The following is a 57,671-nucleotide window of genomic DNA, read 5'->3' as shown; positions in this document are numbered from 1 at the left end:
GTGACAAATCATTTCCATACCGCGCTTTCAGATACGCTTGCAGCCATTCATCCGGTGAAAAACGTTCTTCCCGCCAAGGAAGCTCATACAGCAATTCAAACATCACCGGATTATTCTCGATTCCTTCCGGAGTAGCTCCTACCCCCCGCAAGGTTTTCCCGTTGACATGTGCACAGGCGTTATAATATCCATTCACCAACTGCTCCATCCGTCCATGCAGACCGACATTACCGCCAAAGTTAAGCAACATACAATAGAGCCAGTCATGCTTGCCGAAACCTTTCTCCCGATACCACATCGACTCCGGATCACCCCATTGCGGAAGTTTCTCACTATACAAATCCAGTACCAGCAAATCACCGGAATCGAGCGTACTGACCATCGCTTCCCGCGGATTCGCCTGCCATGCCTGCATCACCCACACAGCCTCCGGATTCGCTTTCTTCATAGCACTCATAATAGAAGTTCCCGCCTTTGCCAAGTCTACTCCTTCCGTATTTCCTCCTTCGTGAAAGGGGTCCATACTGTAATACTTTGCTTTTCCGTACAGTTTCTCCAACTCCTCATAATACATGGCAGCAAATGAATCGAAATGTTCATCTTCCGTAGAAAGAAAGGCCGGACGAGGAAAACCGCACCATTTACCGGGATCGGCAATCTGATACCCCAGTTTCTCGCCGATATTACGGGGGACCATTCCTGCATATCCGGGGAATACCGGTTCAATGCCCAGCTCCCTCATTCGGGCAATGATCTTCTTTTGCAGTGCTTCCTGTTGCCGATACCAACTGTCGGGATTCGGTCCGCCCCATCCTTCCAGATTATTCATCTGCCACCATGCCATAAAGGCAGGACCGGAAATAAACTCATTGATCTCCTCCGTCGTATATCCGATACGCTTCAGCAGATTATACCAGACAACCTCCATCCCTGTTATACTCAAAGGCATATTGATGCCGTGCATCGCCATCCAGTCTATTTCTTTCTCCCAGCGTTCCCAGTCCCAGAAAGCCATGGAGTAGGAATAGGTACAGTAATTCAGGTAATATCGATTCTTCATAGCCGTCGCCTGTCGGATTTTCTTTTGAGGCAGAGGCAGTACTTCCGGCAATTTCTGCGAGGGATTATTCCACGAAAGATGAATACCTGCCACGTATTTCAGGTACCAATTCAAGCCCGTAGCCAGTGAAAGATCGGAGTTTCCGGTTATCAGTACTTTGCCATCCTTGGAGTCTATCTCAAAGTAGTCCTTTGCCGGATCGGCTTCATCAGTAACCAACCGGAAAAGGATTTGATCTTTCGACGTATTCTCCATCACACGTGCTGCCAATGAATCGATTGGAGCAGACGTAGATTGGCAACTTGTATACATAACAACAGAACCAAATAATAAAAGTAATAGAAGACGCATGTTCATAGTCATTATTTTTTTAAGGGTCATCAAATGTGTTTGAGCGTTTGAACCCCTAAATATATTTCAAATTTCCGATTACTGAAAATAAAATGTAGTTCTTTTATACTGATACACATTAAATAACCTCCAATATATGAAAAGTCGGAAAGATATAGCATTGGCTCTAATAAAGAAAGAAGATGTGTCAAACAGTTATTTGCACATCTTCTTTCAATTTGTGTTTCAGTTAATTATTACTCCCATCCCGGATTATTGGGGGCCAGTTCTGGGTTTAATGCGATTTCATTAGTAGGCACCTGATACAGATAATACTTATCTAACCAACCTTTACCTGCTACCAAAGGATCATTATACATATAGATAAAACCTTCTTTCTTTCCTGTTGTATCAGCGTATCCTTTTTCAAGATCAACAAACTGTCCGGAATCGCCAATCTGCTCTTTAGTAGCCCATTGACCATACTGTATCTTATTGATAAACCAAGGTGCCTTTTTCCAGCGGCGCACATCGTAGAATCCAAATCCTTCACCCATCAATTCTACTATGCGCTCGCGACGAATCTCCCACAATACAGGGTCTACGGTCTGGTCGCGCTTCGGATCAAATCCGGCATTTATCTCGGCCACTTTCATATGGGCAACTCCCACCCGATCGCGTAACTTATTGATAGTAAGATCAGCAACAGTCTGATTGAAGCCCTCGGCACCTGTACCACCTTTTTCAAATTTAGCCTCAGCATAATTCAACATCACTTCATCAATCTTGAACAAAGGTACATCTGAGGTCCCTTCATTCTCTTTCGAATTGTCCCATACATTATAGTATCTGTACACATAGTTACCGCTACGGGCTACGAGGAAACCTTGTCCGCCATTGTTGGTGAAGAAGTGAGGCATTCCTTTCAATATAGCAGCAGACCAGTTCATCAATGGGAACACTTTATGTTTACCGGCTTCCCCATTTCCGCCCCCGAAACCTGTGTAACGGGTAATGCCCATGATATCCATAAACTCACGGTCCTTGGGATCAGAAGTATACTCCCAACTGGTATTATCGGCACTTGGGATCACCTTATAAGGGGGAGCTACAGTCTCCAGCAGACGAAGGTCACGATTGCGGAAAGTAGCATTCATACTATTATCCCCGTCCTGCGACCATTCATATTCCGAGCTGTTATGAATCGTTTTACCATCTTTACAAAGATACATATCAATGATGTGTTGCGGCATTTCCACATTATGGGTGGATGTCCGTTCAACATGAGTCAGTACATAATTAGTCAGTTCTTTTTCTACATATTCCTTATACAGAATGATGCCTTTCATTCCTTTCAGGTCAGATGTCAGCATCTCTCCCCAATCACTGTTCAGTTCGGGATAAGAATCCATCAGCTTCTTGGAATAAGTGATACAAGCATCAAAGTACTTATCTTCGTCCCCCAAAGCATGATATTTACGCCATGTACCTTCAAAAAGGCAGAAACGGGAAAGAAGAGCACGGACAACATGCACATTGATCGTATTTTCACCGTCACCTTCTTCTTTTATATGCTCTTCAGCGTATATCAAATCGTTCAATACATGATCGGCAACTTCTTTGCGAGGTGTACGGGGACCATATGCTATTTCCTTATCCGAATCACCCAGTACACGATCTACCCAAGGCACATCACCAAAACGAGCTATCAGTTCCGAGTAATAATAGGCACGGAAAAAATATCCCACCGAACGCCAATGTTCCTTGTCCGCATCCGTCATCCCTGAGTTATCGATATTTGCCAACATGACATTGACCCGATAGACGAAACTGAATGCCCATCCATTGCCCGATGACGAACTGGATACATTTTGAAAAGCATACGGATTACCGTCACCCTGACGACGCATCAGATAACCTGCATAAATATCGCTTGTATAGGATGTGGCACTGGCATAGGCTCCGTTTGTTCCGGGAATACGCAGGATATTAGTATTTGTAAATACTCCATATAATCCCCAGGCATAGGTCTTGAAAGTATTATAATTACTGAACACTGTCTGCTCCGTCAACGAAGTATCCGGATAGCGTTCCATAAAACTATCGTTGCATGAAGTAAACCCGATAGCTGCTGCCGCAAGCATAGTATATATTATTTTTTTCATAACCAATTCTAAATTAAAGAGTAACATTAAAACCAAAAGAAATCGTACGATAGAAAGGATATCCCCAAGACAGGCGTTCCGGGTCATAACCCTTCATCAGCTTAGTAAATGTGTGAAGGTTCTCACAACTTACGAACGCTTTCAAACTCGTTAATGTAATAGGTGCCAACCAACTCTTCGGGAAATTATAACTCAAAGTCACATTCTTGACACGCAGATAAGAGCCATTCATCAAATACTTCGTTTGCGCACGTGTATTGTAACCGGAATTGTTTCCTTGCCCGTAAATACGGAAATATTCCGCATTCGGATTGGCTGCCGTCCAGTCACCATTGGCAGAATCTACCGGTTTCCAATAATCCAGCTGGTCTTTAAAGAGTGAACCAAACTGTCCGGAATTAAACGGCCAGCGGCGTGCATCACTGATCCATACATCACGTTTACCTACTCCTTGCAGCAAAACACTCAGATCAAATCCTTTGTAATTGACTCCCAGGTTTATACCATACTGCAAACGCAAAGAGTTATTACCGATTATCTTGCGGTCTCCCGGATTGTCAAAGGTTCCGTCTCCCGTATCAATGCGATTCGTACTCGATCCATCATCACGCAAATTCTGGTACTTGATGTCACCGGGACGCGGACTTACTCCATCCACTGTCACCACTCCTTCTTTCAATTTCCAGGTATTTGTATCTTCAAAGTCATCGGCTGTATAGTAACCATCCGTTACATACCCCCAGATAGAACCGATTTCATATCCTTCATAATAATTATTCGTGCCATCACTTTTCAGGATAATCTTGGATTCATTATGGTATTTGGTAACGACTGTTTTAGAGTCATAAAGATTGAAGCCTACATTATAGCCCCATGCACCGATTCTATCTCTCCAGGTCAATGACAATTCCCAGCCTTTCGTACGCAAGTCGGCGGTATTCTGCAAAGGTGCGGAAGCACCTACCACTGACGGCAACTCAGCTCCCGGAGCAAGCATATCTTTCGTATCACGGCGATACCAGTCGAAAGTACTTTGCAGACGTCCGTTCAAGGCAGTTATATCAAAACCAAAGTCCAATGTTTCTACCGTTTCCCAAGTAAAACTATCACTGACCAGTCCCGGAGCATTCAAAGTCAGCGGCTTCGCTCCATTCACCAGCCATGCCACATCCTTCTTTTCCACTTGCGACATGGTCGGAACAAATTTATAAGGATCAATACCCTGATTACCTATTTGTCCCCAGGTTCCGCGAAGTTTCAGATCGCTTAGCCAGTCACCTGCAACCGGTTTCATAAAGTTCTCGCGGGCAATGTTCCAACCCACAGATACAGAAGGGAAGAAACCGAAACGATTTTTCTTCGGGAATTTAGACGAGCCGTCATAACGACCATTGGTCTCAAACAAATATTTGCCTTTATAATCATAATTAACACGATAGAAAGCACCACGCACGGTATACACGCGATGATCATCTGTAATAACCTTATTCTCACCTGTAGCCGTACTATGTGACGGATACTTCTCGTTAATCATATCATAAGAATAAGTATACAATTTCTTCCAGTCACTGGATTCCTGGTTGAAGCCGCCCATTAATGACAAGTTATGCGTGTCATTCCATGAATATCTATAATTAGCATACAGGTTGATGGCATTATAATCAGTACTTTGGTGAGTCGTCTCCAGAGAAGAAGTAGTGGCAGTCTGTATTTTTGCCAGCTCAACCGTTGTATAATCAATGGAAGCCTTATTCACATTCTGATTACTCCATGTCTTGTCAAATGTATATTCAAATGCCACTTCAAGCCCTTTCAATGGTTTCAATACCGTTTTTGACAGGATACGGGCATTGTCTCTGATTGTATTGTTATCCGTTGCCATTCTCAAAACGTTGGAAGGCGTATTCGTCATCAGGCTGGTGCCGTCAGGCAAAGTCAGGGAGCCTTCGGGATATACAACCGGCAAACGCATATCATACAATCCGGTCTTATCCGAAGTCACAGGCATATTCTTGTCACTCTGAGCATAGCGTATATCTACAGACTGAGTCAGCCACGAGGTGATTTCGGCAGAAATATAGGCACTACCCGACAAACGTTTGTAGCGGTCTTTATCGGTGATCAAAAGACCTTGCTCGCTATTATAACCAAGGGACAGACGATAAGCCAGCTTATCAGTACCACCACTCAATGACACATTATGTGCTTGCAGAAAACCGTAATCATCAAGCATATTGGCATACAGGTCTTTCTCATTCAGATAATAATTCAATCCTGTTTCCGGGTCTACATATACCCCGTCTCCGGTAGTCTGGAATTTACCCGGATTCTTACGATATTCGGTCAGGTAGTTCATCCATGTTTTGATATCTTGCCCGGTGTAGTATTTACCGGCATTGAACTCGCCGTCCAGGTAAGCCTGCATCCACTCCAGCCCGTCAGCCTGTTCCGGACGATTGATAGAACTCTGGAAACCAAAATTATTATTATAATTGACATGAAACCCGTCGCCTTTCTTCGCCTTCTTTGTAGTCACAAGTATTACACCGAAAGCGGCACGCGCACCATAGATAGCGGCCGAAGCAGCATCTTTCAACACAGAAACACTTTCGATATCTTCGGGATTCAACATATCGATATCCCCCGGAACATTATCTATCAACACCAACGGACCACCGCCATTGATAGAAGTCGTACCACGAATATTGAATGATTTGCTCTGTCCCGGACCGGCAGCATCATTATTAGGAGTAATCTGAAGTCCCGGCATCGCACCCTGCAAAGCACTCATGGCATTTACAACAGGACGACTCCCCAGTACATCATCCATCTTTACCTGAGATACCGCGCCGGTCAGGTTCGCTTTCTTCTGTACACCAAAACCAACTACTACCACTTCGTCCAGACTCTGTGTGTCCTCTTTCAATACTACCGACAGCGTCTTTCCCGGAGTTACTTTCAGGGACTGTCCTTGATAACCAATATAAGAGATTTCAAGAATGGCTTCTTTTGAACCGACATTCAGGATAAAATTACCGTCCATATCAGTGATCGTACCATTGGCGGAGCCTTTTTCTATCACACTGGCACCGATTACCGGTTCACCTGCCGCATCCACTACTCGTCCGCTCACTTTTACCTTTTCCTGATGCGCCTGTTCGACAGATGCCAACTCCGTAGACAGAATGATCTTCTTATCTATTACCTTATATTCTACATTCGTATTTTTAAATACTTCGTCAAGAACTTTAAAGATATCATTACGGTCAGCGGAGATTGTCACCAACCGTTTCAAATTTATATGAGCATTGTTGTAGAAGAAACTAAATTCTGTTTGCTTCTCTATCGCTCTTAATACATCCTCAACTGTCTGATTACGTACATTCATCGTAACCTTTGCAGATTGGGCATAGCTATCTGTCGCATTAGTTAATCCGACAAAGCAAAATAAGAATAAAATAACCAGTCTCATAGTACGTGGGATTTTTTTCGAGGTTAGCCAAAAAGACTTTACCACCCTTAAAACTTGGATGCTAAAATTGTTTTGCATAATTTTGTATTGATTTAAGTTGAAAATGAGTTAACTATGCTTGTCTGCCAAACAAGCATTTTCAATTGATTCATTTTAGTATGGGGAGATCTGCCAAAATCTTCCCATACTTTTTTCTAAGTGGGTTTTGCTTTCATACTACTAAATTGTTAAAGGTTAATCAATAAATCTCTATTATCTCTTTTTTTCTGTCACTTCCATCCTTGTCATCATTGATATGTTTCCAGCGTATTTTGGAGGATACTTTAAAATATTCCAGGATCTTCTCCAAACGTTGATTTGTAAAGGTTCCCGTGAATGAACTATTCTTCAGTTTTTCGTTCTTAATAACGAATTTCACGCTATATCTTTTTTCCAGCATCCATAATGCTTCTTCCAAAGGTGTATTATCAAGAACCACTTCTCCATCTTTCCAAGCCAATTCTGATTTTCCCGAAGTTTTATAAAGGTGGACTTTATCAGTCTCCGAATCATACACCAGCTTCTCTCTTGGAGATAAGAACACATGTTTCATCCCAGCATCTTTCTCGAACATAAAATCTACTTTCCCTTCAATCAAAGTTGTAATAACCTCTGTATTCTGTTCATATGCTTCCACATTGAAACATGTACCCAATACTTCTATCTGTGATTGATGTGTAGTAGAAAGGATAAATTTCTTTTTCGGATCTTTGGCTACTTCAAAGTATGCTTCACCACTTAACGTCACTTTACGGAAATCCCCATTAAAGCGAGAAGGATAAGACAAAGAAGATTCCGAATTTAAATAAACAATTGTACCATCGGGTAATGTCAACGAAGTTGTCATTCCAGGACTGGTCTTAACTTCCATCATCTCCGCTACCTCTCCGGCATCCCCTTTCCAGTTCTGCCATATTAATAAGGTAAGAAGCGGAATAAACAGAATTGCAGCAGCACGTTGTGCCCACTCCCACCACACTGTCCTTCTCACTTCACGGTCCGACATTTTTCCCTTTACTTTCAGTAAAGCTTTCTCCGTATCAACTTTCTTCATTACCTGAACCGTGTCCACAGCCAAATAAAGAGCAAAAATCTGAGTAGCAACTCGTTTATTCTCCTCCGACTCGTCCATCCACGCTTCCACTTCCAGACGTTCCGCCTCGCTCAGCCTCCCCTCACAATAACGAGGAAGCAATTCTTCTATTCTATTATTATCTAATTCTTTCATTCTTTATTCTACCTTTTATTATATGACAAGACCAAACCATGACATTCCTAAACGAAAACCTTATTTTTTTCAGAAAATCTTTATTTTATTATAAAAAAGCTATATTTGTAGCAAATTAGAATTTAATAAATGAAGGAACTACGCATAAAGAGGAATGCCCCTCAATTATCTGAAATACAGCGTGGAGGCCTAAAAGCCTTTGAAACGCTATTCAGGCAATACTATGCAGTGCTATGTGCCTATGGTCATAAATATGTTGACTTTCACGATGCAGAAGAAATTGTGCAAGACTCCCTTCTATGGATATGGGAAAACCGGGAAAACCTAATTATTGAATCATCATTAAGTTCTTATCTCTTTAAAATGGTACATCACAAGGCTTTAAATAAACTTGCCCACATTGATGCTATCAAACGTGCTGAAACGCGTTTCTATGGAGAAATGCAAGAGATGATACAGGATATGGACTTCTATCAACTTAAAGAGCTAACCAAACGTATTGAAGAGGCGGTTGCCGCATTACCGGAAAGTTACCGGCAAGCATTTGTTATGCATCGTTTCCGGGATATGAGCTACAAAGAAATTGCAGAAACATTGGGAGTGTCTCCAAAGACTGTAGATTATCGTATTCAGCAAGCACTCAAGCAATTACGCATCGATTTAAAAGATTATCTGCCATTGCTGCTTCCTTTACTGTTTCCTTAATATAAGTGACTCCTTCCAATAAATTGGATTCGCACCTATTATACCTATACCATCCTTCAACTAAATAGAGAAAAACGGTTTCTTTTTAGGTAAAGTTCTTTTTTACTCTATTAATTAAAGCTATAAAACAGAAAATAGTAAATCTGTATTTATCTATAGTACAAGTTGATACAGATCATAAATTCTCAACCATTCTCATCATGATGAGAATTTTTTCTCACCACAGTGAGAACTTTTTCTCATCGCAGTGAGAATCTTTTCTCATTGCATTGAGAATTTTTTCTCATTGCGGTAAGAATATTGTCTCATCGTAATAAGCTGACCAAAGTCTTTGAAGTCTGCAATACATAAAACTAACAATCATAAAGGATAAGAAGACAAATACGATGCTATTCCTGCTGATAGGGCAGCGTAAACCAGAAAGTAGAGCCTTTGCCTTCTTCCGATTCAACCCCAATCGTCCCTCCTAACCGGTCGATAATCATCTGACAAATGGAAAGCCCCAAACCGGTTCCCTGAACAAAAGGATTGTATTTCACAAACCTTTCGAATACATGCCTGCATTGCTCTTCCGACATGCCGCAGCCTGTATCCGAAACATAAAAGCAAATTGTACCGACATCTTTCAGACGATATCCCATTCTGATAGAACCTGTCTGAGTAAACTTGATGGCATTGATGACAAAGTTGGAAATCAGTTGTATCAAACGATTCTTATCTGTATAAAGGGTACATTCCGGCAGACGTTCGGTAAAGGTAAGAGTGACAGTTTCTTTTTTCAAGCGAAGCCTCATACTCTGTTCGATTTCTTCCATCGTCTGGTTGACATCTATCAATGACGGACAGAAGTCAAAAGTGCCGGCTTCGATTTTGGACATATCCAGAATATCATTGATCAGTTGAAGAAGCAAGTCGGTATTTGTTTCGATGATGTCCGCATATTCGCGCATCTCCTTACGATCTTCTATATCCGGCAACATATTCGAGAAGCCAACAATCGCATTCAACGGAGTACGAATTTCATGACTCATATTAGCCAGAAAGGCGGATTTCAACTGATTCGCCTGTTCCGCCTTTTCCATTGCCTCACTCAGACGAGTGTATGCCTTGCGAAGGATACGTATATAATAGGTGATCGCTGCTATCAAAATAAGAAGGAAGATGGAACAGGAAAGGATTTCAACACAGTATTGATGAAATATACTTTTAGGTTCGTTGACATAAACAGCTCGTTCGGGATAAAGGTGATAGGGAATATTGTAGGATTCCAGCACCGGATAACAGAGGTAGGCACTTGCCTTCCCTCCTATACTTTCGGGAATGTCCTCCGCCTGTTCTCCATGCAGCACACGGTCAATAATTTCAAGCAAGGAATCGCCGAATGATTCCGCAGAAACGTAATAGCCTCCTGCAAAAGTATTATTGGACAGGTCTTCGGAAGAAAGCAGGAACAAGGGAGAGGACGTAAAATTGGTGATAATCTCCTGAATATGATCAAAAAGATAATTATTATCTTCTTTATTATGCGACTCAAACCAGGAATAATAAATAATTCCGGTGTTTGCTTTATAGCTGCGCAAGGTGTCCAGAAGCATTTCTGTTGACAAGTGAGTGGTAGAAAGCAATTCTAAAGGCAGGTTTGGAAAATGCTTTTCAACAGCTTCTTTCACGTCTCCGCGGGTTTCTTCGCTGATGTAGCGATCGTCCGAGATAAATGCCAGGCGATCCATATCAGGTATCAGGCTATAGATCAGTTCAACGGTTTCCTTCACATAGTAATGCTGTTTCAGGGTAGTCAGGTTGTAGCCTTTTCTCCATTCTTGGGCGGGGACGCTGTTGGTTTCATTCAACGGGGCATGAGAGAGCAGAATCTCCAAGGTAGCAGGCAGGCGGTCACGGGAGTTCGTTATAATCACCGGAACATCTTTCCACAGGTCGTCAAATAAAGGACGACAGACAATCCAGCCCGGATCACCAATTATCACAATAGCGGCAGGAGGAAGCGGATATTTCTGACGCAGATGCTCGATGACCGCATTTACCTCCATCGTATCCTGCAAGGCCGGGACAGACAATGATTCCGCTCTGGCGGTTATTCCCTGTTCCTGAAGAACATCGTGCACATACCAATAGAAGTTTTTGGCCCAAGGAAGGTTGAAGTTGATAGAATTCAAAACCAATATTTCTTTATCTGATCTCCCATTATCTGCCAACATAGGGGAAAGGAGTCCTTCGAAAAGAAGAAAGAACGCACCTGTTAAGCATATTCGCAGTAATTGTTTCATTTTGCTGTGTGATTAAAAGTGGAAGCAAAGATAGTATTATTTTTATCTTTTAAAAAGAAAGGCATCCCAAATCTATCGGGATGCCTCTCTATTACATATTTTTATGTATCAGTTCATTATGCCTTTTTTAAAGCTGCGATGCTTTCTTTCAAAGAGCTGATGATACTTTCCGCATCGGCCTGCTTCTTACGTTCCATTTCGAGAACGGCTGCGGGGGCGTTATTGACAAATTTCTCATTGCTGAGTTTCTTCAATACGCCCTGCAGGAATCCTTCCTTATGTTTCAGTTCAGCTTCCATACGGGCGATTTCGGCTTCTACATCAATCATGTTGCCCAATGGCACAGCGTATTCGGTAGTTCCTACCATGAAGGAAGAAGCACCTTCCGCCTTGCTCTCTACCACTGTGATAGAAGAAAGGTTACACATCTTCTGGATCACTGCATTGAACTCTGCAACCGGATTTTCGCCCAGCACCTGCAAGTCAAGCGGTTCTTTCTGAGCTATGTTCTTTTGCAGACGGATGCTGCGGATATTGCTGATAACTCCCTTGACAACTTCAAACTGTGCAACGAATGCGGTGTCTACATAAGTATCCATGCTCAATGCACTTACCATCAGACTTTCTCCTTCTTCCGCATTACGTTCGTACATCTGTTGCCACAATTCTTCTGTGATGAACGGCATAAACGGATGAAGCAGATGCAACAGGTTATCGAGGAAGCAGAGAGTAGCGCTATAAGTGGTACGGTCAATTCCCTGTCCGTAAGCCGGTTTAATCATTTCCAGATACCAGGAAGAGAATTCATCCCAGAATAATTTATAAACAGCCATCAATGCTTCGCTCAGACGGTATTTGCTGAACAAGTCCGCTACTTCGGCAGCTACCTCGTTCTGCTTGGATTCAAACCAGTGGACAGCCAGTTTAGCAGCGTCCGGAGCCTGAATATTATCGTCAACCGTCCAGCCCTTGATCAGACGGAAGGCGTTCCATATCTTGCTGCAGAAGTTACGTCCCTGTTCGCAGAGTGCGTCGTCGAAAAGAATATCGTTTCCGGCGGGAGCTGCCAGCATCATTCCCATACGGACACCATCGGCACCATATTTGTCGATCAGTTCCAACGGGTCGGGTGAGTTGCCGAGTGACTTGGACATCTTACGTCCCAGTTTGTCACGAACGATCCCTGTAAAGTAAACGTTCTTGAACGGCATCTTTCCTTCATATTCGTAGCCCGCCATGATCATACGTGCCACCCAGAAGAAGATGATATCCGGTCCGGTCACCAGGTCGCTGGTCGGATAGTAATAGCTGATTTCCTCGTTACCCGGATGATTGATTCCGTCAAACAGGGAGATAGGCCACAACCAGGAAGAGAACCAAGTATCCAGACAGTCTTCGTCCTGACGAAGATCATCCATCGTCAAAGCGGCGTTTCCTGTTTTCTCTTTGGCTTTAGCCAGCGCTTCTTCGGGAGTAGTGGCTACCACATAGCCACCTTCCGGCAGGAAGTAAGCAGGAATACGATGTCCCCACCACAACTGGCGGCTGATACACCAGTCTTTGATGTTCTCCATCCAGTGGCGGTATGTATTCTTATATTTGGCAGGATAGAATTTCAACTCATCGTTCATTACCGGAGGCAATGCCATATCGGCAAAATGCTGCATTTTGAGGAACCACTGCATAGACAATTTCGGTTCGATCACTACATTGGTACGTTCCGAGTAACCTACTTTATTTGTGTAGGCTTCTGTCTTTTCGAGCAATCCGGCAGCATCGAGATCTTTCTCTATCTGCTTGCGGACGTCGAAACGGTCCATACCGATATACAATCCGGCAGCTTCGCTCAATGTTCCGTTATCGTTGAAGATGTCGATGCTGGGCAGATTATACTTTTCACCCAACATATAGTCATTTACGTCGTGGGCCGGAGTTACTTTCAGACAACCGGTACCGAACTCAATGTCCACATAATCGTCCTCGATGACAGGGATAACACGGTTTACCAACGGAACGATTACTTTCTTTCCTTTCAGCCATGCGTTCTTGGGGTCGTTGGGGTTGATACACATTGCCGTATCGCCCATGATTGTTTCGGGACGGGTCGTTGCTACTACTGCATAGCGGCCTTCCGGATCACCTTCCACCTTATAGCGGAGATAGAACAGTTTTCCGTGCTCTTCCTTGTAGATCACTTCTTCGTCAGAAAGGGCAGTCAACGCTTTCGGGTCCCAGTTTACCATACGGACACCACGGTAAATCAATCCTTTGTTGTACAAGTCTACAAATACTTTCAATACGCTTTTGCTGCGTTCCTCATCCATAGTAAAGGCGGTGCGGTCCCAGTCACAGGATGCACCCAGTTTGCGGAGCTGCTTCAGGATAATGCCTCCGTGCTCTTCTGTCCAGTCCCAGGCATGTTTCAGGAACTCATCACGGGTCAGGTCTGTCTTCTTGATGCCCTGGGCAGCGAGTTTGTTTACAACTTTTGCTTCGGTAGCGATGGAAGCGTGGTCAGTTCCCGGCACCCAACAGGCATTCTTGCCTTCCATACGGGCACGACGAACCAAAATATCCTGAATGGTATTATTAAGCATGTGTCCCATGTGCAACACACCGGTGACGTTCGGGGGCGGAATGACGATGGTGTAAGGTTCACGACCATCGGGTTTCGAACTGAATAAACGGTGTTCCAGCCAATACTGGTACCACTTTCCCTCCACGTCAGCGGGATTGTACTTACTTGCTAATTCCATGTTTCTTTATGTATATGATAATGTATATTCAAAAAATAACGGCTGCAAAATTAATAATTTTAATTCAAATCTTACCACCCACAGGATGTTTCTGTGCCCGGAAAGATAATTTATATCCCTCATAAACAGCAATTCCATAAAATAAGGCGGACATCGACACCACATTCTTCACCATGACAGAAAAGATTTCGCCATAATCGACTCCCGTCAGCACTTCGAAAAACGTCATATCATAATCCTTGGCAGCAAAGCCGATGATGGATAAGAAATCACCCAACACACAACTGATCAATGCCAGTACCGCTCCCAAAATACCGAAGACGGGACGTATCCCCTTCCCCTGCCGCATGGCGAAACCGACCAGGAATCCGACTCCGATAGCCATATATCCCATCTGAAGACCTGTAGAAACGGAGATAAGACTCCATGCCACCGCCCCCAAGATACACGCGACGGATGCATACAGCACTCCTTTGGGAAGATTTTCTTCGGCGAGAAGTTCTTCTTCCGTCATTGACACCGGAAAGTCGTCGGGCTTGGGAGGAGCCATCTTCAACAGTTCTTCATCCTTCTCGAAGTTTTCGCATTCTTCGTCAAAGTCAGGAAGCTCTCTGGTACGTTTGCAAACAAGCCCTTTCCCATTCACGAAATCACGTGACACGCAATTCCGGCAATACTTTTCAATTTCTTCTACGGTAGCCATCTTTCGTTTAACAGTTTTTTTGCAAATATAGAGGTATTTTTTCGCGTGACGTTTATTTAATGCATATTTTTGTTGACTAAAATCTGAACGGATGATGAAACGGAAACTGATAATTAGATATATACTCCTGGGAGTACTGCTGCTTCTGGTATGGATGACACAGTCGATTCCCGCGTTGGGAAACCTGTATTCACAAACCGTTTATCCTGTCATCTCCCGCGTTTTGTCATTCTTCTCCAACTTATTTCCTTTTGCCATAGGGGATCTATTTATTTTCGGGAGTATCACGGGAGTCATCGTTTATCCTTTTTATGCCCGTATCCGCAAGAAACTGCCGTGGAAGAAGATTCTGCTGCGTGACGGAGAATATCTGTTATGGGTTTACGTATGGTTCTACCTCGCCTGGGGATTAAACTATTCGCAACCAAACTTTTACCAGCGTACGCATATTCCTTATACAGCTTACACACCGGAGATTTTTCAAGAGTTTGTGGATGACTATATCGACTCACTGAACAGTTCGTTTGTTCCCGTAAAAGGAATCCATGAGGAACAGGTACGTGACGAAGCTGTCAAACTTTACAATCAATTAAGCGACAGCCTGGGAGTGCACCGCCCGCCATTTCCCAATCCACGGGTAAAGACGATGGTTTTCACCCCATTCATATCAATGGTCGGAGTAACGGGAAGCATGGGGCCTTTCTTCTGCGAGTTCACCTTAAACGGAGACTTGCTCCCCATCAACTATCCGGCAACGTACACTCACGAACTGGCTCATCTGCTGGGAATTTCGAGCGAGGCAGAGGCCAATTTCTATGCCTATCAGGTTTGTACCCGTTCACAAATAAAGGGAATCCGTTTCAGCGGCTACTTCTCGATTCTGAATCATGTACTGGGGAATGCCCGACGACTGTTGAGTGAAAAAGAATACGCCGATATAATCAACCGTATCCGACCGGAGATTATAGAACTGGCGAAAAAGAATCAGGAATACTGGATGGCTAAATACAGTCCGTTGATCGGTGATATTCAAAACTGGATATACGACCTCTACCTGAAAGGAAACAAAATAGAAAGCGGAAGAAAAAACTATTCGGAAGTGATCGGGCTGTTGATTTCGTATCAAGTATGGAAAGCGAAAACCGCATCAGACCAATAAAAAGACTTTTATTAGCGCCCTTGCTTCTGTTTTCGTACCGATTAAGGCTATAAAAGACAAGGAAGCATTATCTTTGCAACATTATTTATAAAAAAATCAAAGGAATGATACATACAAGAGAAGAACAGATGGAAGCCTTCGGCCGCTTTCTGGACATCCTCGACGAGCTTCGGGTCAAATGTCCATGGGACCGCAAGCAGACGAATGAAAGTCTGCGCCCCAACACTATAGAAGAGACTTACGAGCTTTGTGATGCCTTGATGAGGGATGACAAAAAAGATATTTGCAAGGAGTTGGGAGATGTGTTGCTGCACGTAGCGTTCTATGCAAAGATCGGTTCGGAGACAGGAGACTTCGACATCAAAGATGTCTGTGACAAGTTGTGCGACAAACTGATTTTCCGCCATCCTCACGTTTTCGGAGAAGTAAAGGCTGAGACTGCCGGACAGGTATCCGAAAACTGGGAACAGCTGAAACTGAAAGAAAAAGACGGAAACAAAAGTGTATTAAGCGGTGTTCCCGCTGCACTCCCTTCACTCATCAAGGCTTACCGCATTCAGGACAAAGCCCGCAATGTAGGCTTCGACTGGGAAGAACGGGAACAGGTATGGGATAAGGTAAAAGAAGAAATCGGAGAATTCCAAGCAGAGGTAGCCAACATGGACAAAGAGAAAGCAGAAGCCGAATTCGGTGACGTCATGTTCAGCCTCATCAATGCGGCACGCCTCTACAAAATCAATCCGGACAATGCTTTGGAACTAACCAATCAAAAGTTCATCCGCCGTTTCAACTACCTGGAGGAACATACGATTAAAGAAGGGAAAAACCTCAAAGATATGTCTCTTGAGGAGATGGACGCTATTTGGAACGAAGCTAAGAGAAAAGGACTGTAACACCATCCTCCTTCCTTATGGAATGGATATAATACCTGTCCAAACTCTGTTATTCCCACTTCCAATGGTCTACTCTTTTAGTAAAGCAACAAAGATACATCCGGAAACAAAAATCAGAGGCTCTATCCTATGCGGATAGAGCCTCTGATTTACTCTGACAGAACGTCCGTTTCATCCAAACAGAGCCTCCGTTTTATTTCTTCCTTTTCGGATCATTTCCTCCGTCCTTGCGGTTCATGCCTTTCAGCATTTCCCGATGGAAACGCATCTCCGCACGTTGAACAAGGAATATCTTCTTATTGGAAAGTATCTTTTTAAATCGGTCCAGATAAGACTTATCAAGACGGTCGGCAGCGATACGGTTGTCACATACCTTTGCTACAATTTCTTCGTACTGGGCTTCTGTTGTTTTGTCGTCTTTACCTTGACGCATTAAACTCCACGATTCATCGTTCAGTTTCTTCTTCTTCTCCTGCAGTTCAAAATAAACCGGGAAGAATTTGGCAGCCTCTTCTTTGGTCAATCCGGCCTGCTCAATAATAAACGCTTTCTGTTTATTCCGGAATTCCTCACGGGACAAATGCTGGTCACATCCATCGGCAGCCCAAAGAACAGGCATAAAGCCACATAACAAAACGACTAAAGCGATTAGTTTCTTCATTTTCTTATTCAATCTGTTTTAATAAATCATTCTACACTCGCGTCACTCAGATAGACGTATAACGAATAATCATCCAACATCGCACGGTCTAACGCAACATCAATCATCTCATCGGATACCTGTTCCGTATCCGCTTCCATAGCCGTTACTGTCACCGCTATATCATCTGCCACCGGTTTATGGTCTGATGACGCTACCCGGATAATCAGGGCAGCTCCTACAAACATAGCCGCCATATAGAATAATGGTTTCAATCTCGTCCATGTCGAAACATGCTCTTCCTTGAAAGCAACTTTCTCTTTTTCAGGAAGTTTGTTCATCACCTCTGAAGTCAGATTTTCAAAGTAACCGTCGGGCACTTTGAAGGAATGCTCCTTTCCGATTTTCTTCAATAGGGTATCTTCTTCTTTCATACGTTTTTCTCCTCTCTTTTGATTAGACGATGTCTGCTTTAAAAGGTTTAATCTACTTCTTCCAAAAACTTCTCTATTTTCTTTACCGCATGGTGATAGGAGGCTTTCAGCGCTCCGACTGAAGTTCCAAAGATTTCTGACATCTCTTCGTACTTCATTTCCTGATAATACTTCAGATTGAACACCATTCGTTGTTTTTCGGGCAAGGTGAGCAATGCTTTTTGCAATAACATCTGCACCTGATCGCCCGAATAGTAGGGATCACTCTCCAGCTTCTGCACAATCGCCGCTTCGGGATCGTCGATAGCCACCGTCGTTGTAGCACGCTGCCTGTTCAGAAAAGTAAGACATTCATTCAGCGCAATACGGTAGAGCCACGTAGACAGCTTCGCCTCGGCACGGAAATAGTCAATATTTGTCCATGCCTTGATGAAGGTGTTTTGCAGAAGGTCGTTCGCATCTTCATGCGACAGTACCATCCGGCGGATCTGCCAGTATAACTGCTCGCTGTATTGCGCCACAATCAACTCAAATCCTTTCCGCTGTGTACTCTCCTCCTGAAGGAGTTTCAGAACCTCACGTTCGTTATAAGGGATCATAGTCTCTCGTATCTGTATAGTTATTTATGGTTATGCACATATTCTCTCTTGCCAAAACCGTTTGGGGGAAGATAGCCGCTGCTTCATTCAACAATACAGACTCGTCCTCATAGCGGGCGGAGAAATGTCCGATGACTAATTGTTTCACTTCAGCATTCAAAGCAATCTGTGCGGCCTGTGCAGCAGTTGTATGATGAGTTTCCTTTGCCCGCACCTGTTCGGTCTGAGCAAAGGTGGCTTCGTGGAATAGAAGGTCTACCCCCTTTATCTGCTCCACAATCTCAGGTCGGTAGATCGTGTCGGAGCAATAAGCATATTTTCGTGCAGGGGCAGAAGGACGGGTCAGCCGATGATTCGGAATGACTTCTCCTTCGGGAGTTACAAAATCCGCTCCGTTCTTGATCCGGTTCAGTTCGTAGACGGGCACTTTATAGAAGTCCACCATATCTCTGATGATATGATTGGGACGCTGCTTTTCTTCAAAAAGAAAACCACAGCAAGGAATACGGTGTCTCAGAGGAATGGTGGTCACAGCCACCGAGCGGTCGTCATAGATCAGCGTCGGCTCCTTCGTCTCAAATTCATGGAAAAAGACTTTATAGGCCAGCGTTTTGCAAAAGAAAGAAAGTAAGGGAGCAAACAGTTCTTCCAGTCCTTTGGGTGAATGGATATGCAAATCTGCCGTTCGTCCCAACAGACCGAAGGTAGAAATCAGTCCTAACAGTCCAAAGCAATGATCGCCATGAAGATGGGAAATAAAGATATGATTCAAGCGGGAAAACTTCAAGCGGGAACGACGCAACTGCATCTGCGCTCCTTCCCCACAGTCAATCATAAAAAGCTTTTCACGCAAGTTCACAACCTGCGATGTCGCAAAATGGCGAGTGGTGGGCAAAGCAGAACCGCATCCAAGTATATGTAGTTCGAATTTCTCCATAGCGGCACAAATGTACACAAGTTTTTTGGTATTTGCGCTATCATGGCAAAACAAAAAAAGCGCCCCGATAATCGGAGCGCTTTTCCATTATATAGAAATAACGATTATTTCTTTCCTTCCAACTGTTCTTTCAAAGCAGCCAAAGCGTCGATGTCGCCCAGCGTAGTTGAAGCAGCCTGGTTCTGGATCATCGGAGCATCTTCTCTCTTGTTGTTAGAAGACTTCTTAGCACCGGAAGCAGCTTTCTTTTCTGCTCTTTCTTCAGCCTTAGCTACATCTTCGAAGATACGGCTGTGAGACAGGATGATTCTCTTAGCGTCCTTGTTGAACTCGATCACTTTGAATTCAAGTTTCTCATCCAACTGAGCTTGTGAACCGTCTTCTTTTACAAGGTGTTTCGGAGTTGCGAAACCTTCTACACCGTAAGGAAGAGCTACAACAGCACCCTTATCCAACATTTCGATGATAGTACCTTCGTGTACAGAACCTACAGTGAATACTGTTTCGAATACATCCCAAGGATTTTCTTCGAGTTGCTTGTGACCAAGGCTCAAACGACGGTTTTCTTTGTCGATTTCCAATACCTGAACTTCGATGTCAGCACCAATCTGAGTAAATTCTGACGGGTGTTTTACTTTCTTAGTCCAAGAAAGGTCAGAGATGTGGATCAAGCCGTCAACACCTTCTTCGATTTCTACGAATACACCGAAGTTAGTGAAGTTACGTACTTTTGCAGTATGCTTGGAACCTACAGGATACTTTTCTTCGATAGTTTCCCATGGATCTTGTTTCAGTTGTTTGATACCCAAAGACATCTTACGTTCTTCGCGGTCCAAAGTCAGAACTACAGCTTCTACTTCGTCGCCCACCTTCATGAAGTCCTGAGCAGAACGCAGGTGCTGGCTCCAAGACATTTCTGATACGTGGATCAGACCTTCTACACCTGTAGCGATTTCGATGAATGCACCGTAGTCAGCCATAACGACAACTTTACCTTTCACTTTGTCACCTACCTTCAAGTCAGTGTCAAGAGCATCCCATGGGTGCGGAGTCAGTTGCTTCAAGCCAAGAGCGATACGTTTCTTTTCGTCATCGAAGTCAAGGATAACAACGTTGAGCTTCTGATCCAGTTCAACCACTTCTTTCGGATCGCTAACGCGGCCCCAAGAAAGGTCTGTGATGTGGATCAAACCGTCTACGCCACCCAAGTCGATGAACACACCGTAAGAGGTGATATTCTTAACAGTTCCTTCAAGAACCTGTCCTTTTTCGAGCTTGCCGATAATTTCTTTCTTCTGTTGTTCCAGTTCAGCTTCGATAAGAGCCTTGTGAGATACAACAACGTTTTTGAATTCCTGGTTGATCTTAACCACTTTGAATTCCATTGTTTTGCCAACGAATACATCATAGTCACGGATCGGTTTAACGTCGATCTGAGAACCCGGCAAGAATGCTTCGATTCCGAATACGTCTACGATCATACCACCCTTTGTGCGGCACTTGATGAATCCCTTGATAATTTCTTCATTTTCCAGAGCAGCGTTAACGCGATCCCAAGAACGAGTAGCGCGGGCTTTTCTGTGTGACAGAACGAGTTGTCCTTTTTTGTCTTCCTGGTTTTCGATGTATACTTCTACAGTATCACCTACCTTCAGGTCCGGATTGTAACGGAACTCATTCAAAGGAATGATACCGTCTGATTTGTAACCGATGTTCACAACTACTTCACGCTTGTTCATTGCGATTACGGTTCCGTCAACAACCTCACGGTCGTTCACTTTGTTAAGCGTACCGTCGTAAGCTTTTTCTAGTTCTTCGTGGCTTGCGCTTGTTACAGCTTCGCCGTTTTCATAAGCATCCCAGTTGAAGTCCTCAATAGGAGCTACGTTCTTTAAGTTTTCCATTAATAAATAAATTGTTTAATACTTTAATTGAATAAGACATTATATTATCTATAAATCGGGCGCAAAGGTAGGAATATTTTCTTGACCGACAAAAGAATACCCAAAGAAAAGATGGTAATATCCGTATTTTTTGTAATATTGCAAATCTAATATTATACGACTTTCAACATGAACGGAACATTGGACAAAATCAGGGTGCAGTTTGATTATCTGCCACTTATTAATTTCGCGATGCAGCAAAACAAAGTATCGGTCATCCATCAGCTTTCGATTGAAAATATGACGTCCGAACCCTTCAGAAACATTCAGGTACAAATCACGGCCGAGCCCGACTTCGGCAGTATCACTCCTGTGATGATGGAAGCGATTCCCGCCAATAATTCCGTGTGTCTGCAATCGTTCAGCCTGGTCTTGTCCGCCAATTATTTCGCCCAGCTGACCGAGCGTATGTCGGGAAGTCTGAAAATAGAAATCCGCTCCGAGGCGGAAACGATCTTTACCCAGACCTACCCCATCGACATTCTGGCATACGACCAATGGGGCGGAATCAATATATTCCCCGAGATGCTGGCAGCATTCATCACCCCGAATCATGCCGTGCTCACTCCTATTATCAAGAGAGCCGCCGCCATTCTGGAACAGTGGACCGGTACTCCTTCACTGGACGAATACCAAAGCCGCAATCCGGACCGTGTGAGAAAGCAGATGGCAGCTATCTACACCGCCCTCACCGAACAGCAGATTATTTACAGCACCATTCCCGCCAGCTTCGAAGAGCACGGGCAGCGTGTCCGTCTGATAGATTCCGTACTGGCACAAAAGCTCGGAACTTGTCTGGATATGGCACTGCTTTATGCTTCCTGCCTCGAATCCATCGGACTGAATGCCCTCATCGTCATCACCAAAGGGCATGCTTTCGCAGGCGGCTGGCTGGTGCCGGAAACCTTTCCGGACCCTGCCATCGACGATGTATCCTTACTGACCAAACGAACCGCCGAAGGAATCTACGACATTACACTGGTAGAAACCACCTGCATGAATATGGGACATAATGTCGACTTCGACAACGCTGTGAAAAGCGCTAACGGCAAACTGAGCGATCCGGGCAGTTTCATCCTCGCCATCGACATCAGAAGGGCCAGGCATTCGGGAGTCCGCCCGATCCCGCAGCGCGTACTGAACGGACAAGTATGGGAAATAAAGGAAGATGAGGATATGAACAGAAATACCACGCACGCTACTCCGCAAAGCGTGAATCCATATGATTTGTCGGGCAGCGAAACTCAGACAGTCCTCACCAAACAGTTGCTTTGGGAAAGAAGACTGCTGGATTTGAGTCTGCGCAACAACTTGCTGAACATCCGGATTACAAAGAATACTCTTCAGCTGATTCCGGCAAACCTTGCCTGTCTGGAAGACGCCTTGGCGGAAGGAGATGAGTTTCGTATCCTCCACCGTCCCGCCGAATGGGAGAATCCGGCGATGGAGTTTGGCATTTATTCTTCCATACCGGAATCGGATCCGATAGCCGACTTCGTTAATTCGGAGCTTTCACAGAAAAGGTTACGTTTTTACTTGCCGGAGAATGATTTGGGCAAAGCACTGACTCACCTGTACCGTTCGTCCCGTACTTCTATCGAAGAGAACGGAGCGAACACGCTTTATCTGGCTCTCGGACTTCTGAAATGGTACGAAACGCCTTCCAGCGAGCGTCCCCGTTATGCACCGATATTGCTGCTGCCGGTCGAAATCATCCGCAAGTCAGCCGCCAAGGGGTATGTGATTCGTTCGCGGGAAGAAGAAACGATGATGAATATCACCTTATTGGAAATGCTTCGTCAGAACTTCGGCATTTCCGTACCGGGACTTGATCCGCTTCCGACGGACGAAAGCGGAATCAACGTAAAACTGATTTATTCCATCATCCGGCACTGCATCAAGAATCAGCGCAAATGGGATGTGGAGGAACAGGCTATTCTAGGTATCTTCTCCTTCAACAAGTTTATCATGTGGAACGACATCCACAACAATGCTCACAAACTGACTCAAAACAAGGTGGTCTCCAGCCTCATCAACGGAAAGATCGAATGGGACGCGATTACGGAAGAGATGGATGCCTCTTATATGGACAGACAGTTATCTCCGGCAGATATCGTGCTGCCCATCATTGCCGATTCATCTCAGCTGGAAGCGATTTATGAGGCGGTGCACGACAAGACTTTTATCCTGCACGGCCCTCCGGGAACCGGAAAGTCCCAAACGATAACAAACATCATCGCCAACGCGCTTTATAAGGGTAAACGAGTCTTATTTGTTGCCGAGAAGATGGCAGCCCTCTCCGTCGTCCAAAACAGACTGGCGGCGATAGGACTTGCTCCGTTCTGTCTGGAAATTCACTCCAACAAGACAAAGAAATCCACTGTCATCTCGCAACTAAAGGAGACAACCGAAATCATCAGACGAACTCCTCCCGAAGAGTTCAGGAAGGAAGCCGAACGCCTGCTGAAATTACGAACGAAACTAAATAAATACATCGAAGCGTTACACAAGGAATATCCTTTCGGACTTTCCCTCTATGATGCGATCATCCACTACCAGTCAACAGACGTTGAACCCTGCTTCGATATCCCGTCATCTTATCTGGACAATCTGGACAAGGATCGATTCTCACATTGGGAAGATGCCATCGAATCTTTGGTCAGTACCGCCAATGCTTGCGGCCACCCGCATCTTCACCCATTGACAGGGATTTACATTCGGGAATATTCGTCCGCCATCAAAGAGGAAGCCTCCCAAACGCTCGCCACTTTCATCGGCTTATTGACTGCCATACAGTCAAAACTGCCTGTCTTTTCCGCTTTACTGGAAGATACGGACATTCATCCCACCCGCAAGGATTTCGATATAATCACCGCCATTATCCGGAAAATACTCGATATTCCGGAACTGACGCCCGAACTGCTGACCACTCCTTTATTAAATGAAACACTGGAAGAGTACCGGAAAGTGACGGAACACGGCAGGAAACGCGATGAAATCAAAGCAGAAATAGAAAACGGATTCACCAAAGAGGTACTGAAGATAAACGCCGGCCCCATGCTGGCCGAATGGAATCGGGTATCCGCCCAATGGTTTCTCCCACGGTATTTCGGACAAAGAAAAATAAAAAAGGCGATTCGTCCTTACGCTCTGCAGCCGGTAAAGCCGGAGACAGTCCAACCTCTGCTCCATCAGGTCATCCGGTATCAGGAAGAGCTTGATTTTACAGACAGATACACCGCCAAGCTGCCTTCTTTATTCGGAAGATTCGGAAGAGACGAAGAGTGGGACATCATCGATCAGATCATCCATGAGGTATCTTCGCTTCATTCCCTGTTACTGAGTTATTCAAAAGAGGTGGCGAAAACATCCCGAATCAAACAGAACTTAGCGTTACAACTGACGGAAGGTATCCGGACATTCAGAGATATCCATTCTCATTCTCTGAATGAATTGTATCAGCTGGTCGACACGCTTACGGCAACCGAGCAACGGCTTTCCACCACTCTGGGCATAACCGTAGAGACGCTTTATACAAACTCCGCCGACTGGATCGGTATCGCCCTACAGCAAGCCGGAACATGGAAAGAAAATCTGGATAAACTCAAAGACTGGTATCAATGGCTTCAATCCTACAACAAGCTGAACGAGCTGGGTATCGGATTTATCGCAGAAGAATATAAGGAAAAGAATATTCCTACGGACCTGCTCACCAGCAGCTTCCGCAAGAGTTTCTACCAAGCCGTCATTCACTATATCATCGCCAAAGAACCGACGCTGGAATTATTCAACGGCAAGATATTCAATGATATTATAGCCAAATACAAGCAGGTATCCGCCAACTTCGAGGACATTACCAAAAAGGAACTGTTCGCCAGACTGGCTTCCAACATTCCGTCCTTCACCCACGAAGCCATTCAAAGTTCAGAAGTCGGAATATTACAAAAGAATATACGCAATAATGCACGCGGAATATCCATCCGCAAGTTATTCGATCAGATACCTACCCTGCTGTCGCGTATGTGTCCTTGCATGCTGATGAGCCCTATATCGGTTGCCCAATATATCGACACCGATGCGGACAAATTCGACTTGATCGTCTTCGACGAAGCTTCACAGATGCCGACTTACGAAGCGGTAGGCGCCATCGCCCGAGGCAAGAATGTAGTCATCGTAGGCGACCCCAAACAGATGCCGCCTACCAGCTTCTTCTCCGTCAACACCATTGACGAAGACAACATCGAGATGGAAGATCTGGAAAGTATCCTTGACGACTGCCTTGCTCTCTCTATCCCTTCCAAATACCTGCTGTGGCATTATCGAAGCAAGCACGAAAGTCTTATCGCTTTCAGCAACTCCGAATATTACGATAATAAGCTGATGACTTTCCCGTCACCGGACAACATCGAATCGAAAGTCAGAATGGTCGCCGTAGACGGTTATTATGACAAAGGAAAATCCCGTCAGAACCAAGCGGAAGCGCAAGCCGTAGTAGACGAAATAGCGAGAAGGCTGAGAAGCGAAGAATTAAGGAAAAAGAGTGTGGGGGTAGTCACTTTCAGTGTGGTTCAGCAGGCGTTGATAGAAGATTTGTTATCCGATCTCTTCATCTTCCACCCCGAACTGGAAACCTTTGCGCTGGAATGTGAAGAACCCCTGTTCATCAAGAACCTCGAAAATGTGCAGGGAGACGAACGGGATGTGATACTGTTCTCCGTCGGCTATGGTCCCGATGCCGAAGGGCGCGTCAGCATGAACTTCGGTCCGTTGAACCGTGCGGGAGGTGAAAGACGGTTGAACGTAGCCGTCTCCCGTGCCCGATATGAAATGATCATCTTCTCTACGCTGAGATCGGACATGATCGATCTGAACCGGACTTCTTCTATCGGAGTAGCCGGACTGAAACGCTTCCTTGAATATGCGGAGAAAGGAACCAAGCGCATACTGAATACCTCGACCAGCATCCAGCCCTCGGAAGAAGAAACTTCCATCGAGAAGATTATTGCCGACAAGTTACGTTCTTTGGGATATACCGTACATACCGATATAGGCTGTTCCGGATACAAGATCGATATAGGCATTGTCGATACTCAGAACCCGTCCAACTACCAATTAGGCATTATCTGTGACGGAAAGAACTACAGACGTACCAAGACTGTCCGTGACCGGGAAATTGTTCAAAACAATGTACTCAAAGCACTGGGATGGAATATCTGCCGTATATGGACGATGGACTGGTGGGAAAAGCCGGATGAAGTGATGGCGTCTATACAAGCAGCGATTGCTCAGGATATGAAAGCGGAGAAACCGGTTATAGTAAAAAAGGAACAAGAAAAAAGAGAAAAGAATGTGCAGGAAACGCCGATGCAGCTAAAATCTGCATGCGCATACACAAACTTTTCTTTTATCTCCGTACAAAATTATAATAGTACTAAAATACGTCCGTTCCTGTACGCTGCCGACGACATCTTCGCTAAAAGAAATAATCCTATTATTGTCTCCCAAGTCCAAAAGATAATAGAAAATGAAGCCCCGATCAGCAAAACCTTACTTGGAAAGAAAATCATATCCGAATGGGGAGTCAACCGTGTAGGACCACGAATAGATGCTCAATTGGAAATAATATTCGACACATTACATCTTTACCGCATAGAACATGACGGGCTTATCTTCTGCTGGAAAGATGAAGCGCAATACCGTTCTTATTCAGAGTACCGTCCCGATTCCGACCGAGATGCAGCGGATCTGCCACCCGAAGAAATAGCCAATGCCATCCAACAAATATTAATCAATTCCATCAGCCTGCCTTTACCCGATTTGGCAAAAGCATGCGCACAAGTATTCGGCTTCACACACATGGGGTCAAACATCGAAGCATCCATGCTCAGAGGGATTCAGGAAGCGGTAAAAAGGAATTATGCCAAAGTTGAAAACGGAAGGGCAACGATCATCGATTAACACGGTAAGGCAGACACAAACAGCCGCCACCCGTCAATACCCCTTCTGCAAACGTTTCAGAGCAGCAATAGAATCAGCTACATACGTATTATCCGGTTCTATGGAACGCCAATAACAAAGCGACCCTATCAACCGTTTCAGATAGGCAGGATCATGGGAGCCGATTCTGCGTTGATGTTCCGCCAGCCCCTTTGTCAAAATGAAATAGACATTCTTGCGAATCTCTCTCTTTCGGGCTTTAGGAATGGTCAGCTTCACACCGGAGCTGACGGATACGCCCGTGATTATCTTCCTGTCATTCTCATTCAGAAAACGAGTTTTCTGATGATTCGGTTCAAACTTCTCTTCCCTGATGATTTCCTTGACCCGGGCAAGCACCTCCTCTTTCGGAAAGACATCGCCCGAAAAGGTGAGGTCGTCGGCATAACGACTATAAGTCAGCCCGAATTCTTCCGCCATCACCGCCAGTTTCCGGTCCATCTCATAAGCGATGATGTTACTCAGTACCGGACTGGTAGACGCTCCTTGCGGCAAATGCCGACGCATACAACACAACTCGCCCAGCACTTTCGATATATTCTTCGGATAGCCGATCTTTTCGAAAGTCTTTTTCACCCTCGGACTACGTATGGAAATAAAGAAATCATGGATATCCGTCTTCAAGACACAGCGTTTTCCCAGATGAGGACGGACGTTATCGACGATGGAATGCTGACGCCGGAATCCCGTAGCGGCAGGATGCACATTTACAGACAGTAATATACGATGATAAATAGTATCCTGAATGGCTTTCAGTTCCTTGTCCGGAGCAGAGATCATACGGTATCCTCCTCTCCGCTTTCTGATCCAGAACTCCCGATAATGCGAAGAGACATCCTGCAGTATCTCTTTCAACCTCATCACCTCTATTCCCAACAGATTGGCACACCACACCACCGCCTCTTCATCAAATACAGGACATGTTCTCATTTTAGGAGTGACTACTCCTAAAGCATGCCTGAGCCAGGCTCCATGTTCCCATTTGTTTTTGGAAGTCTCTTCGTTAGTAGTATTACCGCTGCCTGTTGCTTTCCATCTCTTATATCCTTCCTGTTTCCGGCTCGAAGAAATCAATTTATAAATCAGAAAACCGGTAACAATAAGTATCGTAATTAAAATTCCGTCCATCTTGTTGTTACATATATAAAAAGGAGAAGAAGAGGATGAGATTTTACTAAAATAAATAGAGGTATTTATACCAGAGATTTATTTTCCAGGAAAATACCTGTGCCTGCGAGGCGACTACACCTCTTTTCTGCTAAATTTTTCCTCATCCTCTTCCTCACAAAGATATGTATTTTCTATACATTATGCAACTGTTATGAAGAAAAAACTATCGGTTAAACAACTCGAAAGTAAATTTACATCCGATCCCGCTGAACTTCCAGTTCTCACTGCTGACGAATACTCCCACATCAAAGACATGCGTACCGATACCATAACCCACTTCCAGATATGGCTGGAGATGCGGCATAGAGAGCGCACTGATATAAAGACGTTCGTTCTGCACATAGCGGGTATATTTCATCAAATGCCGGAGAATAAGGAAAGGAGCCTCGTAAGTGAAATGTCCGCGTACATAGCGGCGGGAGGAGTTGTACCAACGTCCGTCGAGCACCTGAAACACACCACCGATTTCATCATTCCACCCTACCGGCAGATTATGACGGGCAAAATTGGCAAAGTCCACAAAGTACAGTTCATCCTGATTGGTAAACGCCCCGAAGCCGAAACGATAATAAATATTTCGCATCAGCCCCAGCTGAATCTTATGTTGAAGGTCGAATTCTATCCGTTCATATTCTCCAGTACTTTTAAATACTCCTTCTATTCCCCGTTCATAGTCCACCGAAAATGTCGGATAGTCAGAGCGGAGATTGATCTTACGCTTTCCGTTCATATAATAATAAAGCGCCGGAGTCCATTCCACCCGGATGCGCGGGGCAAAGCTGATATAGGTATTTCTGAAGCGTTCCATAAATTCCGGCGGAGGCATCGGATAGTCACCCGTAATCACAAAACGGGATTTCTCGACAGCTGTTCTCTTGTGTGCCGAGAAACCGAGGCTGATATCCAGTCCGTTGGTAATTTCAAAACTATGACGGAAGTTGAAATACAAGTCCTTGAAATAATCCAGATGGATGAGGTCGAAATTAAAGATACTGTCCGGCATCGCTTTCAGTTCGTCCAGCATCTTGCTGCTATAGATACGGTTACCATTACCCACACTCAACCGGAAAAAGCCCCGTTTCTGCGGCCAGTACTCAAAGTCGGCATTCAGCGACCAGTAGAACTCTTTCCGTGTAAAGTTATAACCCAGTTTGGGTACGATGCGGAGCCACTTGTCGCCTCTGAAAATCCGGTTGTAACGGAAATCCTGCCGGTATGATAATCCGTTGCTTCCGCTATAACTGAACAAAAGCGGATTGATAAACGGCGAGAAGCGGACACTTCCGATATTGGACAGATTGAATTTATAATCTTCCACCATCAGGTCGCCCATCGTTCCCCAGAAAGCCTGACTCTTGGATTTTCGTTGCACCGACACGGTATCCCGTCTGTATGCATAATCCTTATAAAGTTGTTTTTCCCTGTCACTCAAAGGAATGGGACGTAATACGCCAAACGTGGAAGCATCTGTTTTATAGGCATTCGTATCACACTGCAAGGAGAATGATTCCGACAAATTATACTTTTTCTTCTCCTTCTTCCGAACCTTTCTTTCTTTCAGTTCTATTGATTTATAGTCCAACGAAGCGGTATAATTGCCGTCCACCTTATTGCCCAGGAACTTAAAAAGGGCCTCCACATCATAACGCACCGGGAGAAACTCATCTTTCTTTCCAACTTCCCCCATCTTGATCCAGCAAGTAAACGTAATCAGTTCCGACCGTCCCGAAAAACGTATTTCACGCACGCTCCATACATTGCTGCTGACAATCATATAGCCGCCCACCAGCTGGTCGCTCTTGGTACGGGGAATGAAACGTATCCGGTAGTCGAGATTATTGGGATCGCCCATCACACTGTCTATCCGGTATTTGTAGTATTTCTGCCCGTTCTTGGCAAGCGGAGACAGCAAGCGTTCGTCATTCAGAAGAGAAGATGAGTAGATATTGACACTAAAATATTCAAGCAGCCCCGGCAGTCCCCTGTTTCCTCTCACAGTGCCTTGTGATGCCTTTACTTTTTGGTCATAGATATTGGGAGCTGTATAATGCAGGTCACTGTACGTTTCGAGCAAGTATTCACGTACCCCTTTCTGCAAGCGAAACATCGAAGGAACGTACCGGAGGATAAAATTCTTCTTCTGAATATTCATCTTACCCTTTATATATAGGTTCGCGCGATAGTCGCTCACTATACTTTCATAAGAGGGAGCAAAAGTCATGACACGCTCAATGATGGAATCAGCAGATATCTCCTGACTTGTATAAGGATTAAGAACAAGATTGGCTGCCCCCTTCGGAATAAAAGAGAACAAGCACAACATACATCCTATCAATATCTTATATTTCAATCGTCGTATCTCCTTGTTTATTGTAGGCAAATATAAAAAAGAATATCGAAAAGCAAGGGAATTAAGCTGCAAAAAAGAGTTAGCAAGGAAAATCCTTTCCCCACGCCACGCATCATATCAGTTTTCATGGACATTTTTCTACTTATGCTACATTCACATTTCTATGTAGAAGGTGATTCATTCTTGCATGATTTAAATCACTTCTGCACAGTTATGAGTCATCTTGAGGCAGGCTATGAACTAATCCTGATTAACACGTTTTTTACCTCTTATCTTTAATAAATCTATCTTCGACTATACATAAAACTATTCGTCTGACAGCTGTTATTTTTTCGTCTGACAGCTGTTAGACGAAAGAGTAACAGTTGTCAGACGAAAGTTCAACAACTGTCAGACGAATAGATTTAAGTATAATGGGGACTAGTTCTTTGCAAAAACAGAATTAAATCTTAATAAAAAAGACGAATGATTAGTTCATTAACGTACAGTTTTGAACTAAAATGCTTACCATTCCTTTTAGGCACGAACAGGGTTTAAATAAAGAATGAGTCCCTTCCAACTAAACGAAAGTAAAAGTAACAGCATCAGTATAAGGCATCCCTGCATATCCGTGTTAAAGTTATCCTCACCTGCCTTTTATTTTCCACTTTATTCTTGACGAAAAAGAAAAATGTTGTATCTTTGTTATGCATTTCATACCAGAAGGCGGGGAAACCTGCCAATCCTCGTGGCAGGCATTTTTATGCCTGTCCACGTTCATATCTATATGGCGGTTCCGTACCCCCGTGTAGAATGTTAATGCATCTACTGCCTTCTGGTGAAATGCAACGGGAAAGGCGGAACCGCTCTTATTATTTTAGAAAATCTTCGCCTACCACACACTCATAATCACTTATTATGGAAACAGAACAAGTTGCCGTTCAACCAACGGTGGGAGGTATCACACAAGCTCCCCAAAATGTATTTATTGTTAATGACAGAGAATTAAAGGACTTCTACCTCAAATTCGCCCTCTTCCTGAACCCGGATTCCTGCTCCGTAAACCGCACTGAATTCGAAATGCTAAACATTCTGCTGAAAGACCTGAAGAAAATTGTGGGAGCACTCACCCATCTCACCATGCACGCTTGGGATGATGGCATAGCAGAAATCCTGCTCTCCTGCGGTGCCTACTCCATACAGGACGACTTAAACAAAAAAACGCGTATGCAAATGAACGCATCGATGGGGAAGCATCTACAGTTCCTCACCCAAATGGCTATGGACAGTCCTACAATGAAGCTGCTATACAGAAACATGAACAAGCATTATATGCAGGTAGAAATGTTAGTCAAACAGATGGCTGCGGAAATCGACCGGCAGAAAAACAAGGACGGACAGCAGGAAATACTGGCATCCATCTCTTAATCGGTTATAATCAAAAAGCGCCATGACGGGCAAAAGGTAATTCAGAGACGAATCAGTCCTTTAAAGAGGGGGTGTTCCTCAGAAAAATATATGTTTTTTCTGAAAATACCCTCTTTTAAATAGGGGTACTTTCAGAAAAAACATATATTTTTGCGCCATCAACCGATAAAAAGAAGACGATTTATGTCAAAAATGAGATTTTACGCCTTACAAGAACTTTCCAACCGGAAGCCGCTGGAAGTTACTGCCCCTTCCAACAAACTCTCTGATTATTATGGTAGCCACGTATTCGACCGCAAGAAGATGCAGGAGTATCTTCCGAAGGAAGCCTATAAGGCTGTTACCGATGCAATCGAAAAAGGTACACCGATCAGCCGTGAAATAGCCGACCTGATTGCCAACGGCATGAAGAGCTGGGCCAAGTCGCTCAACGTCACCCACTACACACACTGGTTTCAGCCTCTGACAGACGGAACCGCCGAAAAGCATGACGGCTTTATCGAATTCGGCGAAGACGGCGGAGTCATTGAACGATTCTCCGGAAAACTGCTGATTCAGCAAGAACCGGACGCTTCTTCTTTCCCCAATGGCGGTATCCGTAATACATTCGAAGCTCGCGGATATACCGCATGGGACGTTTCTTCTCCAGCATTCGTAGTAGATACCACGCTCTGTATCCCTACGATTTTTATCTCTTACACAGGCGAAGCGCTGGATTACAAGACTCCGCTTCTGAAAGCACTTGCTGCTGTAGACAAAGCTGCTACGGAGGTTTGCCAGCTATTCGACAAGAACGTAACACGCGTCTTTACCAACTTAGGATGGGAACAGGAATATTTCCTCGTAGACTCCTCCTTATATAATGCACGTCCCGACCTTTGTCTGACCGGACGTACCTTGATGGGACACTCTTCCGCCAAAGACCAACAGTTGGAAGACCACTATTTCGGCTCCATTCCTCCACGTGTCACCGCATTTATGAAGGAACTCGAAATCGAATGTCACAAACTGGGCATCCCTGCCAAGACCCGTCACAACGAAGTAGCTCCCAACCAGTTCGAGCTGGCTCCCATCTTCGAAAACTGCAACCTGGCAAACGACCACAACCAGCTTGTCATGGACTTGATGAAGCGTATCGCACGCAAGCATCACTTCAATGTATTGCTGCACGAAAAACCATATAGCAGCGTTAACGGCTCCGGCAAACACAATAACTGGTCGCTGTGCACCGACACCGGCATCAACCTGTTTGCCCCCGGAAAGAACCCGAAAGGCAATATGCTGTTCCTTACTTTCCTGGTAAACGTACTGATGATGGTATACAAGAACCAGGACCTGCTGCGTGCCTCCATCATGAGTGCCAGCAACAGCTACCGCCTGGGAGCGAACGAAGCTCCTCCCGCCATCCTCTCCTGCTTCCTCGGTTCACAACTCTCGGCAACCCTCGACGAAATCGTACGCCAAGTAGGAAACGAAAAGATGACACCGGAAGAAAAGACTACGCTGAAACTGGGAATCGGACGTATCCCGGAAATCTTGCTCGATACCACCGACCGCAACCGTACTTCTCCTTTCGCCTTCACCGGAAACCGCTTTGAGTTCCGTGCCGCCGGTTCTTCTTCCAACTGTGCCGCCGCCATGATCGCCATCAACGCCGCCATGGCCAACCAGTTGAACGAATTCCGCGCATCTGTGGAGAAACTGATGGAAGAAGGAGTGGGCAAAGACGAAGCTATCTTCCGCCTGCTGAAAGAAACCATCATCGCTTCCGAAGCCATCCGCTTTGAAGGCGACGGTTACTCAGAAGAATGGAGACAGGAAGCTGCCCGCCGCGGACTGACCAACATCTGCCACGTGCCGGAAGCACTGATGCACTACGTAGACAACCAGTCGAAATCGGTACTGATCGGTGAGCGCATCTTCAACGAAACCGAACTGAACAGCCGTCTCGAAGTAGAACTGGAAAAATACACCATGAAGGTACAGATCGAGGGACGCGTATTGGGCGACCTTGCCATCAACCACATCGTGCCGACGGCTGTCACCTACCAGAACCGGCTATTGGAGAATCTTTGCAAAATGAAAGAAATCTTCTCTCCCGAAGAATACGAAGTATTGAGCGCCGACCGCAAAGAGCTGATTCGCGAAATCTCACACCGGGTGACTTCCATCAAAGTATTGGTACGCGAAATGACCGAAGCCCGAAAAGTTGCCAATCACAAAGACAACTACAAAGAGAGAGCATTCGAATACGAAGAAAAAGTACGTCCTTATCTTGATAAAATCCGCGATCATATCGATCACCTGGAGATGGAGGTAGACGACGAAATATGGCCGCTACCCAAGTACAGGGAACTCTTGTTCACCAAATAAAAAGCTCCTGAAGATTGCACGAAAGAACCTGCTTTTGTGCAATCTTTTTATAGATTCGTTCATTTTCTCATTTTTTCTTTCTACTTTTGTGCTGTATAACACAGTTTTGTAGCACCCATGGTAAAAATGAACATGTCAGACATCGATATTTCGGAACCATTATCCGATTTGTTAGCTCCTTTGAATAACGAACAAAGGGAGTTTCTGATGAACAATTATACAATACAGACCTACAAAAAAAACGAAACCATCTACTGCGAAGGGGAGACTCCCTCTCATTTGATGTGCCTCATTACCGGCAAGGTCAAAATCTTCAAAGATGGTGTAGGAGGTAGAAGTCAGATTATCCGCATGATTAAACAGCGGGAATACTTTGCGTACCGTGCATACTTCGCAAAGGAAGACTTCGTAACTGCTGCCGCTGCTTTTGAACCTTCTGTTATCTGTCTCATCCCCATGACTGCCATTACCACGCTTATTGCTCAAAACAATGATTTAGCCATGTTCTTCATCCGCCAGCTTTCTATCGATCTCGGCATTTCCGACGAACGTACCGTCAGCCTGACACAGAAACATATCCGCGGACGTCTGGCAGAATCGCTAATTTTCCTCAAAGAAAGCTACGGTCTGGAAGAAGACGGGTCGACATTGAGTATTTATCTTTCCCGTGAAGACCTGGCAAATCTGTCGAACATGACCACCTCGAACGCCATCCGTACCTTATCACAGTTCGCTACGGAACGCCTGATCACCATCGACGGAAGAAAGATCAAAATCATTGAAGAAGAAAAACTCAAGAAAATAAGCAAGATAGGATAATACAGACCTTATACGATCATAAAAAGTGATCTGAAACTTTAACTGGAAGCCGATGTTCGTCACATCGGCTTTTTTATTTCTATACTATTGGAACTTATCAATTAAACAAGTACATTTGTCCTGTCAATATATTAATAACTTAACACAATTTCAGACCATGAAGAAAAGTATTTCCCTTCTTCTTTTGTCCTTACTTATGATTACCCCCAGTTGTCAGAAGCCAAAAGAAGTGACGAACGAGTACAATATCGTTCCGCAACCCAACCAGCTTGTTCCCAAAGAAGGCCGCTTCGAACTGAGTAACAAAGTCCGGCTGGTAGTTCCGTCCGATGCTCCGGAAGTTAAAAAGGTAGCCGACGGCTTTGCCGAACAACTGAAACAGACTGCCGGAATCTCTCTGAAAGAAGCCGAAAGCGTGGATGGAAAGCCTGCTATCAGTTTCGTACTACAAGAAGGTATGCCTAAAGAAGGCTACAAACTGTCTGTCACCCCTACCCTTATTACAGTTACAGCTTCCCAGCCGAACGGATTTTTCTATGGTGTACAGACTATTTATCAACTTCTTCCTCCCGCTGTTTACGGAAAAGAACTGAAGAAGAAAGCCGACTGGTCTGTTCCGGCTGTAGAGATCGAAGACGCTCCCCGCTTTGTACATCGCGGACTGATGCTGGACGTTTGCCGCCATTACGCCCCGATAGAGTATATCTACAAGTTTATCGACCTGTTGGCAATGAACAAGATGAACGTTTTCCACTGGCATCTGACGGACGATCAGGGATGGAGAATCGAAATCAAGAAATATCCGAAACTGACAGAGATAGGTTCCAAACGTGAAAAGACGCTGGTAGACTATTATTATGTGAACTATCCGCAAGTATTCGACGGAATAGAACACGGAGGATATTACACACAGGAACAGATAAAAGAAGTAGTAGCTTATGCTGCAAGCAAATATATCAATGTAATCCCCGAAATAGAAATGCCGGGGCATGCATTGGCGGCTCTGGCTGCTTACCCCGAATTGTCTTGTGATTCTACACAGACATATAAAGTATCACCTACGTGGGGCGTATTCGAACAGGTATTCTGCCCGAGCGAGACCACTTTCAAGTTCTTTGAAGGAGTCATGGATGAGGTAGTCGAATTATTTCCCAGCGAATACATTCATATCGGAGGGGACGAATGCCCCAAAACAGCTTGGAAGAACAGTGCTTTCTGTCAGCAGTTGATTCGTCAGTTAGGCTTGAAGGATGACGTGACTCCCAGCAAAGTGGACGGAATGAAGCATAGCAAGGAAGATAAACTGCAAAGTTACTTCGTTACCCGCATGGAAAAATACCTGAACGGCAAAGGACGCAATATCATCGGCTGGGACGAGATTTTGGAAGGCGGTCTGGCTCCGAACGCTACTGTCTTATCATGGCGTGGCGTTGAAGGCGGATTGAATGCAGCTAAAGCAGGACACAACGCAATCATGGCTCCCATGCCTTATGCTTATCTGGACTTCTATCAGGAAGATCCGGAAATCGCCCCGACTACCATCGGCGGATACACAACGCTGAAGAAGACTTATAGCTACAATCCTGTTCCGGATGATGCCGATGAACTAGTGAAAAAGCATATTATCGGTATGCAAGGCAACCTCTGGAGAGAATATATGAAAACTTCCGACCGAGTAGATTATCAGGCCTTCCCACGTGCAATGGCAATCGCGGAAACGGGATGGACGCTGGATGCCAACAAAAACTGGAAGAGTTTCTGCGAACGCATGGTTACGGAATTTGAGCGCCTGGAAGTCATGGATACCAAACCCTGCCTCAACTTCTTCGACGTAAACATCAATACTCATGCGGATGAAAACGGTCCGTTGATGGTATTGCTGGAAACATTCTACCCGAATGCGGAAATCAGATACACCACAGACGGCAGCGAACCGACTTACGGTTCTACGCTATATGAACAGCCTTTCGCACTTGAAGGAAACATCGACCTGAAAGCTGCCGCCTTCAAAGACGGCAAGATGCTGGGCAAAGTCACCAACAAGCCATTGTATGGCAATCTGCTGGCGGGAAAACCATTTACCGTCAATTATACAATGGGATGGACAGGGGATATTTTCGGCGACAATGATGTACTGGGAGCTGACAAAACAACTTTCGGTCTGACGAATGGTAAGAGAGGTAACAATGCTTCTTACACTCCGTGGTCCAGTTTCGCAATCGTAGAGGGTAAAGACCTGGAATTCATCGTCCATCTGGACAAACCGACAGAAGTAAGAAAAGTGGTCTTCGGCTCCTTGTTCAATCCTGCCATGAGAATGCTCCCCGCCGGAGGAGTTGCCGTAGAAGTATCTGCTGACGGTCAGCAATATACTCAGATAGCCGAAAAAGTATTGAAGCATGATTGTCCGGAAACGGGAAGAATCGCATTCACCGACTCTATCGAATTCGAACCGACACAAGCCACTTTCCTGAAAGTAAAAATCAAGAATGGCGGTACCTTGCGTAATGGCGTCAATTTCGAAAAGAACAACGGTCCGGAAGTCATTCCTGCCGAATTGTGGATAGACGAAATCGAAGCATATTAATGCCTGTGAGATAACAAAAAACGGTGGACATTCAGCTTGTTGCTCATGTCCACCGTTTTTTTATCGATTCAGTTCTTATTTATTCCATGCAAAGCATTCCGCCTTACTTCATCTTTAAATAATTCCCTTTGCAGAGAGATAACGTTCCGCTTCGATAGCAGCCTTACAGCCACTTCCCGCTGCTGTAATAGCCTGACGATAATGCGGATCAGCCACATCTCCCGCTGCGAATACTCCGGGAACTTTCGTACGGGGGCTGTCACCATCTGTAATAATGTAACCCACTTCGTCAGTATCGATATACTCCTTGAAGATATCCGAATTCGGTTTGTGACCGATAGCCAAGAAGAAACCGTCGATCGGCAGGCTGTAACGTTCTTCGTCCGATTCGCCCCAACGCTTCACGACATTCATACCTTCTACGCCGTTGTCGCCAAACAAGCCGACTACATTGTGTTCGAAAAGAACTTCAATCTTCTCATGCTTCTGCACACGCTCCTGCATAATCTTCGATGCACGCAGGTAAGGTTTGCGAACCACCAGATATACTTTGGATGCCAGACCAGCCAGATAGATCGCTTCCTCACAGGCTGTATCTCCACCGCCCACCACTGCAACGACTTTCTTCCGGTAGAAGAAACCGTCACAAGTAGCACAAGCGCTAACTCCCATTCCGGCGTATTTCTTTTCGTCTTCCAGCCCCAGGTATTTGGCCGTAGCACCGGTAGAAATGATCAATGCTTCCGTTTCAATCACCTTATCACCGTCAATCGTTATTTTATAAGGAGCTTTGCTCAAATCTGCCGCTGTAGCAATACCGAAACGGACGTCTGTTCCGAAACGGCTGGCTTGCGCACGCAAATCTTCCATCAACTGCGGACCACTGATTCCTTCCGGATAACCGGGGAAGTTCTCCACATCCGTAGTAGTCGTCAACTGACCACCGGGTTGCAATCCTTCATAAAGCACCGGACAAAGGTTAGCACGTCCTGCATAGATCGCTGCCGTATATCCGGCAGGCCCTGAGCCTATAATCAGGCATTTTACTTTTTCTATTTCTGCCATTTTATTGTTATATTATTGTTTTATATTCCAACTATCTCATCTCTTACTCAAAAGAACATCCTATCGTAAGTCTATCACTTCCGCAGTGGGGTATGCCTTCCGGTCGAAAGTGAAAACATGATCCGCATAATCCAGTCCGGTCTGATAAGCTGTCACGGTAATCTCATTACGCGTTTTCTGACCACGTTGCTGAAGCTGAATGTAAACCGGTTCATACGTACTCTTTGTCACATAAAGCGTAATACTTTCCAACTCTTGCTTTTTATCATTAGCAGTCAGAATCACTTCCCAAACAGCTTTACCCTGATATACCTTCACAGTTCCCAGCTTATAAGAGAATCCTTTCTGATACATATAAAGAAAGGTATACGGATTGATTTGCTGCAATTCTTCCTGAGTAGGATTGCTGACATTCACTTCATCATTTCTCACCATGTAACTCCACTGTGTTTTCCCGTCAAACCAAGTGGTTGTCTCGGAGGTCTTCAGCATAAACTTCTCGCCTTTCAACTGGATGATACCATTCTCACGTCCTTCTAGATGACCGTCATTGACAGCCTTCAAGGTAAAATCAGCCCTTACACCACCTGCCTTCTTAAATGCTTCGGCTGTCTTCTCCAGAACAGCTTTAGCCTGCGACTGCTGTTGTTGAGCAATCACAGGCAGTGACAGTAAAGCTATTAAAACACTAAAAATGTATTTTCTCATTTGATTAATAAACGATCTGTTATTGTAAATTGTTCAAACGCATTTCAAGATCATTATCGTCGATGCAGAGTACATCACGAGCCTTGCTTCCCTGTGTGGGTCCAACGATTCCCGCCTTTTCAAGCTGATCCATGATACGTCCGGCACGATTGTAACCAATAGCAAATTTACGTTGAATTAACGAAGTGGAACCTTGCTGATGGATGACCACCAAGCGTGCCGCATCTTCAAATAACGGGTCGAGACGTCCCATATCAATGTCGCCCACTTCACTACCGCTGTCTTCGCTCACATACTCGGGCAGGAAGAACGGAGTTGGATAACTCTGCTGACGGGCAATAAACTTCGTGATTTCCTCCACTTCCGGCGTATCGATAAAGGCACACTGCACACGTACCGGATCAGCACCTTGCAGGAAGAGCATATCTCCCTTACCAATCAGGCGGTTTGCCCCCGGACGGTCAAGAATCGTACGGGAGTCCATCATAGCAGATACACGGAACGCAATACGTGCCGGGAAGTTCGCCTTGATCGTACCTGTAATGATATTCGTTGTCGGACGCTGCGTAGCGATAATCATGTGAATACCGACCGCACGTGCCAACTGCGCAATACGGGCAATAGGAAGTTCCACTTCCTTACCGGCAGTCATGATCAAATCTCCGAACTCGTCGATTACCACCACAATATACGGCATAAACTTATGTCCTTTCTCCGGATTGAGGCGGCGGTTGATAAACTTCTCATTATACTCCTTGACATTACGTACATGAGCCATCTTCAAGAGGTCATAGCGTGTATCCATTTCCACACAAACAGAATTCAGCGTTTGCACTACCTTGGTCACGTCCGTAATAATCGGTTCGCCTCCGTCGGGAAGTTTGGCCAGAAAATGGTTTTCAATGACGGAGTAAATGCTGAACTCCACCTTCTTCGGGTCAACCAGTACAAATTTCAATTCAGCCGGATGCTTCTTATATAATAAGGAAGTAATGATTGCATTCAAGCCGACAGACTTACCCTGCCCGGTAGCACCTGCCACCAACACGTGCGGCATCTTGCAAAGGTCGAACATGAACACTTCGTTCGTGATCGTCTTACCCAGTACAATCGGTAAGTCAAACTTAGACTCCTGGAACTTCTTGCTTCCAATCACGCTCTGACCGGATACAATCTTCGGATTCTTATTCGGAACTTCAATACCGATGGTTCCCTTACCCGGTATCGGAGCAATAATACGGATACCATCCGCTGACAAACTCAGGGCGATATCATCCTCCAGGCCCCGGATCTTCGAGATACGCACACCCTGTTCAGGGGTAATTTCATAAAGAGTCACCGTAGGACCTACCGTAGCTTTGATCGTACTGATTTCAATGCCAAAGCTGCGCAATGTATTAATGATACGGTCTTTATTCGCATTCTGCTCGTCCATGTCAATCGTCGGATCGTCATTCTCAAAATGCTTCATCAAGTCGATTGTCGGGAAACGGTAATTTTCCAGATCCTTCATCGGATTATAAGGTTCTTGCTCCGGACCCTGATATTCTTCTTCGGACGTAGCTGTCTCTACCTGGAACCCGGGTTCATCCTCACCCGGCAATTCATCCTGAGCAGCAGGAGGAACCACATCGCTTACGGTCGGTTCAAAGACCATAGTCACCCCTTCCGCCTCATCAGCAGAAGGAAGTTCGTCGTCCGGTTCCGGTGCGTTGACCGGAGATTCTTCTTTCGGTTCTTCTGCCTGTATATCCATCACGGGAGCAGGAGGAGGTGTTTGCTTATAAGTACGTTTCAGATTGAACTCCACTTCCTGCGGTTGCGAGGTCGTGAACTCCTGTGTTCCTTCTTCTGCTGTCTCTTTTTCCTCTTCTTTCTTCTGACGTTTGAGGAAACTCAGAGCAAAAAGTTTGCGCAACCAGATTATCGTCCGTGCACTTATGTAGATAAAGAAACAGACTGCCGTTATCAGCAGGATCATCCATACTCCGGGAACTCCCACCTGCGAAACCAGCCAGCGGCTTACATTGTAACCGTGCATACCTCCCAGATAAATGAAAGAATCCTGATAATGATCCATCAAAGCGAAACCGAAGAATACGGAGAACCAAATCAATAATAATGTACAACCGATAAACCATTTCCACAGACGGACAATGCGCACCCGCATCAGCTTCAATCCTGCCACCGCCAAAAAGACAAGGATAAAGAAAGAAGATATTCCAAAACAGTCATTTATCAGATAACTAGCCAACTGTGCTCCGCGAGATCCGGCATAGTTTTTTACATTGTTATTAACCGCCGCAAGGTCTGCCGAGTTGCCGCTGTCGATAATACTTTGGTCGGCTGCCCCCGTAAAGAAGAAGGAAGAAAAAGCCAACAAAAGATAAACAGAAAAGATTACCAGCATCAATCCGATCACAAAATGAACGGTTTCATTCTTAAAAATTGATACAATCCTTCCAGGAGAAGACGGAGTGCGTTCAGCCTCCTTATCTATTTTCTTTTTTGCCATGAGTCTTTATTCTTTAAATAAATTGGAATCCGTATTATAAGCCGCAAAAATAATAAAAAAATAACGAGCAGTACTCTCATTCAATCCTTTTTCTTACCTTTGCGATTCAAATCAATCTGATTATGGAAAAAGAAAGCCAAACGATATTTGAAAAGAATGTGATCGAGTTCGTAACGGTAGCCGCCGAATTTTGCGCATTCCTCGAACGTGCTGAACACATGAAGCGCAAAGCTTTTGTCGACACGTCCTTAAAAATACTTCCCCTGCTCTATCTCAAAGCATCCTTGCTTCCGAAGTGTGAAACGATTGGAGACGAGGCACCCGAAACGTATGTAACAGAGGAAATCTACGAGATTCTGCGCATCAATCTGGCAGGGCTGATGGGTGAAAAGGATGATTATCTGGACGTTTTCGTACAGGATATGGTGTACAGTGACCAGCCTATCAAGAAGTCCATCTCGGAAGATTTGGCAGATATCTATCAAGATATCAAAGATTTTATTTTCGTTTTCCAGCTGGGACTGAACGAAACCATGAACGACTCGCTGGCCATCTGTCAGGAAAACTTCGGTCTGCTGTGGGGACAGAAGTTGGTAAACACTCTGCGTGCCCTTCACGATGTGAAGTATAACCAGCAGAATGAGAATGACGAAGAAGACAACGAGGAAGAGAATAACGAACTAAGCGATGACGACTATTGTTGTGAAGAAGACGGTTGTCACTGCCACGACGACGAATGTCATTGTCATGAGGACGGTTGCCATTGTCGTAATGACGAATAAACAAAAATGATAGTAAGAAGAAGTATAAATAAAGACGAACTAAAGGAACTCCCGAAAACTGTATTTCCGGGACGAATCCATGTGATCCAGTCGGAAGCGGAAACAGAAAAAGCAGTAGCTTACCTGCAATCTCAGCCGATACTGGGTATCGATAGCGAAACGCGCCCATCCTTCACCAAAGGACAAAGTCATAAAGTAGCACTTCTGCAGATTTCTTCAGACGAATGCTGTTTCCTGTTCCGCCTCAATATGACCGGACTCACCCAACCTTTGGTCGACCTGCTGGAAAATCCGGCTGTTATCAAAGTAGGACTGTCGCTCAAAGACGACTTTATGATGCTGCACAAACGTGCACCTTTTACCCAACAGAGCTGCATCGAACTGCAAGACTATGTACGCCAGTTCGGCATACAGGACAAAAGTCTGCAAAAGATTTATGCAATCCTGTTCAAAGAAAAGATTTCCAAATCACAACGGCTGTCCAACTGGGAAGCGGACGTACTGAGCGACGGACAGAAACAATATGCCGCTACCGATGCCTGGGCTTGCCTCAACATCTACAACCTGTTGCAGGAACTGAAACGAACCGGCAACTACGAGGTCGAAAGCCTCCCTGTAGAAGAAGAGGTTGACGCAAATGCTCCCGCCAATCGCTGACAAATAACCGATAAAAGACTAATTAATAACTGATAAAATAGCATTTTAAACAACATGCATAAAGTATACCTCAAACCCGGCAAAGAAGAGTCTTTAAAAAGATTTCATCCCTGGATTTTCTCCGGAGCAATCGCTCGTTTCGATGGAGAACCCGAAGAAGGTGAAGTTGTAGAAGTATACACTTCGAAGAAGGAATTTATAGCCGAAGGACATTTCCAGATCGGAAGTATCGCTGTACGTGTGCTCTCTTTCCGTCAGGAACCCATCGACCACGATTTCTGGAAACGTAAACTGCAAATTGCCTATGATATGCGTTGTGGAATCGGTATCGCAGTCAATCCCACCAATGACACCTACCGTCTTGTACACGGTGAGGGAGACAATCTGCCTGGGCTGGTCATTGACATTTATGCCCGGACTGCCGTCATGCAGGCGCACTCCGCAGGAATGCATGTAGACCGCATGACTATCGCCGAAGCCCTGTCGGAAGTAATGGGTGACAAGATCGAAAATATCTATTATAAATCGGAGACTACACTGCCTTTTAAGGCAGATCTTTTCCCCGAAAACGGGTTCCTTAAAGGAGGAAGCAGCGATAATATCGCACGGGAATACGGCCTGAAGTTCCATGTAGACTGGCTGAAAGGCCAAAAGACAGGATTCTTCGTAGACCAACGCGAAAACCGTTCACTGCTGGAGCATTATTCTAAAGACCGTTCGGTACTGAATATGTTCTGCTACACCGGCGGTTTCTCCTTCTACGCTATGCGTGGAGGTGCAAAGCTGGTACATTCCGTTGACAGTTCTGCCAAAGCAATCGATCTGACTAACAAAAACGTAGAACTGAATTTCCCCGGCGATGCGCGTCACGAAGCTTTCGCCGAAGATGCTTTCAAATACCTTGACCGCATGGGCGACCAATACGATTTGATAATCCTCGACCCGCCTGCATTTGCCAAGCATAAGGATGCTTTGCGGAATGCCTTGCAAGGTTACCGGAAACTGAATGCCAAAGCATTCGAAAAGATCAAACCGGGCGGCATCCTGTTTACTTTCTCCTGCTCTCAGGTGGTAACCAAGGATAATTTCCGCACAGCTGTGTTTACCGCTGCTGCTATGTCAGGACGTAGTGTACGTATCCTGCACCAACTAACCCAGCCTGCCGACCACCCGGTAAATATATACCATCCCGAAGGAGAATACCTGAAAGGGCTGGTACTCTATGTAGAGTAATATATGTCATAAACACCATGAACTTGCATAAACAAGGGGTGAATAAAAGAAAAATAATAGTTTCAAAGTTAATTAGAGTTAACAAATAGAAGTTTTTCGGCAAATCATTATGTTCTATAACATAAAACCCTTTATATTTGCACTGTGTTTTTCATGGTATTAGATTTAAGGTTAATAAAGATTGGCTGTCTGGGATAGATAGCCTTCTTTTTTTATATGCCTATCCACCCTCTTTTTAACAGCAATTCTTCACTATTCTTCGCATTTATGGCTTTTTTATCCCCTTTTTATCGATTAACTTGTCCACCCAATCAACGAAAATATTATATTTGCATCTATTATTAACGTAAAAAGAGAAACACAAATTAGAAAAGTCATGAGTATAAAAGTTCGTTTGATCATTATGAACTTCCTGCAATTCTTTGTATGGGGGTCATGGTTAATTTCACTAGGGGGTTACATGGGCAGAGAACTCCACTTCGAAGGAGGACAGATCGGTGCCATCTTCGCCACCATGGGTATTGCCTCTTTAGTCATGCCCGGCATCATTGGTATTATCGCCGATAAATGGTTCAATGCCGAACGTTTATACGGACTTTGCCACATCGCAGGGGCAGCTTGTCTTTTCTATGCCTCTACCGTTACGAATTATGACCAGATGTATTGGGCTATGCTACTCAATTTATTGGTATATATGCCTACCCTGTCACTGGCCAATACCGTTTCATACAATGCACTGGAACAATATAAATGCGACCTGATCAAGGACTTCCCTCCTATCCGTGTATGGGGAACGATTGGTTTTATCTGCGCCATGTGGGCAGTAGACCTTACCGGATTCAAGAACTCCAGCGCACAACTTTATGTAGGCGGTGCATCCGCACTCTTGCTGGGTTTATACTCTTTCACCCTGCCGGCATGCAAACCGGCCAAGACAGAAAAGAAAACATTACTTTCTTCCTTCGGACTGGATGCATTCGTATTATTCAAAAGAAAGAAAATGGCTATTTTCTTCCTGTTCTCCATGCTTTTAGGAGCAGCATTGCAGATCACCAACACGTATGGTGACCTTTTCCTCGGGAGCTTCGCCAGTATTCCGGAGTTTGCAGATTCTTTCGGAGTAAAACATTCGGTGATCCTGCTGTCTATTTCTCAAATGTCTGAAACATTATTTATTCTCGCTATACCATTCTTCCTGAGACATTTCGGCATCAAGCAAGTGATGCTGATCAGTATGTTCGCCTGGGTATTCCGGTTCGGGCTGTTTGGCTTCGGAGATCCGGGTTCCGGTCTGTGGATGCTGATTCTTTCCATGATCGTGTATGGTATGGCGTTCGACTTCTTCAACATTTCAGGTTCGTTGTTTGTTGAACAAGAAACCAGTTCCTCCATCCGTGCCAGTGCCCAGGGGTTGTTCTTTATGATGACCAACGGGTTGGGTGCCATCATCGGAGGATATGCCAGCGGTGCTGTCGTAGACGCATTCTCAGTATATGCTGATGGCAAACTAGTGAGCCGTGAATGGCCGGACATCTGGTTTATCTTTGCGGCGTATGCACTGGTGATCGGCATCCTGTTTGCTCTGGTATTCAAGTACAAACACCAACGAGAGAATAAAGTAAATTAAGTAAAAAAGAACAATGGACAAAAAAGTAGAATTACAAGTTTTAAATATCACAAATAGCCAAGCGCAAGTAGGCGCTTTTGCCCTACTGTTGGGTGAAGTGAACGGTGAACGGCAACTGCCTATCATCATAGGTCCCGCTGAAGCTCAGGCAACCGCCCTGTATATGAAGGGGGTCAAAACTCCCCGCCCTCTGACACACGACCTGTTCATGACCATTATCGGCGTATTAGGAGCTAGTTTGCTCCGCGTATTGATCTACAAGGCGAAGGACGGTATTTTCTATTCCTACATTTACCTTAAAAAAGACGAAGAAATTATACGTATCGATACACGTACCTCGGATGCTGTCGGTATGGCAATCCGTGCCGAATGTCCGATCCTCATTTATGAATCCATTCTGGAACAGGAATGCCTTCGGATATCGAACGAGGAAAGAAGACATCCTGAAGAGTCTGATGAAGAAGCGGAAGACGAAAAGAAGCGGGATCTGCCTCGCAACGTTACTTCAATGTCACTCGAAGAAGCATTGGAGCAAGCAATCAAAGACGAGAATTACGAACTGGCTGCCAAGATACGCGACCGGATCAATTCAAGAAATCAAAACCACTAACCAATTATGCACGTATTTTATACTCCCGATATACAGAAAAACTACGAACTTCCGGAAGAGGAAGCACAACATTGTACCCGCGTCCTGCGGTTGGGTATCGGAGACGAAATCACTCTTACGGACGGTAAGGGACATTTCTATAAAGCAGAAATCACGGTTGCAACCAACAAGCGTTGCCTTGTAGCCATCAAAGAAACAATCTTTCAGGAACCGCTCTGGCCGTGTCATCTGCACATTGCCATGGCGCCGACCAAAAATATGGACCGCAATGAATGGCTTGCCGAGAAAGCTACGGAAATCGGATTTGACGAACTGACTTTTCTCAACTGCCGTTTTTCCGAACGCAAGGTGATTAAAACCGAACGGATCGAAAAGATTCTGATATCAGCCATCAAGCAATCTCTTAAGGCTCGCCTGCCGAAACTCAACGAAATGACGGACTTCGACAAGTTCATTGCACAAGAGTTTCAAGGTCAGAAATTTATTGCCCACTGTTACGAAGGCGAAAAGCCTCAGCTGAAAAATGTACTGAAAGCAGGAGAAGATGCTCTCGTTCTGATCGGTCCCGAAGGAGACTTCAGCGAAGAGGAAGTGAAGAAAGCCATCGAATGCGGATTCACTCCCATCAGCTTGGGTAAATCACGGCTTCGGACAGAGACAGCGGCACTCGTGGCTTGCCACACAATGAACTTATTGAACCAATAATAACTTTTAAATAGTATGAGTATGGCAAAGAAAATGATCTCACGGCTCTCGGTACTGGCAGTACTGATTGTGTTTCTGGCAGCATGTTCCAAACAAACGGAATATACGAACGTAATACCGGCAGACGCTACGGCTGTTGCCTCTATTGATTTGAAATCACTGGCCAACAAAGCCGGAATGAACGACAAAGAAAATGAAGCTGCTAAACAGAAACTGCTGGAAGCAATGAAAAGCGGGATGAATGCTGCCACTTTCCAACAGTTGGAGAAGGTGATCAACAATCCGGGAGCATCCGGTCTGGATCCGGAAGCACCGATCTATATCTTTAGCTCTCCCCAAATTTCCGGTGGTGCATTCGTTGCCAAAGTCAGCAATGAAGACGATTTGCACGCTTCCCTCGATGTGATGGCAAAAGAACAAATCTGCCAGCCGGTCAGCGAAGCGGACGGATATAGCTTCACTACCCTGAACGGAAACTTGCTTGCTTTCAATGAAACCACTGCAATCATTATCTCTGCCAGCAGAACTTCTCAGACAGAAGCAGCCAAAGAAGCCATCACCAAACTAATGAAACAGACTGCCGACAACAGCATTGCGAAATCCGGAGCCTTCCAGAAAATAGCCAAGCAAAAGAGTGATATCAACTTCTTCGCCTCCATGTCAGCAATCCCTTCTACTTACAGAAGCCAGATCAGCATGGGACTTCCTTCTGAAATCAAACCGGAAGACATTACCATCCTAGGCGGACTGAACTTCGAAAAAGGCAAGATCGCCCTTAAAACAGAAAACTACACGGAGAACGACGCCGTCAAAGCGCTTCTGAAAAAACAAATGGAATCATTTGGAAAGACAAACGGCACATTCGTGAAATACTTTCCGGCATCTACGCTGATGTTCATCAATATGGGCGTAAAAGGAGACGGACTTTACAATCTGTTGAGTGAGAATAAAGAATTCCGCAGCACTGTGTCTATCGCCAAAGCGGATGAAGTAAAAGAACTGTTCAGTTCATTCAACGGCGATATCTCTGCCGGGCTGATCAATGTAACCATGAACAGTGCCCCTACTTTTCTTGCTTATGCTGATGTAAAGAATGGGAATGCTCTTGAAGCTCTTTACAAGAACAAGCAGTCACTGGGCATGAGAAAAGGAGAAGACATCATGGAACTGGGCAAAGACGAGTATGTCTACAAAACAAGAGGCATGAATATATTTTTCGGCATCAAGGACAAACAGATGTACGCCACCAATGACGAACTACTCTACAAGAGCATTGGCAAAGCGGTTGACAAATCGATCAAAGACGCTCCTTACGCAGCAGATATGAAAGGTAAGACCGTATTTATGGCCATCAATGCTGAAGCCATACTGGACTTACCGGTCGTAAAGATGCTGGTAGGTTTCGGAGGCAAGGAGTTCAAGACTTATTCTGATCTCGCTTCCAAAGTTTCTTATTTATCCGTAAGTTCGGAAGGAGAAACAAGCGAAACAGACCTTTGCCTGAAAGACAAAGATGTCAATGCCCTCAAACAAATCGTAGATTTTGCCAAGCAATTCGCCGGCATGTAATTCGTCAATGAACGGCATGAATAGTATTCACTTACAGCAAACACTTCCCCAAGTGTTTGCTGACCGTAATTCGGTGACCTCTGATGTATGGCATCAGGACCTTATCTTCCGGAAAGGAGAAATGTATCTGATAGAAGCCGCCTCAGGCACCGGAAAATCATCGTTGTGCAGCTATCTTTACGGCTATCGCAACGATTATCAAGGAATTATCAATTTCGATGAAACCAATATCAAAGCATATTCCGTGAAGCAATGGGTAGACCTGAGAAAGCATTCACTGAGTATGCTTTTTCAAGACTTGCGTATCTTCACCGAACTTACAGCGATAGAAAACGTACAACTGAAGAATAACCTTACCGGACACAAGAAGAAAAAAGAGATTCTTTCATTATTCGAGAAGCTGGGTATCTCAGATAAACTGAACGTGAAAGCCGGAAAACTTTCTTTCGGCCAACAACAACGGGTCGCTTTTATCCGTGCATTCTGCCAGCCGTTTGACTTCCTGTTTCTGGATGAGCCTATCAGCCATTTGGATGATGAGAACAGCCGCATCATGGGAGAAATCATCATTGACGAAGCCGGAAAACAAGGTGCCGGAGTCATCGCCACGTCCATTGGCAAACATATCGAACTGCCATACAAGAAGGTGCTTCAACTATAATAGAATCTGCGTCATTCGCGCCTAAAAATATAAAAATACAAAATAATGAATACCCTTGTCTGGAAACTTCTCCGCCAACATATCAGTATCGGTCAGTTAGCCGGTTTCTTTTTAGCCAACTTGTTCGGCATGATGATTGTATTGCTCAGCGTACAGTTTTACAAAGATGTCATTCCCGTATTCACCGAAGGAGACAGCTTTATGAAAAAAGACTTCATCATAGCAACCAAGAAAATCAGTACGCTCGGGTCTTTTGCCGGAAAAAGCAATACGTTCTCTCCCGAAGATATCGCTGATCTGAAAAAACAGTCGTTTACCAAAACGATAGGAGCTTTCACTCCTTCTCAATTCAAAGTTTCGGCGGGATTGGGGATGCAGAAAGCGGGTATTCATCTCTCTACGGATATGTTCTTCGAGTCAGTTCCCGATGAATTTGTAGATATCAAACTCGACAAATGGCACTTTGACGAAGAAACACATACCATTCCCATCATTATCCCACGCAATTATCTGAATCTGTATAACTTCGGTTTCGCTCAAAGCCGCAGTCTGCCTAAGTTGTCAGAAGGATTAATGGGACTTATTCAGATGGACATCATGATGCGGGGCAACGGACGGGTAGAACAATACAAGGGAAACATCGTCGGTTTTTCCAACCGTCTGAATACGATTCTCGTTCCGCAGTCTTTCATGAACTGGGCAAACAAGAACTTCGCCCCCGACGCGGAGGCACAACCTGCCCGACTGATCATCGAGGTCAGCAATCCCGCCGACTCTTCTATTGCCAGCTACTTTCAGAAAAAAGGCTACGAGACGGAAGACGGAAAACTGGATGCCGGAAAGACCACTTATTTCCTTCGCCTTATCGTAGGTATTGTGCTGGGAGTAGGTTTATTCATCAGTATCCTGTCATTCTATATCCTGATGCTCAGCATATTCTTACTGCTCCAAAAGAATACAACCAAACTCGAAAGTCTGCTTCTGATAGGCTACAGCCCCAACAGGGTAGCGCTGCCTTATCAGATACTGACCGTAGGACTGAACATCATCGTACTGATTTTATCTGTCGGATTGGTATGCTGGCTGCGCAGCTATTACATAGAGAGTATCAGACTCCTCTTCCCGCAACTGGAAACCGGTTCGTTATGGGTAGCTGTCAGTATGGGTATTCTTTTATTCCTCATCGTATCAGTCATTAATATACTGGCTGTGAAGCGAAAAGTTCTTTCAATCTGGATGCATAAAAGTTAAAAACACAATATATGAAAAACACCACTACTCTTCAAAGTAAAAGAAGTATCACAGTACTCTTGGGAGTCCTTCTATATTTCTCATCGCTATCTGCACAGACCATGCAAGATACGATTATCGCCAACTTCAGTCTGATGGAAAGAATTCCTAAAGAAAAGTTGTACCTCCATCTGGACAAGCCTTTCTACGGAGCCGGAGAAAAGATATGGTTCAAAGGCTATCTGGTGAACGCCATCACCCATCAGAACAACGCACAAAGTAATTTTATCATTACGGAACTGATCAACCGTTCCGACTCCATTGTGGAACGAAAGAAAATCCGCAGAGATTCTCTCGGATTCCACAACGCCTTCACCCTCCCTGCCACCCTTCCGGCAGGCGATTATTACCTGCGGGGATACAGCAACTGGATGCTGAATGAAGACCCCGACTTTTTCTTTTCGCGCAACATCAAGATAGGAAACTCTATTGACAATACCATCGTTTCGAGCATCGAGTATCAGCAAGAAGATGATACACATTACACTGCCAAGATCAAATTTACAAGCAACGTACAGGCTGTTTTTGAAAATACAACAATCAAATACCTATACCTTGAGAATGGTAAGATAAAAAACAAAGGCAAAAAAAAGACGGACGAAAACGGCTGGATTTCCATTTCCCTACCCGATTTAAATTCTCCGGTAGCGCGCAGAATAGAAGTAGAATTTGACGATCCGCAATATATCTACAAACGGACTTTCCATCTTCCTGTGTTTACCAATGATTTCGATGTGAAGTTTTTCCCCGAAGGCGGTGCCTTGATCAACATTCCTCATCAGAATGTCGCTTTCAAAGCACAGGGAGCAGATGGCTTCTCTAAAGAGATCGAAGGTTTCTTGTTCAACTCTAAAGGAGACACACTTACCAATTTCCGTTCGGAACACAACGGCATGGGCATCTTCACGATGAATCCCGTCAACAATGAGACTTATTATGTTACGGTAAGAACTAATGACAGTATTACCAAGCGATTTGACCTTCCTGCCATAGAACCGAAAGGAATCTCCATCGCCATGTCGCACTATAAACAGGAGATTCGCTACGAAATCCAAAAGACAGAAGCGACCGAATGGCCTCAGAAATTATTTCTGCTTGCACATACCCGTGGCAAACTGGCCATTTTACAACCCATCAATCCGAAAAGAACTTTCGGAAAGATGAATGACAGCCTGTTTACGGAAGGGATCACTCACTTCATGCTGATTGATGAACAAGGAAATGCACTTAGTGAACGGTTGATTTTCGTTCCGGACCATAAGCCGAATCAATGGCAAATCACTACAGACCAACCGACGTATGGAAAAAGAGAGAAGGTATCTTTACAGATCGCTGCCAAAGACAGCGAGGGCAACCCGGTAGAAGGTACTTTCTCTGTCAGCATCACCGACCGAAAAAGTATTCAGCCCGACTCTCTCGCCGATAATATCCTGTCCAATCTCCTGCTGACTTCGGATCTGAAAGGATATGTGGAAGACCCCGCATTCTATTTTCTGAATCAGGACGCCCGGACGCTCCGTTCCATCGACTATCTGATGATGACACATGGCTGGCGCAGGCATAAAATGGAAAATGTTCTCCGCACTCCTTCGCTGAATTTCACAAATTATATAGAAAAAGGACAAACCATCAGCGGACGAATCATGGGATTCTTCGGAGCAAACGTAAAGAAAGGTCCCATCTGTGTACTGGCTCCCAAATACAATATCATAGCCACCACCGAAACAGATGAGAAAGGCCAGTTCATCGTCAATACCTCATTCAGAGACAGCACGACATTCCTTGTTCAGGCACGCACCAAGAAAGGATTTGCCGGTGTAGATATTCTAATGGATCCTCCCCAGTACCCGGTCGCTACGCATAAAGCCCCTTATTTTAACGGAGCAACTACCTTTATGGAAGATTATCTGATGAATACCCGTGACCAGTATTACATGGAAGGGGGAATGCGTGTGTACAATCTGAAAGAAGTGACAGTTACAGCGAAGCGGGAACGTCCGAGTTCAAAAAGTATCTATACAGGGGGTATCAACACCTATACTGTAGAAGAAGACAGACTGCAAGGATACGGTCAGACAGCTTTTGATGCAGCCAGCAGACTACCCAGCGTTACAATCACGAACGGAAGTGAGATACATATCCGTAACAATTCCGAACCGGCAATCATTGTTATCGATGATATTGTGTATGAAGATGCTTCCGATATTTTGAAGGATATCCAAGTCAGTGACATGTCCAGTATCAGTCTGCTTCGAGGAGCAGATGCCGTCATACTGGGTCCCCGTGCTTCCGGAGGTGCCGTTGTCATCACTCTGAAAGACCCTAGAAATCTTCCGGCCAGACCAGCGCAAGGAATTATCACTTATACACCGCTGGGATACAGTGAGTCCGTAGAATTCTATCACCCCACCTATGATACTCCCGAGAAAAAGAACGCTCAGCGTTCGGACTTCCGGAGTACCGTTTACTGGAATCCGGAATTACGGTTAGACGCCGAAGGCAAAGCGACCATAGAATACTATACACCGGACAGCACAGCTCCCGAAGATATCATTATTGAGGGCGTGGACAAGAATGGAAAGGTATGTCGTATCCTACAGACCATTAATAAGTAGCTTTTCTCAACGCTTCTTCAAACTTTTATGTAGTTCAAATTTGAGTTCTGCTTCCTATTAAATAATCAGATAAAAGCATCCAAATAACCCACTGGGTCAAAATTATTTTGTATTTTTGCCGTCATTAAAGAATAAAGCTATGCCGGACTATGATTTAATCACCATATTAGGGCCAACAGCCTCAGGGAAAACTCCTTTTGCTGCAGCATTAGCCCATGAACTGAATACAGAAATTATCAGTGCCGACTCTCGTCAGATCTATCGGGGAATGGACCTCGGTACGGGCAAGGACTTGGCAGATTATACAGTCGACGGACATCCAATTCCTTATCACTTGATTGATATCGCCGATCCCGGATATAAATACAATGTTTTCGAATATCAGCGGGATTTCCTGATTTCTTACGAATCCATCAAACAAAAAGGCTGTCTGCCCGTTTTATGTGGAGGGACAGGTATGTATCTGGAATCGGTACTGAAAGGCTATAAGCTGATGCCGGTACCGGAAAATCCGGAGTTACGTGCCCGTCTGGCTAATCACTCTCTCGAAGAACTGACCGAAATCCTGAAGCAATATAAAACATTGCACAACTCTACGGATGTGGATACTGTGAAACGTGCAATCCGCGCGATAGAAATTGAGGAGTATTATGCCGTGCATCCAGTTCCCGAACGGGAGTTTCCGAAGTTGAACAGCCTCATCATCGGAGTAGATATCGATCGGGAACTGCGTCGCGAAAAGATTACCCGACGGTTGAAACAACGGCTGGACGAAGGAATGGTGGACGAAGTAAGGCGATTGACAGAACAAGGCATTTCACCGGACGACTTGATTTATTACGGACTGGAATACAAATTCCTGACGTTATACGTCATAGGCAAACTGACTTACGAAGAGATGTTCACTGAGCTGGAGACGGCCATCCATCAGTTCGCCAAACGTCAGATGACTTGGTTCCGCGGCATGGAACGTCGGGGATTTACCATCCACTGGGTCAGTGCAGAGCTGCCTATGGAAGAAAAGATAGCCTTTGTGATAGAAAAACTGCGAGGGAATTAGTATCTTTGCCAGTCATTTACGAATGGTCTGTGAAAGATAAAAAATGCGATTGTTAATACAGTTAGGATAGAAATACGGTTATGAGTGTAGAACCTGGAAAATGGGGAGTGATCTACAACCCCAAAGCAGGTACCCGAAAGGTACAGAAACGATGGAAAGAAATCAAGGAGTACATGGACAGCAAAGGTGTCAACTATGACTATGTACAATCCGAAGGTTTCGGTTCTGTAGAACGTCTTGCCAAAATTCTGGCGAACAACGGCTATCGTACCATTGTCATCGTAGGTGGCGACGGTGCGCTGAACGATGCCATCAACGGTATCATGCTCTCTGATGCCGAAGACAAGGAGAACATCGCCCTTGGCATGATTCCGAACGGTATAGGAAATGACTTTGCCAAATACTGGGGACTCAGTACCGAATACAAACCTGCCGTAGACTGTATCATCAACCACCGTCTCAAGAAAATAGACGTAGGCTTCTGCAACTTCTACGACGGCAAGGAACACCAACGCCGTTATTTCCTCAATGCAGTCAACATCGGGCTAGGCGCAAGGATTGTGAAAATCACCGACCAGACCAAACGTTTCTGGGGGGTGAAATTCCTGTCGTACGTTGCCGCCCTCTTCTCGCTGATATTCGAACGCAAACTATACCGGATGCACCTTCGTATCAATGACGAGCACATCCGCGGGCGCATCATGACCGTATGTGTAGGAAGCGCCTGGGGCTGGGGACAGACTCCGAGTGCCGTACCCTACAACGGCTGGCTGGATGTATCCGTCATCTACCGTCCGGAATTCCTGCAAATCATTTCGGGATTGTGGATGCTGATTCAGGGAAGAATCCTGAACCATAAGATGGTGAAAAGCTATCGGACAAGAAAAGTAAAAGTGCTCCGCGCACAAAATGCTTCCGTCGATCTGGACGGTCGCCTGCTGGCAAGACATTTCCCACTGGAAATAGGCGTATTATCAGAAAAGACGACCCTGATTATTCCGAATTAGCCAACAGAACCGGGCTTCTGGCGAAAAACAGCCCTTCACTCATGAAACTATAAATAAGTAATTAGTAACTTGTAATTAATAAAATGATCGAACTTAAGAACAATCCTGCCGGTAACTTCTTTCTGCTGGCCGGTCCATGTGTAATAGAAGGTGAAGAGATGGCAATGCGCATCGCTGAGCGTGTGGTCGGAGTCACTGAAAAATTACAGATTCCTTATGTATTCAAAGGTTCTTACCGCAAGGCAAACCGTTCGCGTCTTGATTCATTCACAGGTATCGGTGACGAGAAGGCACTCAAAGTGCTGAAAAAGGTACATGATACTTTCGGAGTGCCCACAGTGACGGATATCCATTCGGCCGACGAGGCTGAGATGGCTGCCGAATACGTAGACATTCTCCAGATTCCGGCTTTCCTTTGCCGTCAGACGGATTTACTGGTTGCTGCTGCTAAAACGGGTAAGACGATTAACATCAAGAAAGGACAGTTCCTCTCTCCGCTCGCCATGCAGTTTGCCGCTGACAAAGTGGTGGAAGCAGGCAACAAGAACGTGATGCTGACCGAACGCGGAACAACCTTCGGTTATCAGGACCTTGTAGTAGACTACCGGGGGATTCCGGAAATGCAAACGTTCGGTTATCCGGTCATACTGGATGTCACCCATTCATTGCAGCAACCCAACCAGACCAGCGGAGTGACCGGTGGTATGCCCCAACTGATCGAAACCGTAGCCAAAGCCGGCATCGCCGTAGGAGCCGACGGTATCTTTATCGAAACACACGAAAACCCCGCCGTAGCCAAGAGCGACGGAGCAAACATGTTGAAGCTGGACCTTCTGGAAGGACTATTAACGAAATTAGTCAGAATACGGGAAGCTATCAAATAACTCTTTTTTCTGCCCGTTTGTGATTATACACAAAAGAATACGACAGATATTTCAAACAACTTTTTTATAAACTAAATAGAACATGAAACATTTATTACGTGGATTTTTTATTGCAGTTCTCTTTATATGCTGCAACTTCCAACTCGTGCTTGCACAACCTATGCAAACACTGCCCGTGGACAAAAATGTCCGCATAGGTAAACTTGACAACGGGCTTACTTATTACATCCGACACAACGCACTCCCAGAAAAACGCGTCGAATTTCACATTGCACAGAAAGTGGGTTCCATCCTTGAAGAGCCGCAACAGCGCGGTTTGGCTCACTTCCTTGAACACATGGCTTTCAACGGAACAAAAAACTTCCCGGGTGATGAAACCGGACTGGGCATCGTGCCTTGGTGTGAGACTAAAGGTATCAAGTTCGGAACAAACCTGAATGCATACACCAGTATCGACAAAACAGTATACCGAATCAGCAATGTACCTACCGACAACGTCAGTGTAGTAGACTCTTGTCTGCTGATCCTGCACGACTGGTCAAGCGCCATCAACCTTGCCGACAAGGAAATCGACAAAGAACGTGGTGTGATCCGTGAAGAATGGAGAAGCCGTAACAGTGGTATGCAGCGCA

General features: G+C 44.9%; 39 protein-coding genes (2 of these 39 cut by a window edge). 22 read left to right on the top strand and 17 right to left on the bottom strand.

The window, feature by feature from the left end; genetic code table 11:
• The 4 genes from NBH01_RS07215 to NBH01_RS07200 all read right to left on the bottom strand — a co-directional run.
• On the bottom strand, positions 1–1,417 hold the 5' portion of the coding sequence (locus tag NBH01_RS07215) for an alpha-N-acetylglucosaminidase (protein WP_225693595.1). The gene continues 794 nt to the left of window position 1, outside the view; the window shows 1,417 of its 2,211 coding nt (coding positions 1–1,417); it begins with the start codon at positions 1,415–1,417; the stop codon falls past the left edge of the window.
• A 230-nt stretch (positions 1,418–1,647) separates the two neighbouring features.
• On the bottom strand, positions 1,648–3,555 hold the full coding sequence (locus NBH01_RS07210) for a RagB/SusD family nutrient uptake outer membrane protein (RefSeq protein WP_055270181.1): 1,908 nt from the start codon (positions 3,553–3,555) through the stop codon (positions 1,648–1,650).
• Between the two features lie 13 nt (positions 3,556–3,568).
• Positions 3,569–7,027, bottom strand: coding sequence for a TonB-dependent receptor (locus NBH01_RS07205; RefSeq protein WP_225679866.1), 3,459 nt, complete (start codon positions 7,025–7,027; stop codon positions 3,569–3,571).
• Positions 7,028–7,265: 238 nt separating this feature from the next.
• Positions 7,266–8,294, bottom strand: a complete 1,029-nt coding sequence (locus NBH01_RS07200) for a FecR family protein (RefSeq protein ID WP_225679868.1) — start codon at positions 8,292–8,294, stop codon at positions 7,266–7,268.
• A 129-nt stretch (positions 8,295–8,423) separates the two neighbouring features.
• Here NBH01_RS07200 and NBH01_RS07195 point away from each other — a divergent pair, with 129 nt between their 5' ends.
• Positions 8,424–8,999, top strand: coding sequence for an RNA polymerase sigma-70 factor (locus NBH01_RS07195; RefSeq protein ID WP_225679870.1), 576 nt, complete (start codon positions 8,424–8,426; stop codon positions 8,997–8,999).
• Positions 9,000–9,388: 389 nt separating this feature from the next.
• Here the strand turns inward: NBH01_RS07195 and NBH01_RS07190 are convergent, their stop codons facing one another.
• The 3 genes from NBH01_RS07190 to NBH01_RS07180 form a co-directional block, all read right to left on the bottom strand.
• A complete protein-coding gene (locus NBH01_RS07190) occupies positions 9,389–11,284 on the bottom strand; it encodes a sensor histidine kinase (protein WP_225679872.1) in 1,896 nt (631 codons plus the stop codon).
• Between the two features lie 116 nt (positions 11,285–11,400).
• A complete protein-coding gene (locus tag NBH01_RS07185) occupies positions 11,401–14,040 on the bottom strand; it encodes a valine--tRNA ligase (RefSeq protein ID WP_070750173.1) in 2,640 nt (879 codons plus the stop codon).
• A 64-nt stretch (positions 14,041–14,104) separates the two neighbouring features.
• Complete coding sequence (locus tag NBH01_RS07180) at positions 14,105–14,743, bottom strand: hypothetical protein (RefSeq protein ID WP_016268346.1); 639 nt, start codon at positions 14,741–14,743, stop codon at positions 14,105–14,107.
• A 91-nt stretch (positions 14,744–14,834) separates the two neighbouring features.
• On the opposite strand from NBH01_RS07180, the gene NBH01_RS07175 reads away from it, so the two are divergent.
• Entirely contained in the window at positions 14,835–15,902 is a 1,068-nt protein-coding gene (locus NBH01_RS07175) for a DUF3810 domain-containing protein (protein ID WP_070750174.1), read from the top strand.
• A 104-nt stretch (positions 15,903–16,006) separates the two neighbouring features.
• Positions 16,007–16,795, top strand: a complete 789-nt coding sequence (gene mazG / locus NBH01_RS07170) for a nucleoside triphosphate pyrophosphohydrolase (protein WP_008760022.1) — start codon at positions 16,007–16,009, stop codon at positions 16,793–16,795.
• A 193-nt stretch (positions 16,796–16,988) separates the two neighbouring features.
• On the opposite strand, the gene NBH01_RS07165 is transcribed toward mazG, so the two are convergent.
• The 5 genes from NBH01_RS07165 to rpsA form a co-directional block, all read right to left on the bottom strand.
• On the bottom strand, positions 16,989–17,456 hold the full coding sequence (locus NBH01_RS07165; RefSeq protein WP_008760021.1) for a hypothetical protein: 468 nt from the start codon (positions 17,454–17,456) through the stop codon (positions 16,989–16,991).
• Between the two features lie 26 nt (positions 17,457–17,482).
• Positions 17,483–17,869, bottom strand: coding sequence for a hypothetical protein (locus NBH01_RS07160; protein WP_008764514.1), 387 nt, complete (start codon positions 17,867–17,869; stop codon positions 17,483–17,485).
• 47 nt (positions 17,870–17,916) lie between these two features.
• The gene (locus NBH01_RS07155) at positions 17,917–18,468 is read right to left on the bottom strand and encodes an RNA polymerase sigma factor (RefSeq protein WP_070750175.1); all 552 of its coding nucleotides are present in this window, start codon (positions 18,466–18,468) and stop codon (positions 17,917–17,919) included.
• Positions 18,455–19,405 carry a ribonuclease Z gene (locus NBH01_RS07150; protein WP_070750176.1) on the bottom strand — a complete coding sequence of 317 codons (951 nt, stop codon included), beginning with the start codon at positions 19,403–19,405 and terminating at the stop codon, positions 18,455–18,457. The genes NBH01_RS07155 and NBH01_RS07150 overlap by 14 nt, the downstream gene beginning before the upstream one ends.
• A 104-nt stretch (positions 19,406–19,509) precedes the next feature.
• Positions 19,510–21,309 (bottom strand): 30S ribosomal protein S1, encoded by a 1,800-nt coding sequence (rpsA, locus tag NBH01_RS07145; RefSeq protein WP_008764512.1) that lies wholly within the window; start codon positions 21,307–21,309, stop codon positions 19,510–19,512.
• A gap of 168 nt (positions 21,310–21,477) precedes the next feature.
• On the opposite strand from rpsA, the gene proA reads away from it, so the two are divergent.
• Positions 21,478–27,306 (top strand): anti-phage protein ProA, encoded by a 5,829-nt coding sequence (gene proA, locus NBH01_RS07140; protein WP_225679874.1) that lies wholly within the window; start codon positions 21,478–21,480, stop codon positions 27,304–27,306.
• A 33-nt stretch (positions 27,307–27,339) separates the two neighbouring features.
• Here the strand turns inward: proA and NBH01_RS07135 are convergent, their stop codons facing one another.
• Positions 27,340–28,473, bottom strand: coding sequence for a retron St85 family RNA-directed DNA polymerase (locus NBH01_RS07135; protein ID WP_008764510.1), 1,134 nt, complete (start codon positions 28,471–28,473; stop codon positions 27,340–27,342).
• A gap of 205 nt (positions 28,474–28,678) precedes the next feature.
• Positions 28,679–30,838, bottom strand: a complete 2,160-nt coding sequence (locus tag NBH01_RS07130) for a DUF5686 family protein (protein WP_032813909.1) — start codon at positions 30,836–30,838, stop codon at positions 28,679–28,681.
• A 924-nt stretch (positions 30,839–31,762) separates the two neighbouring features.
• Between NBH01_RS07130 and NBH01_RS07125 the strand changes: the two genes are divergently transcribed.
• The 4 genes from NBH01_RS07125 (at position 31,763) to NBH01_RS07110 (ending at position 38,051) form a co-directional block, all read left to right on the top strand.
• The gene (locus tag NBH01_RS07125) at positions 31,763–32,272 is read left to right on the top strand and encodes a hypothetical protein (RefSeq protein WP_225679876.1); all 510 of its coding nucleotides are present in this window, start codon (positions 31,763–31,765) and stop codon (positions 32,270–32,272) included.
• A 183-nt stretch (positions 32,273–32,455) separates the two neighbouring features.
• Positions 32,456–34,645, top strand: coding sequence for a glutamine synthetase III family protein (locus NBH01_RS07120; RefSeq protein WP_008764507.1), 2,190 nt, complete (start codon positions 32,456–32,458; stop codon positions 34,643–34,645).
• A 117-nt stretch (positions 34,646–34,762) separates the two neighbouring features.
• Entirely contained in the window at positions 34,763–35,464 is a 702-nt protein-coding gene (locus NBH01_RS07115; RefSeq protein WP_008760011.1) for a Crp/Fnr family transcriptional regulator, read from the top strand.
• Positions 35,465–35,621: 157 nt separating this feature from the next.
• Positions 35,622–38,051, top strand: coding sequence for a beta-N-acetylhexosaminidase (locus tag NBH01_RS07110; RefSeq protein ID WP_008764505.1), 2,430 nt, complete (start codon positions 35,622–35,624; stop codon positions 38,049–38,051).
• A gap of 114 nt (positions 38,052–38,165) precedes the next feature.
• Here NBH01_RS07110 and trxB read toward each other — a convergent pair whose 3' ends face one another.
• Genes trxB through NBH01_RS07095 form a run of 3 tightly spaced genes read right to left on the bottom strand, consistent with a single transcriptional unit; the run spans position 38,166 to position 42,339 of the window.
• Positions 38,166–39,116, bottom strand: a complete 951-nt coding sequence (gene trxB / locus NBH01_RS07105; protein ID WP_074856390.1) for a thioredoxin-disulfide reductase — start codon at positions 39,114–39,116, stop codon at positions 38,166–38,168.
• A gap of 60 nt (positions 39,117–39,176) precedes the next feature.
• Positions 39,177–39,824 carry an outer membrane lipoprotein periplasmic chaperone LolA1 gene (gene lolA1, locus NBH01_RS07100; RefSeq protein WP_008760008.1) on the bottom strand — a complete coding sequence of 216 codons (648 nt, stop codon included), beginning with the start codon at positions 39,822–39,824 and terminating at the stop codon, positions 39,177–39,179.
• A gap of 19 nt (positions 39,825–39,843) precedes the next feature.
• On the bottom strand, positions 39,844–42,339 hold the full coding sequence (locus tag NBH01_RS07095) for an FtsK/SpoIIIE family DNA translocase (protein ID WP_008760007.1): 2,496 nt from the start codon (positions 42,337–42,339) through the stop codon (positions 39,844–39,846).
• A gap of 122 nt (positions 42,340–42,461) precedes the next feature.
• On the opposite strand from NBH01_RS07095, the gene NBH01_RS07090 reads away from it, so the two are divergent.
• The 14 genes from NBH01_RS07090 to NBH01_RS07025 all read left to right on the top strand — a co-directional run.
• Positions 42,462–43,121: a DUF5063 domain-containing protein gene (locus tag NBH01_RS07090; protein ID WP_008764503.1), complete on the top strand. Its 660-nt coding sequence runs from the start codon at positions 42,462–42,464 to the stop codon at positions 43,119–43,121.
• 6 nt (positions 43,122–43,127) lie between these two features.
• Complete coding sequence (locus tag NBH01_RS07085) at positions 43,128–43,778, top strand: 3'-5' exonuclease (protein ID WP_008760005.1); 651 nt, start codon at positions 43,128–43,130, stop codon at positions 43,776–43,778.
• 54 nt (positions 43,779–43,832) lie between these two features.
• Positions 43,833–45,011 carry a class I SAM-dependent rRNA methyltransferase gene (locus NBH01_RS07080; protein WP_008760004.1) on the top strand — a complete coding sequence of 393 codons (1,179 nt, stop codon included), beginning with the start codon at positions 43,833–43,835 and terminating at the stop codon, positions 45,009–45,011.
• Positions 45,012–45,387: 376 nt separating this feature from the next.
• A complete protein-coding gene (locus NBH01_RS07075; RefSeq protein ID WP_008760003.1) occupies positions 45,388–46,638 on the top strand; it encodes a nucleoside permease in 1,251 nt (416 codons plus the stop codon).
• Between the two features lie 13 nt (positions 46,639–46,651).
• Entirely contained in the window at positions 46,652–47,248 is a 597-nt protein-coding gene (locus tag NBH01_RS07070; RefSeq protein WP_008760002.1) for a bifunctional nuclease family protein, read from the top strand.
• 6 nt (positions 47,249–47,254) lie between these two features.
• Entirely contained in the window at positions 47,255–47,953 is a 699-nt protein-coding gene (locus tag NBH01_RS07065; RefSeq protein WP_008760001.1) for a 16S rRNA (uracil(1498)-N(3))-methyltransferase, read from the top strand.
• A gap of 21 nt (positions 47,954–47,974) precedes the next feature.
• On the top strand, positions 47,975–49,522 hold the full coding sequence (locus NBH01_RS07060) for a DUF4836 family protein (RefSeq protein ID WP_061474410.1): 1,548 nt from the start codon (positions 47,975–47,977) through the stop codon (positions 49,520–49,522).
• A 16-nt stretch (positions 49,523–49,538) separates the two neighbouring features.
• Positions 49,539–50,183 carry an ATP-binding cassette domain-containing protein gene (locus NBH01_RS07055; RefSeq protein WP_032840608.1) on the top strand — a complete coding sequence of 215 codons (645 nt, stop codon included), beginning with the start codon at positions 49,539–49,541 and terminating at the stop codon, positions 50,181–50,183.
• 45 nt (positions 50,184–50,228) lie between these two features.
• Positions 50,229–51,434, top strand: coding sequence for a transporter (locus NBH01_RS07050; RefSeq protein ID WP_008764499.1), 1,206 nt, complete (start codon positions 50,229–50,231; stop codon positions 51,432–51,434).
• Positions 51,435–51,445: 11 nt separating this feature from the next.
• Entirely contained in the window at positions 51,446–54,088 is a 2,643-nt protein-coding gene (locus NBH01_RS07045; RefSeq protein WP_225679730.1) for a TonB-dependent receptor plug domain-containing protein, read from the top strand.
• Between the two features lie 139 nt (positions 54,089–54,227).
• Positions 54,228–55,148 (top strand): tRNA (adenosine(37)-N6)-dimethylallyltransferase MiaA, encoded by a 921-nt coding sequence (gene miaA / locus NBH01_RS07040; protein WP_008759993.1) that lies wholly within the window; start codon positions 54,228–54,230, stop codon positions 55,146–55,148.
• 80 nt (positions 55,149–55,228) lie between these two features.
• Complete coding sequence (locus tag NBH01_RS07035; RefSeq protein ID WP_008759992.1) at positions 55,229–56,155, top strand: diacylglycerol/lipid kinase family protein; 927 nt, start codon at positions 55,229–55,231, stop codon at positions 56,153–56,155.
• An 83-nt stretch (positions 56,156–56,238) separates the two neighbouring features.
• Positions 56,239–57,039, top strand: a complete 801-nt coding sequence (kdsA, locus tag NBH01_RS07030; protein WP_008759991.1) for a 3-deoxy-8-phosphooctulonate synthase — start codon at positions 56,239–56,241, stop codon at positions 57,037–57,039.
• A gap of 82 nt (positions 57,040–57,121) precedes the next feature.
• On the top strand, positions 57,122–57,671 hold the 5' end (the start) of the coding sequence (locus tag NBH01_RS07025) for a M16 family metallopeptidase (RefSeq protein WP_008759990.1). Its footprint extends 2,291 nt past the window's final position; 550 of the gene's 2,841 nt are visible here — the first part of the coding sequence; the start codon lies at positions 57,122–57,124; its stop codon lies off the right edge, out of view.

Source organism: Bacteroides sp. B1-V-101 (assembly GCF_023656585.1).
Lineage (GTDB): Bacteria > Bacteroidota > Bacteroidia > Bacteroidales > Bacteroidaceae > Bacteroides > Bacteroides thetaiotaomicron.
This window is presented reverse-complemented; position numbering and strand designations above follow the sequence as displayed.

Coding starts and splice junctions, on each gene's coding strand:
- NBH01_RS07210 (WP_055270181.1), bottom strand. CDS start 3,555: ATGAAAAAAATAATATATACTATGCTTGCGGCAGCAGCTATCGGGTTT.
- NBH01_RS07205 (WP_225679866.1), bottom strand. CDS start 7,027: ATGAGACTGGTTATTTTATTCTTATTTTGCTTTGTCGGATTAACTAAT.
- NBH01_RS07200 (WP_225679868.1), bottom strand. CDS start 8,294: ATGAAAGAATTAGATAATAATAGAATAGAAGAATTGCTTCCTCGTTAT.
- NBH01_RS07195 (WP_225679870.1), top strand. CDS start 8,424: ATGAAGGAACTACGCATAAAGAGGAATGCCCCTCAATTATCTGAAATA.
- NBH01_RS07190 (WP_225679872.1), bottom strand. CDS start 11,284: ATGAAACAATTACTGCGAATATGCTTAACAGGTGCGTTCTTTCTTCTT.
- NBH01_RS07185 (WP_070750173.1), bottom strand. CDS start 14,040: ATGGAATTAGCAAGTAAGTACAATCCCGCTGACGTGGAGGGAAAGTGG.
- NBH01_RS07180 (WP_016268346.1), bottom strand. CDS start 14,743: ATGGCTACCGTAGAAGAAATTGAAAAGTATTGCCGGAATTGCGTGTCA.
- NBH01_RS07175 (WP_070750174.1), top strand. CDS start 14,835: ATGATGAAACGGAAACTGATAATTAGATATATACTCCTGGGAGTACTG.
- mazG (WP_008760022.1), top strand. CDS start 16,007: ATGATACATACAAGAGAAGAACAGATGGAAGCCTTCGGCCGCTTTCTG.
- NBH01_RS07165 (WP_008760021.1), bottom strand. CDS start 17,456: ATGAAGAAACTAATCGCTTTAGTCGTTTTGTTATGTGGCTTTATGCCT.
- NBH01_RS07160 (WP_008764514.1), bottom strand. CDS start 17,869: ATGAAAGAAGAAGATACCCTATTGAAGAAAATCGGAAAGGAGCATTCC.
- NBH01_RS07155 (WP_070750175.1), bottom strand. CDS start 18,468: ATGATCCCTTATAACGAACGTGAGGTTCTGAAACTCCTTCAGGAGGAG.
- NBH01_RS07150 (WP_070750176.1), bottom strand. CDS start 19,405: ATGGAGAAATTCGAACTACATATACTTGGATGCGGTTCTGCTTTGCCC.
- rpsA (WP_008764512.1), bottom strand. CDS start 21,309: ATGGAAAACTTAAAGAACGTAGCTCCTATTGAGGACTTCAACTGGGAT.
- proA (WP_225679874.1), top strand. CDS start 21,478: ATGAACGGAACATTGGACAAAATCAGGGTGCAGTTTGATTATCTGCCA.
- NBH01_RS07135 (WP_008764510.1), bottom strand. CDS start 28,473: ATGGACGGAATTTTAATTACGATACTTATTGTTACCGGTTTTCTGATT.
- NBH01_RS07130 (WP_032813909.1), bottom strand. CDS start 30,838: ATGTTGTGCTTGTTCTCTTTTATTCCGAAGGGGGCAGCCAATCTTGTT.
- NBH01_RS07125 (WP_225679876.1), top strand. CDS start 31,763: ATGGAAACAGAACAAGTTGCCGTTCAACCAACGGTGGGAGGTATCACA.
- NBH01_RS07120 (WP_008764507.1), top strand. CDS start 32,456: ATGTCAAAAATGAGATTTTACGCCTTACAAGAACTTTCCAACCGGAAG.
- NBH01_RS07115 (WP_008760011.1), top strand. CDS start 34,763: ATGGTAAAAATGAACATGTCAGACATCGATATTTCGGAACCATTATCC.
- NBH01_RS07110 (WP_008764505.1), top strand. CDS start 35,622: ATGAAGAAAAGTATTTCCCTTCTTCTTTTGTCCTTACTTATGATTACC.
- trxB (WP_074856390.1), bottom strand. CDS start 39,116: ATGGCAGAAATAGAAAAAGTAAAATGCCTGATTATAGGCTCAGGGCCT.
- lolA1 (WP_008760008.1), bottom strand. CDS start 39,824: ATGAGAAAATACATTTTTAGTGTTTTAATAGCTTTACTGTCACTGCCT.
- NBH01_RS07095 (WP_008760007.1), bottom strand. CDS start 42,339: ATGGCAAAAAAGAAAATAGATAAGGAGGCTGAACGCACTCCGTCTTCT.
- NBH01_RS07090 (WP_008764503.1), top strand. CDS start 42,462: ATGGAAAAAGAAAGCCAAACGATATTTGAAAAGAATGTGATCGAGTTC.
- NBH01_RS07085 (WP_008760005.1), top strand. CDS start 43,128: ATGATAGTAAGAAGAAGTATAAATAAAGACGAACTAAAGGAACTCCCG.
- NBH01_RS07080 (WP_008760004.1), top strand. CDS start 43,833: ATGCATAAAGTATACCTCAAACCCGGCAAAGAAGAGTCTTTAAAAAGA.
- NBH01_RS07075 (WP_008760003.1), top strand. CDS start 45,388: ATGAGTATAAAAGTTCGTTTGATCATTATGAACTTCCTGCAATTCTTT.
- NBH01_RS07070 (WP_008760002.1), top strand. CDS start 46,652: ATGGACAAAAAAGTAGAATTACAAGTTTTAAATATCACAAATAGCCAA.
- NBH01_RS07065 (WP_008760001.1), top strand. CDS start 47,255: ATGCACGTATTTTATACTCCCGATATACAGAAAAACTACGAACTTCCG.
- NBH01_RS07060 (WP_061474410.1), top strand. CDS start 47,975: ATGGCAAAGAAAATGATCTCACGGCTCTCGGTACTGGCAGTACTGATT.
- NBH01_RS07055 (WP_032840608.1), top strand. CDS start 49,539: ATGAATAGTATTCACTTACAGCAAACACTTCCCCAAGTGTTTGCTGAC.
- NBH01_RS07050 (WP_008764499.1), top strand. CDS start 50,229: ATGAATACCCTTGTCTGGAAACTTCTCCGCCAACATATCAGTATCGGT.
- NBH01_RS07045 (WP_225679730.1), top strand. CDS start 51,446: ATGAAAAACACCACTACTCTTCAAAGTAAAAGAAGTATCACAGTACTC.
- miaA (WP_008759993.1), top strand. CDS start 54,228: ATGCCGGACTATGATTTAATCACCATATTAGGGCCAACAGCCTCAGGG.
- NBH01_RS07035 (WP_008759992.1), top strand. CDS start 55,229: ATGAGTGTAGAACCTGGAAAATGGGGAGTGATCTACAACCCCAAAGCA.
- kdsA (WP_008759991.1), top strand. CDS start 56,239: ATGATCGAACTTAAGAACAATCCTGCCGGTAACTTCTTTCTGCTGGCC.